Source organism: Xanthomonas chitinilytica, from assembly GCF_026107455.2.
Lineage (GTDB): Bacteria > Pseudomonadota > Gammaproteobacteria > Xanthomonadales > Xanthomonadaceae > Stenotrophomonas > Stenotrophomonas chitinilytica.
Map to the genome: position 1 here is coordinate 114,792 of NZ_JAPCHY010000005.1, position 54,208 is coordinate 168,999.

Consider the following 54,208-nt stretch of genomic DNA (forward strand, 5'->3'; position numbering starts at 1 on the left):
GCGCAGGCCCACGTCGAAGTCGATGACCGCGACCTTCTTGCCGTGGCGCGCCAGCCCGCAAGCCAGGCTTGCGCTGGAGGTGGTCTTGCCCACGCCGCCCTTGCCGGAGGTGACTACGATGATTTCAGCCAAAGGATTTCTCCTGGAATGTTCGGTTGGGGCTGCGTCAATCCAGCGCAGCGATCTTGATCTGGTCCTGTTCCAGCCAGACCTGCACGGCCTTGCCGCGCAGCTGTTCGGGAACATCGTCCAGTACCTTGTAATGGCCGGCAATGGCAACCAGCTCGGCATGGAAATCACGACAGAAGATCCGCGCGCCGGTGTTGCCCTGGGCACCCGCCAGCGCCCGGCCCCGCAGCGTACCGTAGATATGGATGCTGCCGTCGGCGATGACCTCGGCGCCGGCGCCGACGGTGGACAGTACGGTCAGGTCGCAGTTCTCGGCATACAGCTGCTGGCCCGAGCGCACGGTGCCGTGCTGCATGCGGCCGGGCTGCGGCGCCGCGGCGGCCGGTTGCGCCGGCGCCGGGGCCGGGGCCGGTTCCGCGCGTGGCGGGGGCGGGGGCGGCGCCTGGGCCTCGACACGCTCGTACTGGGCGCGGAACTTGGCCAGCAGCGGCAGCCCGAGCTGCTGCGACAGCAGGTCGGTCTCGGTGGTGCCGTAGGCCAGCGCCACCGGCAGCACGCCGGCGCTGCGCAGGCCGTCGAGCAGCGCCTGCGCGGTGGCCGCGTCGGGCACCTGGCTCAGGCCGCCGAAATCGAGGATCACCGCCGCGCGCCCGAACAGCTTCGGCGCCCGGGCCACGCGCTCGCGCATTTCGCGGCTCAGGCGCTCGACGTCGAGGGTGCGGATGCGGAGATTGGCGATGCCCACCTGGCCGATCTTCAGTTCGCCGGCCTGTTCGAAATCCATGTTCGCCGCCACCTCAGGTCCCCGTCGGCCGTTGCGCGCGCGCGATGCGGCGCGGATGGCCCACCCAGGGCAGGTCGGGCAGCTTGTCGCCGTAGGTCTCGTGCACCCAGGCATAGCTGCACAGGTCCTTGAGCAGCATGCTGGCGCGCACGTCGACGTCGGCCATGGTGTTCTGCCCGACTTCGCGGAAGCCGAAACTGCCGTGGAACAGCAGCGCGGCGTCGGCGCCGTGGTCCAGGAACACCTCGCAGGCCATCTGCGGATAGCGCAGCTCGGCATAGCTCTGCGCATCGGCGTAGAAGGCGCGGCCGACACCGCCGCCGCGGCGGCGGCTGGCCACCACGATGCGGTCGATGTAGAAGAAGCTCGGGTAGCGCTGCTGGAACCAGGCGAAGTTGCTGCTGTCGTGGTCGCCATCGCTGCCGAAGCCGACCAGGAAGCCGGCCAGGTTGCCGTCGCGCTCGGCGACGCGGAAGTACTCGGCGTTTTCGTAGAAATGGCGCAGCCTTGCTGCATCCAACGGCAGGATCGCCAGGCCGGCATTGTTGTTGAGGGCCAGGACGGAATCGAGCTCGTGCTCGCGCACGTCGCGGATGACGATCGACATTGTGACTCCGTGGGGTAACGCGGTCGGCCCCGAGGGGCTGTGCGGCGGATTATCGCATGGGCGGCCGGGAGCGGCGAGCAGCCGGGCATGACTTCCGTGAGGGGGCGGCAGCGGCGGTTCATCCTAAGATGAGCGCATGTTGGGATACCTCAGCCATACCCGCGTCCTGCGGCTTGCCGGCCTGTTCACCTGGGCCATCGTCTGCGTGCCGCTGGTCTACACCCAGTACGTGCCGCTGGAGGAGGGCGGGCTGTACAACCGGGCCGAAGCCTGGTGGTTGTTCGTGGCCTACCTGGGGTTCGGCGGTTGCTATTTCTGGCTGACCCGGGGCCTGAGCGCCGGCGGGCATTCGAACTGGTACGACCGGCTGATGTTGCTGGTGCTGACCGTCTCGGCGCTGGCGGTCAGCTATTTCAGCCGGTCCGGGCTGGGCAGCATCCTGATGATGGTGGCCGCCGGGGTGATCCCGTGGCTGCTGACGGTGCGGGTGGGGGTGGTCTGGCTGCTGTTGAGCCAGCTGGCGGTGCTGCCGGTCTATTACCTGATCCTGGGGTTCCCGCTGTTCGAGGCGCTGATGCAGTCGTTGCTGTACGGCGGCTTCTCGCTGTTCATCTTCGTGACCAGCCTGGTGGCGCGGCAGCAGACCCAGGCGCGCGAGGAGCAGCGCCGGCTCAATGCCGAACTGCGCGCCACCCGGCTGTTGCTGGCCGAAAGCGCCCGCATCAACGAGCGCACCCGCATCTCGCGCGAGCTGCATGACCTGCTGGGGCACCACCTGACCGCGCTGAGCCTGAACCTGGAAGTGGCCGGGCACATCACCGAAGGGCAGGCGCAGGAGCACGTGCGCCAAGCGCACACCCTGGCCAAGCTGCTGCTGACCGACGTGCGCGAGGCGGTCAGCCAACTGCGCGAGAGCGGCGCGATCGACCTGGCGGCGGCCCTGCGGCCGCTCACCGAGCAGGTGCCGTCGCTGGAGATCCACCTGGACATCGACGAGCCGCTGAGCGTGGAAGACCCCGAGCGGGCGCATGTGTTGCTGCGCTGCACCCAGGAGATCATCACCAATGCCGTGCGCCATGCCGGTGCCCGCAACCTGTGGATCCAGGTGCGGCGCGAGCAGGGGCAGGTGGTGATTTCCGCGCACGACGATGGCGTCGGCGCCGATATCGAAGGCATCATCCCCGGCAACGGCCTGCGCGGCATGCGCGAGCGGCTCAGCCAGTATGGTGGGCAGCTGGATATCGAAAGTCGCCAGGGCCAGGGTTTTCGCCTGACGCTTTCGGTGCCCGGTGCAACCAGCCCGATGCTGGCCCCCGTTCCACAAGGAGTGCGTTGATGATTCGCGTCTGCCTGGTCGATGACCAAACCCTGGTGCGGCAGGGGATCCGCTCGCTGCTGGCGCTGGACGACGGGATCGAAGTGGTGGCCGAGGCCGCCGACGGCCGCCAGGCGGTGGAGCTGATCCCGAAGATCGCGCCGGACGTGGTGCTGATGGACATGCGCATGCCGGTGATGTCTGGGCTGGAGGCGCTGCAGACCCTGTCGCAGCAGGGGCAGCTGCCGCCGGCGATCATCCTGACCACCTTCGACGACGACCAGCTGGTGCTGGCCGGGCTCAAGGCCGGGGCCAAGGGCTACCTGCTCAAGGACGTGACCCTGGAGCAGCTGGTCGGCGCGATCCGCACCGTGGCCGATGGCGGCTCGCTGGTGCAGCCGGCGGTGACCCAGCGCCTGCTGTCGGGGCTGGAGCACATGCGCAACGAGTTCGTCAGCCTCGACCGCCCGGATCCGCTGACCGACCGCGAGACCGAAATCCTGCGGCTGATGGCCAGCGGCTTCTCCAACAAGGAGATCGCCAATTCGCTGGGCGTGGCCGAGGGCACGATCAAGAACCACGTGTCCAACATCCTCAGCAAGCTGGGCGTGCGCGACCGCACCCGGGCGGTACTGAAGGCTTTCGAGCTGCAACTGGTCTGAGATCGCGCCCTGGAACGCTTGCTGGCGCGGTGCTGTCGGTTCGGCATCGGGACGCGTGGTGGCGCGCTTGAGGACCCTGCAGTCCTGTTTGGCCGGGGCGCGGTCTGGACGACGGGGCCGGCTCGACGCAATGCGCGAGGCGTTTACCGCCATGCAAGGCCATGTCTCGCGGGCAATGGCCGCTCACCCTGTCCAAGCCCGGAGCACGTGGTCGCCTCCGGGGTGCGCTCGGGGCTTCCGGGTTGCAACTGGCCCAAGATCGGGCTGCTCGTGGAGAAACGCTGCTTGCCGGCTCCTGCCCCAGGGGCGCGGTCGAGGCCGGAATGATGCGATGGAGCCGCTGGAGAACCGCATTCAGGTCGATCACCGGATGCCCCGGGCGACTCGCCGATGCGTGCCGCGCGATTGTGGGCCGGTGGCGCGCACGCAGCGACGGCGCATGCTCTCGCACGTCCGGCACGCACAAGCATGCCGGGTCGCATTCCACGGTCTTCGCCTTGCCCCGGCGCGGGTGGGGGCCAAAGGGCCAGCCTTGTGCCGGTTCAAGCTTCCATGGTGCGCCGCCGATACCCGCATCCCGTGCGATGCGTTACCCTGCGCGCCCGTTGCGGGAAAAATTTCCGCACCCGGCATGGAAACCGGTGCCCAATCTGATGAATATCGGCCGCGAACCCTGATAGGATGGGGGCTTCGCTTCAATCAACCCGGCCGTGGGATCGGCCCCGGAGACTCCTGAATGACCCGTATTATCGAGTTCCTGATCGCCTTGGGGATCGTGGCTGGCCTGTTCGTCATCATTGGCGTGTGCCTGCCGGGCGAGCGGCATATTTCCGAAAGCATCGAGACCAACCGCAAGATGACGATCGTGTACGACACGGTCAGCAGCCTGCGCCGCTTCAAGGACTGGAACCCGCTGACCCTGCGCGATCCCGCCGTTGAACTGAAGCTTTCCGGCCCCGAGGCCGGCGTTGGCGCCCGCCTGGACTACAGCTCCAAGGACAGCACCCTGGGCCAGGGCAGCTGGGAGATCACCGAGAGCGAGAAGAACCAGCGCGTCGCCATCGCCATCCAGGACCCGACCAAGGGCTACGACAAGGTCACGACGTTCACGCTGGTGCCCACCGGCAGGAACAACCAGAACGTCAAGATCACCCAGGACTACAGCGTCAAGTACGGCTTCGACCTGTTCGGCCGCTACGCCGGGCTGTACGTCAGCCGTCATGTCGGCGACGACCTGAAGCTGGGCCTGTCGCGCATGGCCAACATGCTGGCCACCGTGCCGAACGTGGACTATCGCGCCGCCGAAGCGCCGCTGACCGACCTGAAGATCGTCGACCTGCCCGCCGAGGACCTGCTGGTGATCAACGCCGGCAACATCGACCGCAACAACGACACCATCCGCAAGTCCATCCAGGACAACCAGGAGTGGATCAAGCGTGCGATGGAGGCCAACGGCCTGGAAGCCGCCGGTCCGGTGCGCATCGTCACCACCGATTTCGGTGCGGAGAAGTACGCCTTCGACGTGGCCCAGCCGGTCCGCAAGAAGAGCGCCGCTACTGCCGACAAGGCGGCCGCCGACAAGGAAGACGGCGACGATGCCACTCCGGTCGCTTCCAGCGGCAAGCTGGACGTGAAGATCCCGAGCGGCAATCCGGTCACCTACGTCCACACCGACGCACGTCGTTCCGCCTTCGCTTCCTACACCGGCCACATGGCGGGTCTGGACGTGGCGCGCAACGCGCTGCGCGCCTGGGCGGTGACCACCGGCAACGAAGTGATCGACCGCCCGTACGAGGCCTGGAAGGGGGGCGTCGACAAGGCGTTCACCACCGAGGGCAGCTACGACGTGTACTGGTCGGTCAAGTAACCGCCCAGCTGCACGCGATGGAATGATCGACAGAAAACGCGCCGCCTACTGCGGCGCGTTTTTTTTGGGCGCTGGCCGGAAAACACCAGCCTACCGCGGAAGGATGATGATGTTCAGTCTCGAACGACGCTCCCGCAAACCCTCGCTGCTGGCCTGCTGTGGCGGGTTGCTGGCGGCCGCCGCGATCGCATTGTCGGCCTATGCCTCGCATGGCATCGCCGATCCGCAGGCGCAGTCGCACGTCAATACGGCGGCGTTGTATGCCTTCGGCCACGGCGTGACCCTGGCCGCACTGGGCGCGCGCGCCGACCGCTCGCTTGCGCGGCTGGCGCTGTACATGCTGCTGCTGGGCACGTTGCTGTTCTCCGGCAGCCTGGTCGGCGGTGCGCTGTGGCAATGGTCCACGCGTCTGGCGCCGGTCGGCGGCATGACCTTGATGGCCGGCTGGGTGGTGTTCGCGCTGAATGCCCTGAGGCGCTGAGCGTGCCACGGCATGCCCGCGGCTTCGACGTGGAAGCCGCCTGGGACCATCTCTCTCGCCGCGATCGCAAGCTCGGCGCCTGGATGAAGCGGCTCGGACCGCTGCCGGCCGAGCCGCGCTGGCGCAAGTCCTTCGATCCGGTCGATGCGCTGGCCCGGGCGATCCTGTTCCAGCAACTCTCGGGCAAGGCCGCTTCGACCATCGTCGGGCGGGTCGAAGCGGCGATCGGCAGTACCCGCCTGCACCATGACACCCTTGGCCGGATCGACGACGCCACGCTGCGGGCCTGCGGCGTGTCCGGCAACAAGGCCCTGGCGTTGCGCGATCTGGCCGCGCGCGAGGCCCGTGGCGAAATCCCGGACCTGCGCCGGATGTCGACCATGCACCAGGACGAGATCGTCGCTGCGCTGGTGCCGGTGCGCGGCATCGGCCGCTGGACGGTGGAGATGATGCTGATGTTCCGCCTCGGTCGTCCCGACGTGCTGCCGGTGGACGACCTGGGCGTGCGCAAGGGCGCGCAGAAGGTCGACCGGCTGGAGGCGATGCCCACGCCGAAGGAGCTGCTGGCGCGCGGCGAGAAGTGGGGGCCGTACCGTACCTACGCAAGCCTGTACCTGTGGCGGATCGCCGATTTCACGGCCGCGGCGAAGCTGCCGACCAACCGCTCGCAGGATTGAACCGGCCGCTTCCCGCAGGAACGACATCCTGCAGGAGCGGCGCCGGTCGCGACAGCCGGCCGGTAACGCTGGCCGGCCCGGGACCCGCCAGTGTCGCGGCCAGGACGTCCATGCTTCGGATGCGCCCCCACCATGGGAGCGGGGGCGGAAACACCGCATGCCTCCGGTCCGGAAGTTCCCCGGGCATGGTTATCGAGCGCCCGGCCCGGGCAGGACGTCGTCGCAACGAAGGCGTCCGCGGCGTCAACGGTGGCGACAATGCCCCAAACCGCATTTCCCGCAAGTAGGGACGGAAGGGGCGGCGGCCGGTGCCCCGGTGACGGCCGCCGGGCAATGCCCCGCCCTCGCCGGTGGATAGGGCGTCAGCCCTGGCGATGGCTGCGGAATACCGCCATGGTGCCGCGTACCAGGACCAGGAGCAGGATGACCGGGACCAGCAGGGCATAATCCGGCAGCGGCGGAAAGGCCTTCATCACGAGCAGCACCTGCAGCTCGGCATGGACCAGCAGCAGGCAGGCGCAGATGCGGCTGCGGCGATGGCAGCCATAGGCCAGCGCGGCATAGATGGCGGCGTTGCCCAGCCCGCCCGCCGCCAGCAGACGGTTCATGTCGTGCCACAGCAGCATCCACAGGGTCGCGCACGCCAGCGCGGTTCCGATCAGGGCGCCAGCGCCGCACATCAGGGCGATCGCCAGGTCGGGCGTGCGCGATGGTCCTGCGGTGACTGCGGGGACGCTGCTTGCCTGGTAGGGGTTGTCGTCCATCGGCATGTTCCGGCGATCAGGCGGAAAGGCGGGCTCCCGCCCAGCGCCAGTGCCATGGCTCGTAGACGATGCCGTGCGGGTTGTCGCGCGGGTAGCTCATGGCGAAGCCGAAGTCGCCGGCGTGGCGGCGCAGCCAGGCGAAGGCGGGCGTGCGTTCGAAGGATTCCTCGGCGGGAGGCTCGCCCGGGGTACCGATGTCCAGTGCGTCGCCGCCGTGGTGCTCGCTGTAGCCGGGAGCGGCGTTGACGCTGAGGATCTGCTCCACGCTCTGCCCGCGTGCCAGCTTGCGCTCGAAGATGCCCAACTGGTAATCGTGGCTGCGATAGCCGGAAATCGCATCCAGCGCGATGCCCTCGAGCGCGGCGGACTGCTGCATCCGCTGCCAGCCGCGGGCAGCACCGCGCGACAGCCACAACGGCCGCCGGTAACGGTCGAAGCCGGCCAGCTGCAGCACGGCCGGTTCGGCCACCAGCGACAGGCCGGTGCGCTCGCCGTAGCCGTCGTCCAGGCCGAGCCGCTGCAGGTGTTCGTGCAGGCGTTGCAGCGGCAGCACGGCCGGCGCCGGCGCGGCGCGGCGCCGGCCGTGGACGGCGTCCTCCAGCGTCGCCAGCGCCTCGTCGATGCCCGGTTCGCGCGGAAGCCGCGTGACCAGCGGCAACAGGCCCTCGGGCAGCAGTGCGGCCAGGTAGCGACCGTCCCGCTTGCGGCGTAGTACATGCCGTGCGCGGGCCAGGGTGCGGGCGTCGGCATTGCTGCGCGCGCGCAGCAGTCCGCCGGGCCACAGTTCTATTTCCGGCGTGTTGAGCAGGCGGGTGGGGGCAGGGCGCATGTGGCCAGCTTAATCCCGGGCCGGAACCGCGGCCAGTTGCTCAAGTTCCTGCAGCAGCTGGCGTGGTTGCTCGGGGCTGAGCAGCACCAGGCTGCCGTCGCGCAGCGGCAGCACCAGTACCCGGCTGGTGTCGGTGAGCAGGCAGAAGGCCTTGCCGCCCCCGGGCATGCGGAAGTGGCCGGACTTGAAGCCGGGCATGCCGAAGCCGTTGGTCTTGAAGCTGGGCTTGAACTGGGTGTGTTCGGCCAGGTCGACCACCCGCGCCTGGTCCAGCTTCAGTGCACCGATGCCGATGCGCTTGCGGTAGAAGCTGGAGACCACTTCGAGCTGGCGATCGCGGAGGGCGATGCGGCGGCGGGCGAAGGCCCAGCTCAGCACGGCGCCCAGCAGGGCCATGAAGGGCAGGGTGATCCACAGGTCCAGGTGGGTGTGCCGGGCACGATCCAGAGAGGTGTAGAGGGTCAGGCCGGCGGCGGCGAGCAGCGGCAGCCATACCCACAGCAGCAGCCATGGGGAGGCGGCGGCGACGGGATAGTCCTTCGATGGGGGCGATACATGGGACATCGATTCGGTTTCCATGGAGAGGTAGGTGCGGTTTGCGCCGACGGCCATCGAACGTGTGCCGCTCAGCGGTGCGGCGTCATCGTGGAGAATCCCGGCGGAGTGATGGCGCGGCGATCATGGCCCGCCCACGGCCAGCAGGGGCGCCAGCACGTGCAGGACGATATCGGCGCTGAAGTGCGCGAGCATCGCCATTTCCAACCCCCGGCGCCAGTACAGCCAGCCGCAGGCGATGCCGACCACGGCGTTCAGGCCGAGCGTGCGCAGCACGACGATGCCGTCCAGCCCCCAGATGTGCTGCGCCGCCGGCAGGTGGCCGGCGCCGAACAGGATCGCCGCCAGCCCGATCGCCGACCAGTACGCGCCGGCACCGGGAGTACGCCGGCGCAGGCGCGCGACGATCCATACCATCAGGGTCATGAGGAACAGCCGCATCTGTAGTTCTTCGGCGATGCCGCCATAGAACGAGGCCAGCAGCCCGTTGAGCGCGGACGTGCCGGCGCCGGCCGCTTGCGGCGGGTGCAGCATCGCCGGCAGCAGCGGGTCGATCGCCTGCATGCCCAGCAGCACGACCAGGGCCGATGCGGTGCCCAGCGCGATGGCGGACAGCGGGCGTGGGCGGGCCGCCGCATCCGGTGGCGTCGATCCGCACCATCGTTGCAGCAGCGGCGCGCCCAGCCCCACGCGATGGCCCATGCGCAGGCCCAGCAGCGACAGCGCACCGAGCAGCACGAACGCCTGCAATGCCTGCGCCGTCGCCAGCAGCGGCAATGGCACCGGAATGCGCGCCAGCTTCTCCGGCATGACCTGCAGCAGATAGGGAAACAGCGCCGCCGTGGCCAGTGCCGCGGCCAGCCCCAGCACGCCGGCCGCCTTCAGGTCGCCGCTCCAGCGGGGCGCGGCCGGGCTCATGCGCTTTTCTTGAAGATCAGGGTGGGCGAGGACAGGGTGGGCGTGGCGTGGACCACGTTGACCAGTTCCCAGCCAAGCCGCCCGTGCTTGTCCAGTTCCTCCTGCAGGGTTTCGGCCTTGAAACTGCCCCATATGCCGGTCTTGGCCTCGATGACGAGGTACTTCCATTGCTTGTTCACGGTTTTTCCTCCGGTGTCGTTGGTGGCTTGGGCAGCCGCCCGGCCTTGCGCAGGGCGTCGCGCAGGACGTACTCGATCTGCGCGTTGAGGCTGCGCAATTCGTCGTCGGCCCAGCGTTGCGCCGCCGCCAGCACGTCGGCGTTGATGCGCAGCGGGTAGGCCTTCTTCTCGCTCATTTGCGCTGCATCCTGTCCGGGCCGCGGCGCAGGTGCAGCACCAGGGAGATGCCCAGCGCATTGACTGCCACCACCAGCGCGATGACCACGGCGTAGACGGCGCTGCGGTTGCCGCCGGCCAGGTACAGGCCGAGGGCGCCGACGAACATGCCCAGGGCGATCAGCGCCCAGCGCAGGCCGGTGCCGCGCGCGTGGTCGCTGCCGTCGCGGCCGGCCCAGGCGGCGATGGCCAGCGCGGGCAGGCCGGTGGCGGCGATGACCAGGGGGGCGATCATGTCCATGGCGGCCTCAGTACAGCGAGCCGGCATTGACGATGGGCTGGGTGCCGCGATCGGAGCACAGCACGGTGAGCAGGTTGCTGACCATGTGCGCCTTGCGTTCCTCGTCCAGCTCGACCACGCCGTTCTTCTGCAGTTCGGCCAGGGCCATCTCGACCATGCCCACGGCGCCGGCGACGATGCGGGTGCGCGCGGCGATCACCGCGTTGGCCTGCTGCCGCTGCAGCATCGCCTGTGCGATTTCGGCGGCATAGGCCAGGTGGCTGATGCGCGCGTCGATCACCTGCACGCCGGCGTCGGCCAGGCGCTCGGCGAGTTCGTCCTTGAGGTGCTGGGAGATCTCCGCGGCATGGCTGCGCAGCGCCAGCTGGCCGTCCTCGTGCTGGTCGTAGGGGTAGCTGGTGGCCATCGCGCGCAGCGCCGATTCGGACTGGATGTGCACGAAGCTCTCGTAGTCGTCGACGTTGTAGACCGCCTCGGAGGCGTCCACCACCTGCCAGACGATCACCGCGGCGATCTCGATCGGGCTGCCGTCCAGCTCGTTGACCTTGAGCTTGCCGCTCTCGAAGTTGCGCACGCGCTGGCTGACCTTCTTCTTGGCGTAGAAGGGGTTGTTCCAGCGCAGGCCGTTGTCCTTGACCGTGCCCACGTACTTGCCGAACAGGCTCAGCACCGCGGCCTGGTTGGGTTGCACCGTGTACAGGCCGGCCAGGCTGAGCATGGCCAGGAGGGCGATCGCCACCGCGCCGATGGCGAGCAGCGGCGCCGGCGAGGAGGCCTTCGCGCTGCCGGCCAGCACCCAGCCGCAGATCAGTACCACTGCCACGACAGCGCCGATGAAGGGCAGGCCGGAGATGGAACGGATGGGTTTTTCTTTCATGGCACGGCTTCCTTGTGGTTGTGGATTAAAGATATCAAATTGATATCAGATGGCAATAGGGTGGCCGGTATGGGCCGGCAGGTGCCTGCGGCTAGAATGCGTGCCCTCCCTTCCAGCCCTACGGATCTGCCCCATGACCACTCTCGGCACGCCGCTGTCGCCTTCCGCCACCCGCGTGCTGCTGCTGGGCTCGGGCGAGCTGGGCAAGGAAGTCGCCATCGAACTGCAGCGCTTCGGGGTGGAAGTGATCGCCGCCGACCGCTATGCCGACGCGCCGGCGATGCAGGTGGCGCATCGCTCGCACGTGCTGGACATGCTCGACCCGATGGCGTTGCGCGAACTGATCGCGCGCGAACGGCCGCACCTGGTGGTGCCGGAGATCGAGGCGATCCACACCGAGACCCTGGTGCAGCTGGAGCAGGAGCTGGGCCAGCGGGTGGTGCCGACCGCGCGCGCGGCGCGATTGACCATGGACCGCGAGGGCATCCGCCGGCTGGCCGCCGAGACCCTGGGGTTGCCGACCTCGCCGTACCGGTTCGTCGATACCGAGGCCGAGTACCGCGAGGCGGTGGCGCAGATCGGGCTGCCGTGCGTGGTCAAGCCGGTGATGTCGTCCTCCGGCAAGGGCCAGAGCACGCTGCGCGGCGAGGCCGACATCGCCCCCGCCTGGGAATACGCGCAGACCGGCGGCCGCGCCGGCGCCGGCCGCTGCATCGTCGAGGGCTTCATCGATTTCGACTACGAGATCACCCTGCTGACCCTGCGCCATGCCGGCGGCACCTCGTTCTGCGAGCCGGTGGGGCACCTGCAGAAGGACGGCGACTACCGCGAGAGCTGGCAGCCGCAGCCGATGTCGGCGCGGGCGCTGGAGCGCGCGCAGGCGGTGGCGCGCGCGATCACCGACGACCTGGGCGGCTGGGGCATGTTCGGGGTGGAGCTGTTCGTCAAGGGCGACGAGGTGTGGTTCAGCGAGGTCTCGCCGCGCCCGCACGATACCGGGCTGGTCACGCTGGCCTCGCAGGAACTGAGCCAGTTCGCGCTGCATGCCCGCGCCATCCTCGGCCTGCCGGTGCCGCTGATCCGCCAGAACGGTCCATCGGCCTCGTGCGCGCTGCTCGCGCACGGCGAGGGCGTGCCGTTCTTCAGCAACGTCGACGCCGCGCTGGAACATCCGGATACCGCGTTGCGCCTGTTCGGCAAGCCCGGCGTGCACGGGCAGCGCCGGGTCGGCGTGACCCTGGCGCGCGCGACGGACATCGACGAGGCCCGCCGCATCGCGCGCGAGGCGGCCGCGGCGATCGGGATCGAACTGCGGAACTGATTGCGACACTCGCGCCCCATCGGACGCCGGTGCGGACGGCATGGGGCCGCGATTGCTCCTGGTGTGTCTGTCGTTGGAGCAGCGATTGCGGCAAGGGGGCTTTGGGCTGATGGTGTGGAAACTATTGCAAAGCCTGCAATGTATCGGGGCGGCTTCTTTCAGTCTCCCGCACTTCCCAACGACATCGACCCGGTTTTCATCTTTGCAGAAAGGCGATTGAACCTGACCGGGATCTGCAAGGCTTTCCGGATGGCGTCTCCTTCCCCCGCATATGCCTCCATGTCGCTCGCAGATGCGTGGACGTCGAGCACGATCTCGCCTGTCCGTTCGTCCAGCCAGATGCCCTGGAGGCCGGGTATCGCACTGAAGAGCAATTCGTTGTTCTCCTGGATGATCGCGAAGAGCTCGCTTCGGGAGTACGGGGCGTCCTCTTCGTAAACGATCGGTACCGCTCCGGCGGAGGTGGGTATGAAGGGCGGGAGCCCGTCCGGCAGCTTTCCTTTTACCCGGATCGTGAAGTCCTGATCCGGTTCGGCCGACCAGTAGGCGCCGGCAATCCTGTCGTCCAGCCGCTGCAGAATGGGCTCCAGGGCGGTATTCGCCTCGTCCTCGGCTATCAGCCGTCTCCTGGCTTCCTTGGGTGAAACTCCGGATTCAGCCATATAGGCGGAAATCGCCAGTTCCTCAGGTTCGTAGGCCGGATGCTGGGTCTGAGCGCGTGCATGGAGTGGGATCGACGCGAATGCGGCTAGCAGGACGGCAATCTTTCGCATGTCCAACTCCTTTTGGCGCCTGGGTCCGCCGGAACGATACCAGCCCTGTACGAAGCAGGTTGTCCGCTGCTCGGCATCGCTGGGGCGATGGGCCGCACCCGGCGCCGTCGGCCACGAGCCGCGACCGGTGCGGCAACCGTCCTGGGCCGATGGGAGAGGTGGCCGCCAGCGGGCGTGGTGCCCGGGTTCAGAGCGGTGCGGCGAAGCGCGCGCCGGCCAGGCGGATGCTCCACACCAGTTCGACCATGGCCAGGTTGTTGAGCAGCGGTTCGCCGGCCAGGATCAGCCAGTAGCCGCTGTCGTCGACCCAGAACGGGACGAACGACCATTCCGGCAGCAGCATGTCCGGATCGCTGAAGAACGACACGTGGCGCGCGCCGGGCCAGCCGCGCCGGGCCTGGCGCAGGGCGTAGCTGGAGAAGTCCGCCGCCGCCGCGCTGAGGGTGTCCGCCTGTTCCTGCTCGAGTCCGGACTGGCCCAGGCAGAAGCCGCTGTCGGAAGCGAGGATGGCACGGCGCTCGCCCGACAGCGGGGCGATCACGTGCTGGGCGAAGTCGCCCAGGCGCACGTCCGGCGCCGGTACTTCGCGCTTGAGCAGCTGTACCCATTGCTTGTCGCGCAGCTGTTCCAGCATGCGTCCGGTCTGGTCGTGCCCGCGGCGCCAGTCGGCCAGCGACATCGCGCGCGGGGATGCGAGCAGGGCCTGGGTCGCGCGCTGGGCGGCGCCGGGCTCGTGGGTGGAAAAGGCATGCAACGCGCCGCGCGGGGTGGGCAGCAGCCAGGTCGATTCGGTGGTCACGGATGGATCTCCTTCAGCGCATGGCCGTGTCGGCGGTTTCGCCCTGTGCGTCGCCCAGGGCGCCGCGCCGCTCCAGCCAGGCGGCCACCTGGCCCCAGCGGTCGCCCACGGCGACTTCGTGCCGGCGCAGGTCGCGGCTGGCGATCATGAAGGCCAGCTTGTCCTGGCAGGAAATGCAGTGGTCGAGGAAGTCGCTCTCGATCTTCGGCGCCTGCATCGGGTCGCCTTCCAGCAGCGCTTCGACCACTTGCGCGGCCAGCCGTCGCGAATGGTCCGGACTGGTCCTGCGCACCCGTGCCGGGACATTGGCCGAGGGCTGGGCGAACACGCTCCAGCGCGTGGCGAGCGGGGTGATGGCGGTCAGCGCATGGCCATGGGCGTGGCGGCCGAAGGCCTCGGCCACGTAGGGATGCAACCGCGTACCGGCCAGTTGCAGGGCCGCCTGGCGCATCGCGGTTTCGCTGCCGGGAAGGGCCATGAACATGTCGGCCAGCGTGCCCTGCACCGGCTCGCTGTCGTCCAGCTGCAGGGAGGCGTGCAGGCGCGCCAGGTGGAGGGCGGCATCGTGCGGGTTGCGCGCGACCGCACAGGTGCGGGCACGGAAGCCGCGGCGGGCGGAAAGGATATCGGTGGCCGAAGGCATGGCTCAGTCCAGGAGGGTGTCCATCAGATCGATCATGAATTCGGCGTCCTCCTGCGACATCGCTTCGAAGCCGCCGGGCAGGCCCAATGCCTGGAGTACCTCATGGTCGGAGGGATCGGCCGGGTCCACGGCGAACAGTGCCGCCGACAGCGTCGCCAGGTCGCCGCTTGCTCGCGGATGCGCCAGTACCACGTGGCTGATGTCGCGCAGCCGGCTTTCCACCAGCACCTTCATCCGTTCGCGGGTGATCCGCGCCAATGAGTGATAGGCCGAGGCCAGGAAGAAACCGGCATCGGCCTGGCCGTTGAGCGTCATCCGCGCGGCGGCCTGGTAGCTGGTGCAGGGCTGCCAGCGGATGTCGTCTTCCAGCAGGTCGGCCGGTTCCAGCAGGCGCAGGCCGATCAGCTTGACGTCGCGGTTGTCGGTCAGGGCGATGCTGCAGCCCGGTTGCAGGTCTTCCACGCAGGTCGCTGCCGATCCGGCGGCGGTGGCGATGACCATCTCGTCGGACTGGCCCGAAGGACGGGCCACCGGCACGAAGCCCTGGCCGCGGATCAGGCCGGTGGCGTCGAAGGGATTGGCGTAGACCAGGTCGGCCTGGCCCTCGGCCAGCATCCGCGCCTGTTCGGCGGCGTTGGCCGGCATCAGCAGGTGCAGGCGCAGGCCCGAGCGCTGCTGCAGCAAGGTGCTGAGCATGTACCAGCCGGGGAAGTGCTCCGGCGCGAAATCCGGGGCGATCAGGATGTTCAGGGTCATGCCGGTCCCCCGTTGCCGGCCGCTTCCTGCTCCAGCCACTGCCGGTACAGCGGCAACAACTCCTCGATGCGCTTGCGCGAGGGCTTGCGCCGCACCGAGCTGTAGCCGACCACCTGGCCGTTGCGGATGTTGGGCAGGGCGGTGGCATAGACCCAGTAGTGGGCGCCGTCCTTGCGCAGGTTCTTGACGTAGCCGTGCCACTTGCGCCCGTCCAGCAGCGTGCTCCACAGGTCCTTGAAGGCCGCGCGCGGCATCTCCGGATGGCGCAGGATGTGGTGCGGTGCGCCGATCAGTTCCTCGCGCGCGTAGCCGCTGAGTTCGACGAAGGCATCGTTGGCGTGGGTGATGATCCCGTCCAGGTCGGTGCGCGAGACGATCAGGCGGCCATCGGGATAGGGCACCTCGCGCTCGCTCCAGTGGAGCAGGCGGCGGCTGCCGTCATGGAAGGCGAATTCGGCCGAGCGGTGCGGCTCGGCGGGCGGCGTCATGTCGGTCAGGGCGGGCGCGGCCATGCTCAGACGACGCGGCTCAGCGCCTGCGCGGCGCGCTTGATGTCGAGGAAGGCCAGGCCGAGCTTGACCTCGGCCTTGGTCAGCACGGTCAGCACCGCCTCTTCGCCGGCGGCGGTCATGATCACGTAGCCGTGCTCGCCCTGGACCAGCACGCGTTCCAGGCGACCGCGCCCGAGTTCGCGCGCGGTACGTTCGCCCAGCGACAGCAGGGCGGCGGACATGGCGCCGATACGGTCCTCGTCCATGCCGTGGGGCATGACCGAGTCGATCAGCAGGCCGTCGATGGAGATCAGCGCAGAGGCTTCGATGTCGGCACTGGAAGCGTTCAGTCCTTCCAGTGCCTGCCGGATCTGCTGCGCACGTTGCGAATGATGGAGGGGGATGGCGTTCATGCGTGCATTGCAGCAGGCACGAACGCAGGCGACCTTGATCCGGATCAATCGGCGATCCGGAACGTTCAGGGGCGCGCGGGAACCTCCAGGTCCACCCATACCAGGTGATGGTCGCTGCCATCGGCGATCTTCGCCTCGGCGCTGTCTTCGGCCGGCCAGAACACGCCGCTGCCGACATGGCCGAAGCCGGTCGAAGGCAGCACGTAGTCCAGCCGCAACGTGCCCGAGCGCGGGCCGAAATCGCCGGTGGCATGGGCGGGCGCACCGCGACGCACGACGCCCTTCCCGGCGTAGGCCTGGCCGACCTGTTCCGCACCGGGACTGCGCGGCGTCGGGTAGCGCAACACGCGTGGATGCTCGAGCAGTTCGATGATGGCTTCGTGGCGGCCGTCGCCGTCGACCGGGTCGTTGTTGAGATCGCCCAGGATCACGAAGCGCGCGTCGGCGGCCAGCCCGCCGCAGCGGCCCTGGTCGTCGCACAGCCACGGCGCATCGCCAGCGGACAGGTATTCGCGCCACAGCCGCAGTTCGTCGTGGTTGCGTGCGACGTTGCGCTTCTCCGGGCCGTCGAACACCGGCGGCGTCGGGTGCGAGGCCAGTACGTGCACCACGCCCGACGGGGTGCGCACCGGCACGTCCCAGTGCGACTTGGACGACAGCCGCAACTGCGACCACACCGCATCGCTCCAGAACGGTTCGCCGGTGGCCGGGTCCAGCGGGCGCAGGGCGCCCGGCATCGCGCTCCACTTCAGCAACCGGAAGCTGCGCGCCGCGGCGTCGTCGATCGGGTACCTGGACAGCACCAGCATGCCGTACTGGCCCGGGTGCAGGCCGTAGCCCCAGGCATCGTTGCCGCGCGAACGGCCTTCGCCGCCGACCTCGCCGTCGTTGTCCAGGTCCAGGCCGCTGGGCACGCCGGTGTTCACCGGGGCCAGGTAGCGGTAGCCGTAGCGCAGCGGTTCGCCGCCGCCGGGCTGGGCGACCTCGAGGTAGCGCTGCTGGAACAGGTCGGCGGCGCGGTGGGCTTGGTCGTAATCGAACTCGTTGATCAGCACCACGTCCGGGCGCACCTGCTGCAGCACCGCGGCGATCTTGCGCGCGTGTTCGCTGTCGCCTTCCAGTTCGCGGACCAGGCCACCGGCCTCTTCGGAATACAGCGAGGTGTTGTAGGTGGCGATGCGCAACGGCGTAGCCGGTTCCGGTGGCGTGGGCGGGGCGGGGGAGAGGGAGCAGGCGCCGCACAGCAGCGACAGGACGAGCAGCAGGGAGTGTCGGTTCATCCGGATATTCTGCACCGCGGCGGTTGCAGGCGCATTGCCGAAGCGGCTCAGAGGCCTTCGAGGGCGTCGTCGAAGTCGTGCCAGCGGCGGCCGTCGTAGGCCTCCAGCGGGCGGTAGCGGCGCTTGTAGTCCATCTTGCGGTGGTCGCGGATCCAGTAGCCCAGGTACAGGTGCGGCAGCGACTCGCGCCGCGCCCACTGGATCTGCTGCAGGATCGCCAGCGTGCCCAGGCCGCGCGCGTGGGCCTCGGGATCGAAGAAGGTATAGACCGCCGACAGCCCCTGTGCGGTGACGTCGGTGACCGCCACCGCCAGCAGCCGGCCGCGGCGGCCACCGCGGCCGGGTTCGCGCAGTTCCATGAAGCGGCCGTGCGACCAGCGGCCGATCAGGAACTGGTCGAACTCGTGCGGGCCGTGCTCGTCCATGCCGCCGCCGGCGTGGCGGTGGCCCAGGTAGCGGCGGTACAGCTCGAACTGTTCGTCGCTGCGCTCGGCCGCCACGATGCGGCACTCGAGGTCGGCATTGCGCGCCAGGCAGCGACGCTGGCTGCGGTCCGGGGCGAAGCGCGCCACCGGGATGCGCACCGGCACGCAGGCGTGGCAATGCTGGCAGTGCGGGCGGTAGATCAGGTCGCCGGAGCGGCGGAAACCCCAGGTCAGCGCCATCGGGTACAGCGTGCCCAGCCGCGGGTCCTGCGGATCGAGCACCAGGTCGCGCGCCTGCCGGTCCGGCCAGTAGCCGCAGGGATGCTGGCCGGTCTGGAACAGTTTCAGGTCTTCGTGGGGGTCGGCATGGATGGCCATGGCACAAGCATAGCCCCGCCATGTCTCAGCGGCGGCGACTGTCTGCCGGATGAATGCGGCCGGTTCGGCGGTCAACCGTTGCCGGGGTGGGGCGTTCTCCACAGTGCCGGCGCGACGACACGAAGCGCCGTTACCTCCACCAAGAAACGGAGCAACACATCATGAGTCAACGCACCCCGATGATCCTGCTGGCGATGCTGCTGGCCACCTCCGCCGCCGGTGTCGCCACCGCTGCCACCCCGTCCGAGTCCCGGCCCGGCGCCACGCGCATCGATGCCAATGGCGACGGTGTGATCGACCGCCAGGAAGCTGCCGCGCATCCGCGGCTGGCACAGCGCTTCGACGAACTGGACAAGAACAAGGACGGCAAGCTGTCGCGCGACGAGCTGCCGAAGCGCAAGCATGGGGCCCATCGCCATGCCGGCGGCAAGGACGGCCCGCGTCACGGGCACTTCATGTCCGCGCTGGATACCGACAAGGACGGCCGCATCAGCCGCGAGGAAGCCAAGGCCCAGCCGAAGTTCGCCGAGCGTTTCGAACAGCTGGACGTCAACAAGGACGGCTTCGTCGACCGGGCCGATTTCGAAGCGCGCGCCAGCCAGCGCCGCGACGAGTGGTTCGCCGCCGCCGATACCGACAAGGACGGCAAGCTGAGCAAGGCCGAGTTCGATGCGGCCAAGCGTCCGCCGATGGGGCTGCGTGCGCCGAAGGCGACGCCGGCCGGCAAGTAACAAGCAACAGGGCGCCGATCGACACCCGCCCCGGCCTCGTGCCGGGGCGTTTTTTTTTGGAGCTTGGCTGGGCCATCGACGAAGCCCGGTCGCGAGCTTCCCGGGCGGCAACGAGCTACCCGGGGAGCGTGCTTCAGAGGACCTGCCGCCTCACTGGCGCAGCTGGACCAGCAGCACTGCACCGATCACCAGGACACTGGCCGCGACCACGCCGCCGCGGCCGAACAGGCTGCGGTAGACCCAGCTCGGGCCGTGACGGCCATGGCGCGCGGCATCGCGGGCGAGCATCGGGGCCATGATCCTGGGCAGGGTGACCAGGTACTGGTAGTTGATCGCACACAGGCCCACAACGAGCGTCACCAGCCCGGCCGCCTGGCCGAGGCCGAACATCACCGTCGCCAGCGCGCTGATGCAGAACACGGCGGCGGTGAGCGTGTGCAGGCGGATGAAGTGGCGTACCCGCTGCCGTTCGTCGGGCGATTCCGCATAGCGCAGCAGGTACAGGCCGCCGACATAGGCCGAGAGCATGCCGCCGATGACGCATCCCAGCGTCAGCCCCATGTGGAAGCCGTTGGAGAAGAAGGCATGGGCGGCGGCCCCCAGCGATCCCGCCGCCGCACCGCCGCTGGCGGTGCTCGCGCCCAGCCCGCCGGCGCCGAGCTTGCCGGCACCGGCCATGCCGATGCCACTGCCGATCACCACCGCACCGGCGGTACCGGGCGCGGCGACCATCAGCAGCGAAGCGACCACCGCGGCGAACGCGGTGCCGGGCGCGCTGCCGCGGGCGAATTCGCCGAAGCGGTGCAGCATTTCCTCGCGCACGCTGGCGCGCGCCCGCGACAGGCGCTTGCGCACGGCGGCATCGCTCAACCCCAGCAAGGCGGCGACCTGCTGCGAGCTCTGGCCTTCGCGGTAGTACAGCAGCAGGGTTTCGCGGCTTTCCTCGGGCAGCGCGGAGATGATGTCCTCGGCCGCCAGCTCTTCCTGTACCCGCTGCAAGCGTTCGGACGCCGACGGCGACGGGTCGGCGGCCATGCCGATGGCGATCTCGGCGGCTTCGCCGGTCAAGGGCCGGCTGCGGTTGGCGCGCAGCCAGTCGCGCGCCAGGTTGCGGGTGATCTGGCGCAGCCAGGGCAGGAAGCTGGCGTGGTTGTTGAGCTGGTTGAGCTGCTGCCAGGCCTTGATGAAGGCTTCCTGGGCGATGTCCTCGCTGGCCTGGAGGTCGCGGGTGATCGCCAGCGCGATGGCGGTGACGGTGTTCTGGCAGGCCAGCACGATGCGGCCGTAGGAGTGCTGGCAACCGCCGGTGGCGGCCGGCAGTTCCTTCTGCAGCATCAGTTCCAGGGGCAGGGCGGTCATGGGCGCTTTCCGGAAGGGATATGGAACATGACGTACGTCGCCGCCGGATGTGACCGGGTTATTGCGTGGGGGCGTCCGCGGTGGGCTGGATCCGCACCCGCACTTCCTCTTCCTCCGGGGTGGGCGGCGTCTGCGGCTGCTGTTGCTGCGGCGCCGGTACCGGTTCGGGGGCAGGGGCGCCGCGGTGGCGCATCGTCACGAACATCGCCACCGCGCCGATCACCAGCAGCAGGCCGATGCGGATGCGCCAGGCCCAGCTGCGGCCGCTGCCCGGCGCGGGCGCGTCGCGGAACGCGAATTCGGCGGTCGGATGGTCGCGCCGGGTGGTATCGAGCAGGCGCGTGTCGCGCAGGATCTCGCGCGCGCGCGGCTGGTCGTCGGCGTGCACCACCCATACCGCCGGGTACTTCTGCGCATCGCCCTTGTCGAGGTAGCTGAACTGGCCGCTGCGCTTGCTGTGGTACGAGCGCCCGTTGCTGATGCGCACTTCGATGCCCGCATCGCGCAACAGCTTGGCCACGCCTTCGACGGTTTCCACGCGCTGGCTGCTGAATATCTGGCGCATGTTCAGTCCTTGGCCGGCACGGCCGCGGCGGCGGCGCTGTCGTTCACCACCCGGATCAGGCCTTCCTGCGCGGTGCTGGCGACCAGCACGCCGTCGCGGGTGAAGAACTGGCCACGGGCCAGGCCGCGCGAATCCTCCGCGCTGGGGCTGTCCAGCGAGTACAGCAGCCAGTCGTCGGCGCGGAACGGGCGGTGGAACCAGATCGCATGGTCGAGCGAGGCCATCTGCACGTGCGGCTGGTAGTAGCTGATGCCGTGCGGGAAGGTGGCGGTGCCCAGCAGGTGGAAGTCCGATGCGTAGGCCAGCAGCGCCTGGTGCAGCTCCGGCGCGTCGCCGACCGGTTCGTTCAGGCGCAGCCACACCTGGTGGTAGGGCGGACGCTTGGGCGGGTTGAGCTCGTCGCGCGGGTAGACGTGGCGGAACTCGAACGGGCCGCCGCGCGAGAGCCAGCGCTGCACCTTGATCGGCAGCCGCTCCAGCACCTCCGGCGGCAGCGGCCGGTTCGGCTCGATGTCCTCCGGCGCCGGCACCTCGGGCATCTTGTGCTGGTGCTGGGCGCCGCTCTCGGCCTGCTGGAACGAGGCGGCGCAGAAGAAGATCACCTTGCCGTGCTGGATCGCGGTGACCCGGCGCACCGAGAAGCTGCCGCCGTCGCGGGTGCGGTCGACGTCGTAGACGATCGGGTGGTCGATGTTGCCGGCGCGCAGGAAGTAGGCGTGCAGCGAATGCACGTGGCGGCCGTTGTCCACCGTGGCCTGCGCCGCCGACAGCGCCTGGCCCAGCACCTGCCCGCCGAACACGTACTTGGTGCCGATGTCGCGGCTCTGCCCGCGGAACAGGTTGTCCTCCAGCCGCTCCAGCGACAGCAGGTCGATCAGCTCGGAAACAACGGGTTCGGGCTTGGCGGACAAGGGTGCGGCCTTCGTTTCGACAGGCCGCGATTATAGCGGGAGGGCCTCCCCGCCCGGGCCGGTCAGGCCTTGCCCAGGCGCGCGACCAGCGCCTTCAGCGCCGCCTGCGCGTCCGCGGCGAACCAGGCCTCGACGAAGCGCTCGAGCTGGATGTGTTCCGGCAGCAGCGCCTCGTGCAGGTCGGCGCGGGCGATGGCGCGGGTCAGCAGCATCGGCTGCCGCGGCAGCTTCAGCAGCCGCTGCAGCCAGGCGACGGCGCGCGCGGCCACCTGCGGGCCGTCGGCCAGTTCGTCGACCATGCCGATCTGCAGGGCGCGCTCGGCCGGCACCATCTCGCCGCCGGCCAGCAGCTGGCCGGCGCGGTGCGGGCCGACCACCCGCCGCAGCAGGCGCTGGATGCCTTCCGGCGCCACCAGTCCCACCTGCACTTCGTTCAGGCCAATGACGAACGGCTGCGCCGGGTCGAGGCTGCGCGCCATGATCCGGTAGTCGCAGCACAGCGCCAGCACGCAGCCGCCGGCCGGGGCATGGCCGGTGAGCGCGGCCACCACCGGCACCCGGCATTCGGCCAGGGTGCGCACCGCGCCGAAGAACGCCTGCCAGCTGTCGAGCAGCTTGTGCTGGTCCTCGCCGTGCGAGAGCAGGTGCGGCACGTCCATGCCGGCGGAGAAGATGCGCTCGCTGCCCGACAGCACCAGGCCGTGCACGTCCTCGGCCATGGCCTGGTTGATCGCGTTGATCAGGGCACGGCACAGCTCGGTGTCCAGGGCGTTGACCGGGGGCCGCGCCAGCCGCAGTTCGCGGATGGGGCCGTGGTTGATCACCTCGATAAGCGTCGTCATGCTGCGGTCTCTTGCGGAGCAGGGAGTGGTGCCGGCGATGATAGCGAAACCATTCGTGTGCGTATTGTGGGCGCTGGGCGCATTGGCCGCGCCGGCGTCGGCGGCCGAGGCGGCCGAGGCATCGTGCCTCGCGCTGCACGAGGGGTGGGTCCGCCTGCCCCCCGCGCCGGCGATGGCGATGATGGCCGGTTTCGGGCGGATGCAGAACGGCTGCGCGGCGCCGGTGGCGGTGGTGGCGGCCGCCAGCCCGGCGTTCGCCGCGGTATCCCTGCACGAGACCACGCTGGACGACGGCGTCAGCCGCATGCGCGAGGTCGAGCGGCTGGCGATCGACCCGGGCCGGAGCGCGCTGCTGCAGCCGGGCGGGCTGCACCTGATGCTGATGCGCCCGCAGCAGGAACTGGTCGAGGGCGCGACCGTGCCGCTGCGGCTGGAGCTGGAGGATGGCCGCCAGGTCGATGTCCGTCTGGTGGTGCGCCGCACGCCGCCGTCCGCCGCGGATGCGCACGCCGGCCACGCGCACTGAACCGCGGTCGCCCGGCCTGGGCCGAGCCGCATCGCCATTGATCCGGATCAACGGCGTCGGCGGGCATACGACGGTATGGTTGCCGGCAACGGGCCGTTCCGGCCCATGTGAGGGAGCCTGCCGGCCGATGACTTCCGACCGTCCCCCTGCCTGGCATGCGCTCGATGCGCAGGCCGTGCTCCGTTCGCGGGCTTCCACGCCGCAGGGCCTGGAACCGGCGGAGGCCACGCGCAGGCTTTCCGTGCATGGCCGCAACGAACTGCCGCCGCCGCCGCGGCGCTCGCCGCTGCGCCGCTTTCTGGAGCAGTTCAACAATGCGCTGATCCTGTTCCTGGTGTCGGCCGCGGTGCTGGCCGGGCTGCTGGGGCACCGCGTGGATGCGGCGGTGATCGTGGCGGTGGTGCTGGTCAACGCGGTGGTCGGATTCGTGCAGGAAGGCCGCGCCGAGCAGGCGCTGGCGGCGCTGCAGGCGATGTTGGCGCCGACCGCGCGGGTGCTGCGTGGCGGCGCGCGGCGGGAGATCGCGGTCGGCGGGCTGGTGCCCGGCGACGTGGTGCTGCTGGAGGCCGGCGACCGGGTGCCGGCCGACCTGCGGCTGCTGCAGGCGCGCGGCCTGCTGATCGACGAAGCCATCCTCACCGGCGAATCGGTGGTGGCGGAAAAGGCCGAAGCCGCGGTCGCCGCGGAGGCCGCGCTGGGCGACCGCCGCTCGATGGCCTATTCCGGCACGCTGGTCGCCGCCGGCCAGGCCAGCGGCATGGTGGTGGCCACCGGCAGCGCCACCGAGATCGGCAGGATCAATACCCTGCTCGGTTCGGTCCAGACGCTGGCCACGCCGCTGCTGCGGCAGATCAACCGGTTCGGCCGCCGCTTCACCGCGATGGCGATCGCGGCGGCGGCGCTGCTGTTCGCGTTCGCCATCGCGGTGCGCGGCTACGCCTGGCTGGACGCGCTGATGGTGGTGGTGGCGCTGGCGGTGAGCGTGGTGCCCGAGGGCCTGCCGGCGGTCATCACCATCACCCTGGCCATCGGCGTGCGGCGGATGGCGGCGCGCCATGCCATCGTGCGCCGGCTGCCGGCGGTGGAGACGCTGGGCGCCACCTCGGTGATCTGCTCGGACAAGACCGGCACGCTGACCCGCAACGAGATGACCGCGCGGCACGTGGTCACCGCGGCCGGCACGGTGGCGGCCGAAGGCGCCGGCTACGAGCCGGTCGGCGCGCTGGTCGCCACGCCGTCCGGCGAACTGGATGCCGCCGCCCGCCAGCTGCTCCTGTGCGGCCTGCTGTGCAACGACGCGCAGCTCAAGCATGTCGATGGCCAGTGGCGGGTGGACGGCGATCCGATGGAAGGCGCGCTGGTGGCGCTGGCGGTGAAGGCGGGCATGGAACTGGCCGCGGCGCAGGCCACCCGCCCGCGCACCGATGCGATCCCGTTCGACGCGCAGTACCGCTACATGGCCACGCTGCACCATGGCGCCGGCACGGAGGCGGAACTGTTCGTCAAGGGCGCGCCGGAGCAGCTGCTGGCGCTCAGCGGCGGGCAATGGGGCGCGGATGGCGCGCTGGAGCCGCTGGATGCCGGGTTCTGGGAACGCGCCATCGCCGATGCCGCCTCCAACGGCGAGCGCGTGCTGGGTTTCGCCATGCGGCGGCTGCCGCAGGCGACGCGGCGGCTGGGGTTCGAGCAGGTCGACGCACTGGTGTTCCTGGGCATCGTCGGCTTCATCGATCCGCCGCGCGAGGAGGCGAAGACCGCGGTGGCCGACTGCCACGACGCCGGCATCGCGGTGAAGATGATCACCGGCGACCATGCCGCCACCGCGGCGGCGATCGCGCGCCAGCTGGGCCTGTCGCGGCAGCCGGTGGTGGTGGTCGGGCATGCGCTGGACGATGTCGCCGACGCCGACCTGCCGCCGCTGGCAGCCGGCGCCGACGTGTTCGCCCGCGCCAGCCCCGAGCACAAGCTGCGGGTGGTGCGCGCGCTGCAGTCGCGCGGCGCGGTGGTGGCGATGACCGGCGACGGGGTCAACGACGCGCCGTCGCTGAAGCAGGCCGACGTCGGCATCGCGATGGGCAACAAGGGCACCGAGGCGGCCAAGGAAGCGGCCGAGATCGTGCTGTCCGACGACAACTTCGCCTCCATCGTCGCCGCGGTCCACGAGGGCCGCACGGTCTACGACAACATCCGCAAGGTGGTGGCGTGGACGCTGCCGACCAACGGCGGCGAGACCCTGGCCATCGTGGTGGCGCTGATGCTGGGCCTGACCCTGCCGATGACGCCGCCGCAGATCCTGTGGATCAACATGATCCTGACCATCACCCTGGGCCTGGTGCTGGCGTTCGAGCCGCCGGAGCCGGGGGTGATGCAGCGCCCGCCGCGGCGCCCGGAGGCGCCGCTGGTGTCGCCGTTCATGCTGTGGCGGATCGTGCTGGTGTCGCTGCTGTTCACCGCCGGCGCGTTCGGCGTGTTCGCCTGGGCGGTGGGGCGCGGGCTGGACGTGGCGACCGCGCGCACGATGGTGGTCAACGTGCTGTGCGTGATGGAGATCTTCTACCTGTTCAACGTGCGCTACCTGCACGTCACCTCGTTCACCCTGCGCGGCGCGCGCGGCACCCGCGCGGTGCTGTGGGCCATCGCCGGCGTGGTGGTGGCGCAGCTGGCCTTCACCTATGCGCCGTGGATGCAGGCGCTGTTCGACACCCGGCCGATCCACTGGCTGGACGGCGTGGTCATCGTGCTGGTGGGCGTGGCGCTGATGGCGCTGCTGGAGATCGAGAAGGCGGTATTGCGGCGGCTGGGCTGGTTCGAGGAACTGGCCGCCGCCACGGACAAAGACGCGGAACCCGCGAGGAGCGAACGATGAACGAACCGGTATGGAAGAGCGGCGTGCCGCGCACGATCCTGTTGGCGACCGACCTGAGCGCCCGCAGCGACCGCGCGCTGGACCGCGCGGTGCTGCTGGCAAGGGCGTGGAAGGCGCGGCTGGTGGCGCTGACCGTGGTCGAGGACAGCCAGGTGCTGGCGCAGCAGGTGGCGCTGGGCGATCCGCCGCCGTGGTACCGGCCGCGCGATCCGCGCGAGGTCGCCGCCGCGCAGCTGCGCGCGGATGCGGCCGCCAGCGACGTCGACATCGACATCCGGGTCGAGCAGGGCAACGCCGGCGAGTGGATCTTGGACGTGGCGCAGGCCGAAGGTTGCAGCCTGATCGTCACCGGGGTGGCCCGGCGCGAGGCGCTGGGGCGCGCGGTGCTGGGTTCCACCGTCGACCGGCTGGTGCGCCACGCGCGCGTGCCGGTGCTGGTGGTGCAGCGGCGCGCCCGCCAGGACTACCGCGGCCTGCTGGCGGCCAGCGACTGGTCGTCGTCCTCGCGCTATGCGCTGCAGGCCGCGACGGAGCTGTTCCCGCAGGCGACGCTGACCGTGCTGCACGGCTTCGACGTGCCGTTCCTGGGGATGATGGATACCCGCCGCGACGATGCCATCGAGCAGGCCGGCGAACAGGCGCGTGCGGAAGGCATGGAGTTCCTGCGCCAGTGCCGGTTGCCCGGCGGCGCCGGGGATGTGCGCCTGGTGGTCGAGCGCGGCGATCCGGCGCAGCTGCTGCCGCAGTATGCGCAGCAGCATCCGGCGGACCTGGCGGTGCTGGGCACGCACGGGCGCAGCGCGCTGTTCGACATCGTGCTGGGCAGCGTGGCGCGGCGCATCCTGGAGGCCTCGCCGATCGACACGCTGGTGGTGCGCGACCCGCGCGCGGGCGAAGGGCAGCGGCGGACCGCCCCCTGAGGCGCGGCCGCGAAGAGCCTGGCAGGCAGGGAAGGCGGGCGCCTGCGCGCCCGCCGGACCATCAGCTGGAAGCGTTGCGGATCGCCTCGGGCAGCGGCGCGCTCTTGCCGGTCTGGGTGTCGATCCACACCACGACCACGTTGCCGTCCGAATACAGCCTGCTCTCGTCCTTCTGGTCGACGATGCGGTGGCCGATGGTGACGCTGCTGCTGCCCAGGCGCTCGACGAACAGTTCCACTACGATGTCGTTGGGCCACACGATCGGCAGCCGGTAGTTGACGTTGGTGGCGGCCACCACCGGGGCGATGCGGTCGCTCATCGATACGCCCTCCACGCCCAGCATCCAGCGCACGCGCGCTTCTTCCAGGTAGGACACGTACTTGGCGTTGTTGACGTGGCCCATGGAGTCCATGTCGCGCCAGCGCACGCTGATCGGCACGCGGGCCAGTTGCTTGGGGGTATCGCTCATCGGGAAGCCTTTTTCTTGCTGGGGGAGGCGGCCTTCTTGGCGGCCGTTTTCTTTGCCGGCTTTTCCTTGCGCGGCGGCCTGGCATCGGGCTTGTTGGCCACCGCGGCCGGTTGCTCGGGGCGCGCGGCGGTGGAGGGCAGCATCTTGGCCAGGAACTGGCCGGTATAGGACTGCGGATGCGCGGCCACGTCCTCCGGGGTGCCGGTGACCAGGATGGTGCCGCCGCGGTGGCCGCCTTCCGGACCGAGGTCGACCACCCAGTCGGCGGTCTTGATCACGTCCAGGTTGTGTTCGATCACCACCACCGTGTTGCCCTCGTCGCGCAGCTTGTGCAGCACGCCCAGCAGCGCCTCGATGTCGTGGAAGTGCAGGCCGGTGGTCGGCTCGTCGAGGATGTACAGGGTGCGGCCGGTGTCGCGGCGCGAGAGCTCCTTGGACAGCTTCACGCGCTGCGCCTCGCCGCCGGACAGCGTGGTCGCGCTCTGGCCGAGCTTGATGTAGCTCAGGCCGACGTCGACCAGCGTCTCCAGCTTGCGGGCGATCGACGGCACCGGTTCGAACAGCTTGAGCGCATCCTCGACGGTCATCTCCAGCACGTCGTTGATGTTGTAGCCCTTGTAGAGGATCTCCAGCGTCTCGCGGTTGTAGCGCTTGCCGTGGCACACGTCGCAGGGCACGTACACGTCCGGCAGGAAGTGCATCTCGACCTTGATCAGGCCGTCGCCCTGGCAGGCCTCGCAGCGGCCACCGCGCACGTTGAAGCTGAAGCGGCCCGGCGAATAGCCGCGCGCGCGCGCCTCGGGGACCTGCGCGTACAGCTCGCGCAGCGGCGTGAACAGGCCGGTGTAGGTGGCCGGGTTGGAGCGCGGGGTGCGGCCGATCGGCGACTGGTCGATGTCCACGACCTTGTCGAACAGGTCCAGGTTCTCGATCTCGCGGTACGGCGCCACCGGGTGCGAGGCGCCGTTGATCTCGTTGGCGGCCAGGGTGAACAGGGTGTCGTTGATCAGCGTCGACTTGCCCGAGCCGGACACGCCGGTCACGCAGGTCAGCAGCCCGGCGGGGATGTCCAGGTCCACGCCCTTGAGGTTGTTGCCGGTCGCCCCGCGCAGGTGCAGGGTCATCTTCGGGTTGGGCCTGTGCCGGCGCGCCGGGATCTCGATCGCGCGCTTGCCCGACAGGTACTGCCCGGTCAGCGAGCGCGGCGAGTCCAGGATGTCCTGCAGCGTGCCCTGGCCGACGATCTCGCCGCCGTGCACGCCGGCGCCGGGGCCGATGTCGAGCACGTGGTCGGCCAGGCGGATCGCGTCCTCGTCGTGCTCGACCACGATCACCGTGTTGCCCAGGTCGCGCAGCCGGGTCAGGGTGCCGAGCAGGCGCTCGTTGTCGCGCTGGTGCAGGCCGATGGACGGCTCGTCGAGCACGTACATGACGCCGACCAGGCCGGCGCCGATCTGCGAGGCCAGGCGGATGCGCTGCGCCTCGCCGCCGGACAGGGTATCGGCCTTGCGTTCCAGGGTCAGGTAGTCCAGGCCGACGTCGACCAGGAAGCCGAGCCGTTCGCCGATCTCCTTGACGATCTTGGCCGCGATCTCGCCGCGCCAGCCGGGCAGGCTGAGGCCGCTGAAGAACTTCAGCGCGTCGTCGATCGGCAGCACCACCAGCTCGGGCAGGGCGCGGTCGGCGACGAACACGTTGCGCGCGGCCTTGTTCAGGCGTGCGCCGGCGCATTCGGGGCAGGGCCGCTCGCTGATGTACTTGGCCAGCTCCTCGCGCACCGCCGGCGACTCGGTCTCGCGGTAGCGGCGCTCCAGGTTGGGGATGATGCCCTCGAAGCGGTGCTTGCGCTGGGTGCGGCCGCCGGCCTCGGTGAAATAGGTGAAGGTGATGCTCTCCTCGCCGCTGCCGTACAGCACCGCCTGGCGCACGCTCTCCGGCAGCGACTGCCACGGCGCGTCGACGTCGAACTTGTAGTGCTTGGCCAGCGAGGCGATCAGCTGGAAGTAGTAGGCGTTGCGGCGGTCCCAGCCGCGCACCGCGCCGGCCGATAGCGACAGCTCCGGATGCACCACCACCCGTGACGGGTCGAAGAACTCGGCCATGCCCAGGCCGTCGCAGCCCGGGCAGGCGCCGACCGGCGAGTTGAACGAGAACAGGCGCGGCTCCAGCTCCGGCAGCGAGTAGTCGCAGACCGGGCAGGAATACTTGGAGGAGAACAGCTGCGGCGCGGCGCTTGCGCTGTCCTGCGCGGCGTCCAGCGACTGCACGATGGCCATGCCGTCGCCCAGCTTGAGCGCGGTCTCGAAGCTCTCGGCCAGGCGCTGCTTGATGTCCTCGCGCGGGCGGAAGCGGTCGATCACCGCCTCGATGGTGTGCTTGACCCGCAGCGCCAGCGGCGGCACCGCGTCGATCTCGTACAGCTCGCCGTCCACCCGCACCCGCACGAAGCCCTGCGCGCGCAGCTGGTCGAACACCTGGGCGTGCTCGCCCTTGCGCTCGCGGATCACCGGCGCCAGCAGCATGTAGCGCTGCTCCGGGTCCAGCGCCAGCACCTGGTCGACCATCTGGCTGACGGTCTGCGCCTCCAGCGGATAGCCGTGGTCCGGGCAGCGCGGGGTGCCCACCCGCGCGTACAGCAGGCGCAGGTAGTCGTAGATCTCGGTGATGGTGCCGACGGTCGAGCGCGGGTTGTGCGAGGTCGACTTCTGCTCGATCGAGATCGCCGGGGACAGGCCCTCGATGTGGTCCAGGTCCGGCTTCTCCATCACGCTGAGGAACTGCCGGGCGTAGGCCGACAGCGACTCCACGTAGCGGCGCTGGCCTTCGGCGTAGATGGTGTCGAACGCCAGCGACGACTTGCCCGAACCGGACAGGCCGGTGATGACGATCAGTTTGTCGCGGGGCAGGTCGAGGTCGAGGTTCTTGAGGTTGTGCGTCCGCGCGCCGCGGATGCGGATGAAATCCATCGCCATGGGGGATCCGGTTGTGGGGCGTCGGCCGAGGCGGCCGGCAGGTGGGGCATTCGGAGACGGCAATCGATCAGCCTACCGAGGTGACCAGATGGGGGCAATGGGCGACAATGCCAGCCCCGGATCTCACCCGGTGAGACCCGGCCGGTACCTGAACGACGGCCGTTTCCGGGGCGCCCCCGGCCGGTCCGAGCGGGGGTCGGCTTGACCCGAATCCCTTGCAGCACGTAGAATTCCGCTTCTGTCCGCCCTCGACGGCGAGGCAGGCGACCACAATAACTACAGAGGAAGTCTGGTCATGTACGCAGTTCTGGTAACCGGCGGTAAGCAATACCGCGTGGCGCAGGGCGAAACGCTCCGCGTCGAAAAGCTCGAAGTCGAAGCCGGCAACGAGATCAAGTTCGACAACATCCTGATGCTCGGCGACAGCGACGGCATCACCGTTGGCGATGCCCTCAAGGGCGCCACCGTGACCGCCAAGGTCGTGGCCCATGGTCGTGCGGACAAGGTGCGGATCATCAAGTTCCGTCGCCGCAAGCACCACATGAAGCGCCAGGGTCACCGTCAGTACTACACCGAAATCGAGATCACCGGCATCGCCGGTGGCAGCAAGTAAGGAGAAGCAGTCATGGCACATAAAAAGGGCGTAGGTTCCTCGCGCAACGGCCGCGACTCCAACCCGAAGTACCTCGGCGTCAAGATCTACGGCGGCCAGGCGATCGAAGCGGGCAACATCATCGTGCGCCAGCGCGGCACCCAGTTCCATCCGGGTTCCGGTGTCGGCCTCGGCCGCGACCACACCCTGTTCGCGCTGGTCGACGGCAAGGTGGAGTTCTCGGTCAAGGGTCCGAAGAAGCGCCGCACCGTCAGCGTGGTGGCGGCCGAGGCCTGAGCCTCGCCCGTCCCCGGCAACAGGTAACGGAGGCCCCGCCGCGTGCGGGGCTTCTCGTTTCCTGGTGGCCCTTTCTATATAGTCCCGCAGGGACGAGAAGCTCGATCGGAGGGCTGGTGAGACGCGCCTGGTTGCTGTTGTCGTCGCTTGTCGCGGCATGTTCGGGCAGCGCTTCGGACATCCCCAGCGACCGCGCGACGGCCGGCTTTTCGGGGGCGCTGGCGTCGATGGAGATGGCGGTGCTGGCGCTGCCTCCCTCCTCGCCGCAACTCGATGCCCTGGCGGCCGACCCGGAAGGCTGGCTGCCGGCCGATGTCGCCGAGGGTGTCGAGCGTACCGACAGTCGCGTCGTCTTCGATGCCGACGGCTGGATACGGGAGCTCTCCCTGGGATGGGAGGGCGACCAGGGCTGGAAGATCCGCATGTCGCTGGACGGGCCGGTCGAGCGCCGGCCGCCTTCCCGGGTCGAGGTGCGGCTGATGCCCCCGGAGGGCAGCGGGCAGGCCCCGTGGCCGATGGGCGAGGGCGATATCCGCTATGCCGGGCCTGAGCGCGTGCTGCGCTACGAGGGCGAGCGTCCGGGTATCGAGGGGCGCGAGTCGTTCGAGAGGCGTACCGTGCTGGATGGGTCCGGGCGCCTGCAACTGGAAGAGTCGACCACCACTGCCCCGGATGGCGGCATCACCCGCAAGCGACGGGAGGTGCTGGCGCGCGATGCGCGGGGGCTGGCGATGGACGAGCTGGAGTTGCTCGATGGCGTCGGCTATCGGGTTTCCATCCGGAATTTCCTGCCTGATGGGCAGGGCAATCCCCGCCGCGTCGTGCGTCTTTACCGTCTGGCCGATGCCGCGGCGGATGCGCCGGTGCAGCGGGCCGAAGTGAATCTGAGAGCGTACCGGTACCAAGATGAAACTCGTTGACGAAGCAGAAATCCAGGTCATCGCAGGCAATGGCGGCAACGGCTGCGTCGGTTTCCGTCGCGAGAAGTTCATTCCGCTCGGCGGTCCGGACGGCGGCGACGGCGGTGCCGGCGGCAGCGTGTGGATCCGCGCCGACGAGAACCTCAATACCCTGGTCGACTTCCGCCACGAGCGCATCTTCAAGGCGCAGCGCGGCGAGAACGGCATGGGCCGGCAGATGTACGGCAAGGCCGGCGAGGACCTGACCATCACCGTCCCGGTCGGCACCGTGGTCATCAACGTCGATACCGACGAGGTGATCGGCGACATGACCACGCATGGCGACCGCCTGCTGGTCGCCAAGGGCGGCAAGGGCGGCCTGGGCAACATGCATTTCAAGAGCTCGACCAATCGCTCGCCGCGCCAGGCGCTGCCGGGCGAGGAGGGCGAGCAGCGCCTGCTCAAGCTGGAGCTGAAGCTGCTGGCCGACGTCGGCCTGCTGGGCTTCCCCAATGCCGGCAAGAGCACCCTGATCCGCGCGGTCTCGGCGGCGACGCCGAAGGTGGCCGACTACCCCTTCACCACGCTGTATCCGAACCTGGGCGTGGTCAAGGTCGAGAACTACCGCAGCTTCGTGATCGCCGACATTCCCGGCCTGATCGAGGGCGCGGCCGACGGCGCCGGCCTGGGCGCGCAGTTCCTGCGCCACCTGCAGCGCACCCGGCTGCTGCTGCACCTGGTGGACATCTCGCCGATGGAGGGCGGGGTGGAGGGCGTGTCCCCGGTCGAGCAGGTCCGCGCGATCGAGCGCGAGCTGGAGAAGCACGACCCGGAGCTGCTGGCCAAGCCGCGCTGGCTGGTGCTGAACAAGGCCGACCTGATGTTCGAGGACGAGGCGCGCGCCGCCGCCGAGCAGATCGTGGCCGAGCTGGGCTGGGAACAGCCCTGGTACCTGGTGTCGGCGCTGGGCCGCGAGGGCACCTGGCCGATCATGAAGGACGTGATGGCGTTCTTCGACCGTCAGCGCGAAGAGGAAGCCGAGGCCCGTGACGCCCTCTGAGCGGCGCCGCGGACACGCAAAAAACCCGGCCGAGGCCGGGTTTTCTCGTGCTGCCGGAAGCGTGGCTCCCGGCGGCGCCGGATCAGGCGGCCTTGAGGGCCTTGATGCGGGCGGTGATGCGGCTCTTGTGACGGGCAGCCTTGTTCTTGTGGATCAGGCCACGGGCGCTGAAACGGTCGAGGATCGGCTGGGCGACGGCAAAGGCGGCCTCGGCGCCGGCGGCGTCATTGGCGTCCAGCGCCTTGATCACCTTCTTGACAGCGGTGCGCAGCATCGAACGCTGAGCCGTGTTGCGCGCATTGCGCACGACGGTCTGCTTGGCGCGCTTCTTGGCGGACTTGATATTGGCCACAGTGGTGGTTTCCTGAAAAATCGGTGTAATGGGAACAGCAAGCACGAAAGTATGAAGGTTATGGAAATCTGCGTCAAGTCGAGTTGTCAAGGGGGGCGCCGGTGAGCGGTCGCCTGCTGCGTTCCACCGCGGTCTTCAGTTCCATGACCTTCCTGTCCCGGGTCAGCGGCCTGGTCCGCGACCAGATCTACGCCCAGGTGTTCGGCGCCAGCGCGGCGATGGACGCCTTCGTGGTCGCATTCAGGATCCCGAACTTCCTGCGCCGGCTCTCGGCCGAAGGCTCGTTCTCGATGGCCTTCGTGCCGGTGCTGGCCGAGTACAAGGCCAGTGGCGACCACGCCGCGGTGAAGGCGCTGGTGGACCGGGTGGCCGGGGCGCTGATCGCAGCGCTGCTGGTGATGACCGCGGTGGCGGTGCTGGCCGCGCCGTGGCTGCTGCGGGTGTTCGCGCCCGGTTTCGACCCCGGCGGCGAGCAGGCGGCGCTGGCCACCGAGATGCTGCGCATCACCTTCCCCTATGCGCTGTTCATCTCGCTGGCGGCGATGGTGGGCGGGGTGCTGAACAGCTATGGCCGGTTCGCGATCCCGGCGCTGTCGCCGATCCTGCTGAACCTGTCGATGATCGCCGCGGCGCTGGCGGCGGCGCGCTGGTTCGGCGATTCGGTGGTGGTGCTGGCCTGGGGCGTGTTCGTGGCCGGCATCCTGCAGCTGGCGTTCCAGTTGCCGTCGCTGGCGCGGCTGGGCCTGCTGCCGCGGCCGCGGCTGGACCTGGCCCATGCCGGGGTGCGCAAGATCATGACGCTGATGGTGCCGACCCTGTTCGGCTCCTCGGTGGCGCAGTTCAACCTGCTGTTCAACACCCTGGCCGCGTCGCTGCTGATCGGCGGCAGCGTGACCTGGCTGTACTACAGCGACCGCCTGCTGGAGTTCCCGCTGGGCATGTTCGGCGTGGCCATCGGCACGGTGATCCTGCCGCACCTGTCCGGCCGCCATGCCGCGGCCGATCCGGAGGGGTATTCGAAGGGGCTGGACTGGGGTTTCCGGCTGTGCCTGCTGATCGGGGTGCCGGCCTGCCTGGGGCTGGTGCTGTGCGCGCAGCCGCTGCTGGCCACCCTGTTCCAGTACCGCAGCTTCGGCGAGCAGGACGTGTGGATGAGCAGCCTGAGTCTGATGGCGCAGTCGCTGGCGGTGCCGGCGTTCCTGCTGGTGAAGGTGCTGGCGCCGGCGTTCTATTCGCGCCAGGACACCCGCACCCCGGTCAAGGCGGCGCTGGTGTCGATCGCGGTCAACGCCGCCTGCACGGTGCTGTTCTTCGCCGCCCTGCTGTGGCTGAGCCCGGCCGGACAGGCGGCGTTGGCGGCGACCGGCGGGGCGCCGCTGGCGGCGCTGAAGCAACTGCCCGGCGCCCATGCGCTGCTGGCGCTGGCGATCGCCGCGGCCGGCTGGGTCAACGCGCTGCAGCTGGCCTGGTACCTGCGCCGCGCCCGGGTCTACCGGCGGCAGCCGGGCTGGGGCCGGTTCCTGCGGCAGCTGCTGGTGGCCAGCGTGCTGATGGCGGCGGCGGTGCTCGCGCTGCGCCTGCTGTGGTGGGACTGGACGCCGTGGGAATGGTGGCAGCGCGGCTGGCGGCTGGCGCTGCTGGTCGGGACCGGCGGCGCGGTCTACGCCGGCGCCCTGCTGGCGCTGGGCTACCGCCCGCGCGAGCTGCGCGGGCATTGAGGCCGCGGCCGTGGCGGCACCGCTATACTTCCCGGCTACATGTCGCAATGAGCCGGTCCCGCGGGGCCGGACCCGGGTTGAATGAGCAGGCTGTTTAGAGACGTCGAAGGCGGGGTGCTGTTCCCGCAGGGAAGCGTGGTCTGCATCGGCGCCTTCGATGGCCTGCATCTGGGCCACCGGGCGCTGGTGCGCCACGCGGTTTCGCGTGCGCGCGCATTGGGCGTACCGGCGGTGGCGCTGGCGTTCGAGCCGCTGCCGCGCGAGTTCTTCGCCCGGGACAACCCGCCGCCGCGGCTGATGCTGGCGCGCGACAAGGTGGCCGTGCTGCGCGAACTCGGCGTGGACTCGGTGGGCCTGCTGCGCTTCGACGCGAAGATGGCGGCCATCCCCGCCGAGGATTTCGTGCGCGACATGCTGGTGCGCCGGCTGGGCGCGCGCGAGGTCTGGATCGGCCCGCAGTTCCACTTCGGCAACCGCCGCCGCGGCAACCTGGCGCTGCTGCAGGCCATGGGCGCCGAGCTGGGCTTCGCCGCCGGCGAGATCGAGCCGGTGCACCTGCGCGGCGAACGCATCTCCAGCACCCGCATCCGCGAGCTGCTGCTGGCCGGCGAGTTCGCCCATGCCGGCGACCTGCTGGGCCGCCCGTACGCGATCGGCGGCCGGGTGGTGCGCGGCCGGCAGCTGGGGCGCACCCTGGGCTTTCCCACCGCGAACTTGCGTTTCCCGAAGACGCCCGCACTTTCAGGCATCTACGCCACCTGGGTGCACGGCGTGTTCGAGCAGCCATGGCCGTCGGTATCCAGCTTCGGCACCCGTCCCACCGTGGACGGCGTGGAGCCGCTGCTGGAGGCGCACCTGTTCGATTTCCAGGGCGACCTGTACGGCCGCCACATCGAAGTGGAGTTCGTCGCCAAGCTGCGCGACGAAGAGAAGTTCAACGATCTGCCGACGCTGACCGAGCAGATGCACCGCGACGCCGAACAGGCCCGTCGCATCCTTTCCGAACACAGACTGCGAGCCACCGCGTGAGCCAGGACTACAAAGCCACCCTCCACCTGCCGGCGACCGACTTCCCGATGCGCGGCGACCTGCCCAAGCGCGAGCCGGGCATCCTGGCGCGCTGGGAGAGCGAGGGCCTTTATGCGCAGCTGCGCGCCAACGCCGCCGGCCGGCCGCTGTTCGTGCTGCACGACGGCCCGCCGTACGCCAACGGCCAGATCCACCTGGGCCACGCGGTCAACAAGATCCTCAAGGACATCATCGTCAAGTCGCGCTACCTGGCCGGCTTCGATGCGCCCTACGTGCCGGGCTGGGACTGCCACGGCCTGCCGATCGAGATCGCGGTGGAGAAGAAGTTCGGCAAGGTCGGCGTCAAGCTCGACGCCGGGCAGTTCCGGCAGAAGTGCCGCGAGTACGCCGAGGAGCAGATCGAGCTGCAGCGGCGCGACTTCAAGCGCCTGGGCGTGACCGGCGACTGGGACAACCCGTACAAGACCCTGAGCTTCCGCTTCGAGGCCGACGAGATCCGCGCGCTGGCCAAGATCGTGGACAACGGCCACCTGGTGCGCGGCGCCAAGCCGGTGCACTGGTGCTTCGACTGCGGCTCGGCGCTGGCCGAGGCCGAGATCGAGTACCAGGACAAGACCTCGCCGGCGATCGACGTGGCCTACGCCGCGCGCGATCCGCGGGCGCTGGCGGCCCGCTTCGGCGTGGAACTGCCGGAAGGCGTGGAAGTGGCGGTGCCGATCTGGACCACCACGCCGTGGACGCTGCCGGCCTCGCTGGCGGTGTCGCTGGGCGCGGAGATCGAATACGTGCTGGTCGAAGGCCCGGCCCACGACGGCCAACGCCGCTGGCTGGTGCTGGCCTCGGCGCTGGCCGCGCGCTCGCTGGCGCGCTACGGCGTGCAGGATGCGGTCGCGCACGGCCACGCCAAGGGCGCGGCGCTGGAGAACCTGCTGCTGGCGCATCCGTTCTATCCGCAGCGCGACATCCCGCTGCTCAACGGCGAACACGTCTCCGACGAGGACGGCACCGGCGCCGTGCATACCGCCCCCGGCCACGGCCAGGAGGACTACGCGGTCAGCCAGAAGTACGGCCTGCTGGAGCGCTACAACGCCGGCCAGATCAACCCGGTCGACGGCCGCGGCGTGTACCTGCCGTCCACCCCGCCGGCCGGCGAGGTGGAGCTGGCCGGAGTGCACCTGTGGAAGGCGCAGCCGCTGATCGTCGACGTGCTGCGCGGCAACGGTTCGCTGCTGGCCTTCGCCGAGATCCAGCACAGCTACCCGCATTGCTGGCGGCACAAGACCCCGGTGGTGTTCCGCGCCACCCCGCAGTGGTTCATCTCGATGGACAAGGCCGGGCTGCGCGCCGACGCGATGCAGGCCATCGACACGGTCGGCTGGTTCCCGGCCTGGGGCAAGGCGCGCATCGCCGGCATGGTCGAGGGCCGCCCGGACTGGTGCATCAGCCGCCAGCGCACCTGGGGCGTGCCGATCGCGCTGTTCACCCACCGCGAGACCGGCGAGCCGCACCCGCGCAGCGCCGAGCTGATGCGGGCGGTGGCCGAGCGGGTGGAGCAGGACGGCATCGATGCCTGGTACGCGCTGGACGCGGCCGAACTGCTGGGCGAAGAAGCCGCGCAGTACGAGAAGGTCACCGACATCCTCGACGTCTGGTTCGATTCGGGCGTCACCCACGAGGGCGTGCTGCTGGAACGCGGCTTCGGCAAGCCGGCCGACCTGTACCTGGAAGGTTCGGACCAGCACCGCGGCTGGTTCCAGTCCTCGCTGCTGACCGGCGTGGCGATCGACAAGGCGGCGCCGTACCGGCAGTGCCTGACCCACGGCTTCACCGTGGACGAGCACGGCCGCAAGATGTCCAAGTCGCTGGGCAACGGCATCGAGCCGCAGGACATCATGAAGACCCTGGGCGCGGACATCCTGCGCCTGTGGATCGCCTCGGCCGACTACAGCAACGAGATGTCGCTGTCGCAGGAGATCCTCAAGCGCAATGCCGACGCCTACCGGCGCCTGCGCAACACCGCGCGCTTCCTGCTCGGCAACCTGGACGGCTTCGACCCGGCCGCGCACCTGCGTCCGCTCGAGGACATGGTGGCGCTGGACCGCTGGATCGTGCACCGCGCCTACGAGGTGCAGGAGAAGGTCAAGGCCGCCTACGACCGCTACGACATGGCCGAGATCGTGCAGCTGCTGCTGAATTTCTGCAGCGTCGACCTGGGCTCGCTGTACCTGGACGTGACCAAGGACCGCCTGTACACGATGCCGGCCGATTCGCGCGGGCGCCGTTCGGCGCAGAGCGCGATGTACCGCATCGCCGAGGCCTTCGTGCGCTGGATCGCGCCGATCCTGACCTTCACCGCCGACGAGCTGTGGGGTTACCTGCCGGGCGAGCGCAAGGCGCACGTGCTGTTCGAGACCTGGTACGACGGCCTGGCACCGCTGCCGGCCGGCGCGCAGCTGTCGGCGGCCGACTTCGACCAGCTGCTGGCGCTGCGCGAGCAGGTGGCCAAGGTGCTGGAGCCGATGCGCGCCAACGGTGCCATCGGCGCGGCGCTGGAGGCGGAGATCACCGTCGCCGCCAACGGGGAAACCGCCGCGCGCTGGCAGCCGCTGGCCGATGAACTGCGCTTCCTGTTCATCAGCGGCGACGTGCAGGTGCGCCCGGCGACCACCGACGAGGTGTTCGTCAGCGCCCAGCCCACCGCCAAGGCCAAGTGCGTGCGCTGCTGGCACCATCGCGCCGACGTCGGTTCGGTGGCCGCGCACCCGGAGCTGTGCGGCCGCTGCGCCGGCAACATCGAGGGGGCCGGCGAAGACCGGCGCTGGTTCTGATGGCGGCCCCGCGTCCTCGTCCGAACGCGCTGGTCTGGCTGCTGCTGTCGGTGGCGGTCATCGGCCTGGACCAGTGGTCCAAAGCCTGGGTGCTGTCCAGCCTGCCCGAGTACCAGCCGGTGGTGGTGGTCGAGGGCTTCTGGAACTGGTTCCGTACCTACAACACCGGGGCGGCATTCAGTTTCCTGAGCAACGCCGGCGGCTGGCAGCTGTATTTCTTCACCCTCCTGGCGGTGGGCATCAGCGGCATGCTGGCGTTCTGGCTGTCGCGCACCGCCCGCGGCGACTGGCGCGCCGCGCTGCCCTATGCGCTGGTGATCGGCGGGGCGATCGGCAACGTGATCGACCGGCTGGTGCACGGCCACGTGGTCGATTTCATCCAGTGGTACGTGGGTACGTACTACTGGCCGTCGTTCAACCTCGCCGACGCGGCGATCGTGGCCGGCGCCATCGGCATCGCCGTGTTCGGGGTGTTCGACGGCAAGCGCCGGCAAAAAGCGGGATAATCCTTGTCCTGTATTCAGCTGGAACCGGCCACCGCCGGCCGGAGTCTCTGACCGATGGATGTGCTGCTCGCCAACCCACGCGGCTTCTGCGCCGGCGTCGACCGCGCGATCGAGATCGTCAAACGCGCGATCGAGACGCTGGGCGCGCCGATCTACGTGCGCCACGAGGTGGTGCACAACCGCTTCGTGGTCGACGACCTCAAGGCCCGCGGCGCGATCTTCGTCGAGGAACTCGATGAGGTGCCCGACGGCAACACGGTGATCTTCAGCGCCCATGGCGTTTCCAAGGCCGTGCGCCAGGAGGCCGAGCGGCGCGGGCTGAAGGTGTTCGACGCCACCTGTCCGCTGGTGACCAAGGTGCACCTGGAGGTGGCCCGGCACTGCCGCGCCGGCCGCGACGTGGTGCTGATCGGCCACGCCGGCCATCCGGAAGTCGAGGGCACGATGGGGCAGTGGAGCCGCGAAGGCGGCAGCGGCCGGATCTACCTGGTGGAAAGCGTCGAGGACGTGGCCGAGCTGGAAGTCGGCCAGCCGGAGAACTTCGCCTACACCACCCAGACCACGCTGTCGGTGGATGACACCCGCAGCGTCATCGAGGCGCTGAAGCAGCGCTTCCCGGCCATTCAGGGGCCGAAGAACGACGACATCTGCTACGCCACCCAGAACCGCCAGGACGCGGTGCGCGACCTGGCGCGCGAATGCGACCTGGTGCTGGTGGTCGGCTCGCCCAACAGCTCCAACTCCAACCGGCTCAGCGAACTGGCCCGGCGCGAGGGCGTGGAGTCCTACCTGATCGACGGTGCGCAGGAGATCGACCCGGGCTGGGTGGCCGGCAAGCGCCGCATCGGCCTGACTGCGGGCGCCTCGGCGCCGCAGGTGCTGGTGGACGGGGTGATCGCGCGGCTGCGCGAGCTGGGCGCCGACGGCGTGGCCGAGCTGGACGGCGAGCCGGAATCGATGGTGTTCGCGCTGCCCAAGGAGCTGCGGCTGCGGCTGGTCGATTGACCGCGTCCGGTGCAAACCCTAGAATTCGCGGCCACGCCGGAATAGCTCAGTTGGTAGAGCGGCGCATTCGTAATGCGTAGGTCGCAGGTTCGACTCCTGTTTCCGGCACCAGCGACAGATCCAGCAATGGGCCGACCGGGCTTCCGGCCGGCCCATTTGTTTTCCGCGTCCCGCCGCGCGCGCCGGCGCTGGCCGGGTGCGGCAATATGTCGCAGCGGAAAGGGCGCTTTTGCTGCCTCCGATCATTGTCAAAGGCTTTCTAAAGTGGTGCGCGAAGCCTAAAATCACGGGGCTGAACCAATGGCCTCGTTTCCTGTTCCACGGAGGGCAATCCCTGTGGAAGCGTCCGTTCATCCGGACGATGCGCGGTCCGGTTCGGCACCCCCCCGCAATTGGATCGACCGATGATTCCGTTGAAATCGCTTGGACGCATGCTGCGTCCCGGGCTGCTTGTTGCCATGGCCGTCCTGATGACGGGCTGCGACTGGGCCCTGTTTGACCCCAAGGGCCAGATCGCCCGCGACGAGCTCACCCTGCTGATCACCTGCACGGTGCTGATGCTGCTGGTGGTGATCCCGGTGATCGTGATGACCCTGGTGTTCGCGTGGAAGTACCGCGCTTCCAACACCAAGGCCCGTTACGAGCCGACGTGGTCGCACTCGACCGCCATCGAAGTGGTGGTGTGGTCGATCCCGTGCATGATCGTGCTGGTGCTGGCGGTGCTGACCTGGCGCTCCTCGCATGCGCTGGACCCGTACCGGCCGCTGGAGTCGGACAAGAAGCCGGTGGTCATCGAAGCGATCTCGCTGGACTGGAAGTGGCTGTTCATCTATCCGGAAGAGAAGATCGCCACGGTCAACGAAATCAAGTTCCCGGTCGATACGCCGCTGAACTTCAAGATCACCTCCGATACGGTGATGAACGCGTTCTTCATCCCGCACCTGGGCAGCATGATCTACTCGATGGCGGCGATGGAGACCAAGCTGCACCTGATCGCCGACGAGGCCGGCGCCTTCCCGGGCCGCTCCTCCAACTACAGCGGCAGCGGCTTTGCGCACATGCACTTCACCGCCCACGCCGTGAGCGATGACGAGTACCAGCAGTGGCTGGAGACGGTGCGTGGCGACAGCCAGCGCCTGGACAAGGCCGCGTTCGTCGAACTGGGCGCGGTGAAGAACCACGACTGGTACCCGGTGACCTATTACGGCCAGGTCGAGGACGGCCTGTTCGACTGGGTGATCGCCAAGCACATGGGCGACAACCACCACTTCGGCATGAAGCACGACCACGCGGGCATGTCGCACGATGCCGCCGAAGGCCACGAAGGCCACGAAGGCCATGCCGGGGCCGGCGAAGACCATGCCGGGCACGACGCCGCGGCGCACGACGGCGCGGCCGATCACGCGCAGCATGCTGAACACACCGCTGACGAGCACGCCGCCCACCAGGGCCACGGCGTCTCGGGAGAATGACAATGCTCGGAAAACTCTCGTTTGAGGCGATTCCGCACGACCCGATCGTGATCAGCACCCTGATCGCGGCCGGCATCGGCGGCGTGGCCATCCTCGGCCTGATCACCAAGTTCAAGCTGTGGGGCTACCTGTGGAAGGAGTGGTTCACCTCGGTGGACCACAAGAAGATCGGCGCGATGTACCTGATCGTCGCCTTCGTCATGCTGCTGCGCGGCTTCGCCGACGCGATCATGATGCGCGCCCAGCAGGCCGTCGCCGCCGGCGGCGCCGAGGGCTACCTGCCGCCGCACCACTACGACCAGATCTTCACCGCCCACGGCGTGATCATGATCTTCTTCGTGGCGATGCCGCTGATCACCGGCCTGATGAACCTGGTGGTGCCGCTGCAGATCGGCGCGCGCGACGTGGCGTTCCCGTTCGTCAACTCGCTGAGCTTCTGGCTGTTCGTGGCCGGCTGCGCGCTGATGATGGTCTCGCTGGGCGTCGGCGAGTTCGCGCAGACCGGCTGGCTGGCGTTCCCGCCGCTGTCGGGCATCGAGTACAGCCCCGGGGTAGGCGTCGACTACTACATCTGGGCGTTGCAGGTGGCCGGCCTGGGCACCACGCTGAGCGGCATCAACTTCTTCATCACCATCCTCAAGATGCGTACCCCCGGCATGCCGCTGATGAAGATGCCGGTGTTCAGCTGGACCGCGCTGGTCACCAACGTGCTGATCATCGCCGCGTTCCCGGTGCTGACCGTCACCCTGGTGCTGCTGACCCTGGACCGCTACCTGGGCATGCACTTCTTCACCAACGACGCCGGCGGCAACGCCATGCTGTACGTCAACCTGATCTGGATCTGGGGCCACCCCGAGGTCTACATCCTGGTGCTGCCGGCGTTCGGCGTGTTCTCCGAGGTGATCGCCACCTTCTCGCGCAAGACCCTGTTCGGCTACAAGGGCATGGTCTACGCCACCGCCTGCATCGGCGTGCTGTCGTTCATCGTGTGGCTGCACCACTTCTTCACCATGGGCTCGGGCGCCAACGTCAATGCCTTCTTCGGCATCACGACGATGATCATCTCGATCCCCACCGGCGTGAAGATCTTCAACTGGCTGTTCACGATGTTCCGCGGCCGCGTGCAGTTCACCAGCCCGGTGCTGTGGACGATCGGCTTCATGATCACCTTCACCATCGGCGGCATGACCGGCGTGATGCTGGCGATCCCGGCGATCGACTTCGTGATGCACAACTCGCTGTTCCTGATCGCGCACTTCCACAACACCATCATCGGTGGCGTGGTGTTCGGCATGATGGCGGGCATCACCTACTGGTTCCCGAAGATGTTCGGCTTCAAGCTGGACGAGACCTGGGGCAAGCGCGCATTCTGGTGCTGGTTCATCGGCTTCTACGTGGCCTTCATGCCGCTGTACGCGCTCGGCTTCATGGGCGCCACCCGGCGCATGCAGAGCTACCCGAACATGGAGTACCAGCCGTTCTTCATCGTGGCGGCGGCGGGTGCGGCGATCATCGGCCTGGGCATCCTGTGCCAGGTCATCCAGATCGCCGTGTCGATCCGCGACCGCAAGAAGAACGCCGACCTGACCGGCGATCCGTGGGATGCCCGCACCCTGGAGTGGGAAACCTCCTCGCCGCCGGCGTTCTACAACTTCGCCACCCTGCCCAAGGGCCAGGAACTGGACGACTTCTGGGAGCGCAAGCAGCGCGGTGAGGCCTGGCCGAAGCCGGCGCAGTACAGCGACATCCACATGCCGCGCAACACCGGCACCGGCGTGGTGATCGGCGCCTTCAGCCTGGTGTTCGGCTTCGCGATGATCTGGCACATCTGGTGGCTGGCCATCGTCGGCCTGGTCGGCATGATCGGTACGTTCATCTACCGCAGCTTCGACAAGGACGTGGACTACTACGTGCCGGCGGCCGAGGTCGAGCGCATCGAAAACGAGCATCGCCGCCACCTGGAAGCCCAGGGGCTGGTGAAGACGGAGCTGAAGGCATGAGCAGCAATATCTCCCACACCCTGAACCACGGGCACGCCGCGCATGCGGCGGCCCATGACGACCACGAGCACCACGACACCGGCGAGAACACCGTCTTCGGTTTCTGGGTGTACCTGATGAGCGATCTGCTCATCTTCGCCACCCTGTTCGTGACCTTCGTGGTGCTGTCCGGCGGCACCAACGGCGGCCCGGCCGGCAAGGACCTGTTCGACCTGTCGTTCGTGGCGTGGGAAACCGCGCTGCTGCTGGTGTCCTCGCTGACCTTCGGCCTGGGCATGATCGCCATGCACCACAACAAGGTCGGGCAGATGTTCGCCTGGCTGGCGCTCACCTGGCTGCTCGGCGCCGGCTTCATGGCCATGGAGATCTGGGAGTTCAACCACCTGATCCACCAGGGCCACGGTCCGGACCACAGCGCCTTCCTGTCGGCGTTCTTCGCCCTGGTCGGCACCCACGGCCTGCACGTGACCGCCGGCCTGCTGTGGCTGCTGGTGATGTTCATCCAGCTCAAGCAGAACGGCCTGACCCAGACCAACAAGACCCGCATGGCGTGCCTGAGCCTGTTCTGGCACTTCCTGGACCTGGTCTGGATCGGCGTGTTCTCTGTCGTCTACCTGTCGGGAGCCATCTGATGTCCGCACATGACAATCACGCCCAGGGCGCCGGCGGCGAGAGCCACGGCAGCGTCAAGTCCTACCTGACCGGCTTCGTGCTGGCGGCGATCCTCACCATCATCCCGTTCTGGGTGGTGATGAGCGGCGGCCTGTCCTCGGCCTTCGCCACCGGCATGGTGATCCTGGTCGCCGGCATCCTGCAGCTGCTGGTGCACCTGGTGTTCTTCCTGCACCTGGACCGTTCCTCGGCCCAGCGCTGGAACGTCAACGCCGGCCTGTTCACTGTGGTGGTGATCGGCATCATCGTCGCCGGCACGCTGTGGGTCATGTGGAACATGAACTACCACATGATGCGCTGAGCAGCGTCGCACGCCGTTCCGCAAAGGCCGCCGCAAGGCGGCCTTTGCTTTTGCGCGATCGGGAAGACCGGCGTCGGCTTGACCCACGTCAGGGCCCGCCTTCCCGGCGCCCGCTAGCCTTGCTCTGCGGGCCGCTGCGCCCGCGGCACGCGGCGGGGAGGTCCCGCGCCGCCGCCGGTCGTCCCTCCCGCTCCGTCGCGGTACCCGCGATGCGCAATCCAACGGAATCCAGCTCCGCCCCCCGCTTGCCGCACCTCGCTATGTACCCGTGTTTATTCCGCGGCGGGCACGGTTTGCGGGTACCGGGCAGGACCACGTCCGCCGCGTTGCCGCGCTCCCTGTCGCGGCGTGCGCCGGCAATTGCCGCCGTCCGCCGCGGTGTCGCCGGCGGCCGTCGCGGAACGGGATCGGCGGAACGCCTGCTGCTGCGGCATTCCGGACCGGCACCGCCGCCTTAGCCGCCCGGGGCGGCATTCCCGCCGTTCCCGGCTTCTCCCCCTGATGGCTTCCCGACCGGCGGGCCCTGGCGCGCGGGAACGGGTGCCTGCGCCTTCCTCCCACCGAAAAAAGCGAGCCACAGCCATGCCACTTCCCAGCCGTTCCCTGCGCCGCAGCCGCCTGTTCCGGGCGCTGTGTCTTTCCCTGGCCGCCACATCCGCGCTGGCCAGCGCGAACGAAGATCCCACCACCCTGGATACGGTGGTGGTCACCGCTTCCGGCTTCGAGCAGAAGCTTACCGAGGCGCCCGCCAGCATCACCATCGTCACCCGCGAGGAGATCAGGCAGCGGCCCTACGCCAGCCTGACCGACATCCTGCGCGACATCGAGGGCGTGGACGTGGACATGGAGGGCAGCAACGACAAGAACGGCATGGGCTACGTCAGCATGCGCGGCATGCCGGCGGACTACACGCTGGTGCTCGTCGATGGCCGGCGGCAAAGCAACATCGGCGACATCTATCCCAACTATTACGGCAGCGGCCAGTCGGGCTTCATCCCGCCGGTGGACGCGATCGAGCGGGTCGAGGTGGTGCGCGGCCCGATGTCCACGCTCTATGGCTCCGATGCCATGGGAGGGGTGATCAACATCATCACCCGCAAGGTGTCGGGCCAGTGGGGCGGGTCGGTGACCCTGTCGCACACCTTCCAGCAGGAGGACCGCTTCGGCGACAACGACAAGGCGGAGGTCTACCTGGATGGTCCGCTGGTCAAGGACAGGCTGGGCCTGGCGATCCGCCTGGGCGGTTACGACCGCGATGCGGCCAGCCGCGATTACCCTTCCTTGCCGCTGCCTTCGCCACCGAATCCCGAGGGCAGCGCATGGGACAGCAGGATCAGCGAAGGGCGTTCCAGCGCCGCGGCGACCAACTGGAATGCCGGCCTGCGGTTCGCGTTCACGCCGAACGACGATCACGATTTCCTGCTCGACTTCGACACCTCGAAGCAGAAGTTCGACAACTCGGGAACCCAGGACACCATTGCCAGCCTGTGGCGTACCGGCAACGGCGTCATTCCCAACCCCGCCCACGACCCTTCCCGTCCCACCGGGCCCGACAATCCCGATACGATCGCCCGACGGGTGGTGATGCCGCGCGGCGGCTACGGGCCGCTGCAGCGCTACGAGCGCGAGCAGTTCGCCTTGACCCATGTCGGCCGCTGGGGCATCGGCACCAGCACCACCAACCTGATGCGCAGCGAAAACCGCAACCTCGGGCGCACGATGCCGATGATGGTCGACGAGCGGCTCGTGCTCTAGGACCTGTGGAACGCGGCGTGCGCGGCCGCAGGCGATGCCGCGTACTGCAACAACGCCAACGTGGACCGGCTCACGGCCGAACAGCGCGCCCGGCTGGATGCGTTCCTGCCGCGTCCGTTGCGCACCCTGGAGATCCGCCAGTGGGTGTTCGACACGATGCTCGAAATGGGCTTCGGCGACCACCGGGTCACCACCGGGCTGCAGTACCAGGATGCGGAAATGGAAGACAGCGTGTTCGGCATGTACGGCGACGGATTCGTGGCCGGCACCCGCCAGCCGCACAAGCAGTGGGCGCTGTTCGCCGAGGACAACTGGGATTTCGGAAACGGCCTGACCTTCACCTATGGGGTGCGCTACGACCACCACAACGTGTTCGGAACCCACGTCAGCCCGCGCGGCTACCTGGTCTGGGACGCCAGCGACAACTGGACCTTCAAGGGCGGGATCAGCACCGGCTACAAGACGCCCAAGCCGAACCAGCTGTTCGAAGGCATCAACGGTTTCTGGGGGCAGGGCGACACCCCGGTGGTGGGCAACCCGGAGCTGCAGCCGGAGACCAGCACCAACTACGAGCTTGCCGCGTACTACGACAACGGGCGCGGCTTCAACTTCAACGCCACCGTGTTCCTCAACCGCTTCAAGGACAAGATCGCCACCGCGGAGACCATCCGCAACTGCGAGATCGCCGAACCCGGCGAACGCTGCGTGGAGATCGGCGAAGGCTGGGCGGACGTCGGCCACCTGGTCTTCAACCAGGACGTCAACGTCGACCGCGCGGAGTCGCGCGGCGTCGAACTGGCGGCCGCCTGGGATATTTCCGATGCCTGGTCGCTGCGCGGCAACTACACCTTCACCCGCTCGGAGAACAAGAGCGGCGACGCGGCGGGGCAGCCGATCAGCGGACTGGTCACCTCCTCGACATCGACGCCGGCCAAGCACATGGCCAACGTGACGCTGGACTGGGCGGTCGCCGAAAGGCTCAACCTCTCGCTGGTGGCGGAAGGCCGTTACGACCGCTACCGCGGCGTCAGCGCGGCGACCGGCCAGCACCTGTACTACAGCGACCACACCCTGCTGCACCTGGGCGCCAACTGGAGGCTCGGCGACCACCTGACCTTCAACGCCCGCATCAACAACCTGCTCGACAAGGACTACCTCGCGAGGACGTGCGAGCTGCTGCCGACGCAGGATGGGTACTCCTGTTTCGACAATTACCTGGTCAAGGACCAGCGCCGCAACCTGTGGGTGTCGCTGGGCTACCGCTTCTGACGGTGGGAGGGCGACGACCCGGCCATGGTCGGGTCGTCGCCCTTGCCGGTGCAGGCGGAAGCGGAAGGCGGCGACTCAGCCGGCCGCCTTTTCCCAGGAAATGAAGGCCCAGTGCCGTGGTGGGCGGGCATGCCGCAGCTCGTCGTCGGCATTGCCGTACCAGTCCCGCAGGCGGACGCGTTCGCCCTCGTCGAGCGCACCCAGCGCCCATTCGGTACGCCGCAGCAGCCCGTCGAAACCCCCGTCGACGCGGACCGGGGGCGCATCGCTGCGCAGATGGTCCACGCGCGCGTGGATGCCCATGCCGTGCAGGATGTTGAGGATGTAGATGTAGTCCGGCGGCGGCAGCGGGTGCCGGCCGAGCGCCTGGACGATCTCTTCGGCGACGGCGTGCCCGCCGATGCGATGGGTCAGGTAGACGCGCCTGCGTGCCTTGGCGTGCAGCTTGGCCAGCGCGGCGGCCATGTCTTCGACCTGGGTCGAGCGCGAAGCCACCACGACGTCGCATTCCGGCACCGGCGCCCAGTCGTCCTCCCACGCCATGTGCAGCGTGCGCACATTGTCGAGGCCGCGGCTGGCGGCGCTGGCCTGCAGGGCGTCGAGCATGGCGCGGCTGTAGTCCAGCGCGTGGACCTGCCGCAGGCGCGGGGCCAGCGGCAGGCAGATGGCGCCGGGGCCGCAGCCGACATCGAGCAGGGTATCGCAGCCGGACAGGTCCATGCGGGCGATGAAGCCGTCGGCATAGCCGCTCCGCGGCGATTTGCGGTCCAGCTCGTGCACGCGCGCGTCCCAGGCGCTGGCGGGTTTGGGTTGACGGCCGGCGGCGGCCAGATGGTCGCGGTACAGGCGGCCGAAATCGATGGCGGCGATGGTCATGCGCGGGGTTCCCGGGGGAAAGATCGATGGGCCGGCAGGCTGGCGGCCACGGCCTGTTCGGAGACGCCGTACAGCGCGGCCAGGTTGCGCGGCGTGGCGGTGGCGTCCGGAGCGCCGAACGCGGCGATGCGTCCGGAGGCGAGCAGCGCGATGCGGTCGGCGATGCGCAGCGCGTGCTCGGGCTGGTGGGTGGACATCAGCACCGCGATGCCCTGGCGGCGCAGCCGCGCGATGTGTTCCAGCACCCGGATCTGGTTGCCGAAGTCCAGGCTGGCGGTGGGCTCGTCCATCACCAGCAGGGCCGGCTCCTGCGCCAGCGCGCGCGCCAGCAGCACCAGCTGCCGTTCGCCGCCGCTGATCGCGGTGTAGATGCGCTGCGCCAGATGGGCGATGCCCAGCGTTTCCAGGCACTGCGCCGCCATCCGCCGGTCGTGCCCGGACGGCGCGGCGAACCGGCCCACGCGTGCGGCGCGGCCCATCAGCACGACCTCCTCCACGGTGAACGGGAACATGCCCTCGTGCGCCTGCGGCACGTAGCCGACGTGGCGGGCGAAGGCGTTGCGCGACCAGCCGGCCACCGGCTGGCCGAGCATCAGTACCTGCCCGGACAGCGGCGGCAGCAGGCCGAGCAGGGTCTTGAACAGGGTGGTCTTGCCGCTGCCGTTGGGGCCGAGCAGGCACAGCACCTGGCCGCGCGCGATGTCGATGGAGATGTCCGCGCCCACCTGCCGGCGGCCGTAGCCCACGCACAGCGCACGGGTCTGGATGACCGGCCCGCCGGCGTTCATGCGCGCTTCCCGCTGCGGGCCAGCAGGAACAGGAAGAACGGTGCGCCGACCAGCGCCGTGAGGATGCCCAGCGGCAGCTCCATCGGCGCGACGGTGCGCGCCAGGCTGTCGGTGGCGACCAGGAAGCCGGCGCCCAGCAGCAGCGAGGCCGGCAGCAGCCGGGAGAATTCCGGCCCCACCAGCAGCCGCGCGATGTGCGGCACCACCAGCCCCACCCAGCCGATGATGCCGGCCAGCGACACCGCCGCGGCGGTGCCCAGGGTGGCCGCGGCGATCAGCACCAGGCGCAGCCGGGTGACGTTGACGCCCAGTGCGGCGGCTTCCTCGTCGCTGAGGCTGAGCAGGTTGATCCGCCAGCGCAGCAGCACCAGCGGCAGCAATCCCAGCAGCATCGCCGGGAGCGTGGCGAGCAGTTCGCTGGCGACCACCGCGTTGAGGCCGCCGAGCAGCCAGAAGGTGATGGAAGGCAGCTGGGTGTAGGGATCGGCCAGTATCTTCAGCAGGGAAATGCCGGCCCCCAGCAGGGCGCCCACGGTCACCCCGGCCAGCACCAGCACCAGTACCGGATCGTGCCGGCGGACCATGCCCGAGACCAGGTACACCGCGCCCACCGCCGCCAGTCCGCCGACGAACGCCAGCCCCTGTACCAGCGCCAGCGGCAGGCCGAGGAAGATCGCCGCCGCCGCGCCCAGGCCGGCGCCGGACGACACGCCGAGGATGTCCGGGGAGACCAGCGGATTGCGGAACATGCTCTGGTAGGCGGCACCGGCGGCGGCGAGTACCGCGCCGACCAGCACTGCGGCGGCGATGCGCGGCAGGCGGATGTTCCAGACCACGGTTTCCACCGGTTCGGGCAGCCCCGATTCGCCGCCGGACAGGCGTGCGCCGAGCAACCGCAGCAGCTCGTCGGGCGTCACCGGATACTTGCCGGCGCTGAAGGCCCAGGCCAGCACCACCAGCAACGAGGCCAGCGCCACCCCCCAGCCCAGCAACGGGCGCCGCGAAAGCCGCCTCATGCGGTTCCTGCCAGCAGCTTTTCCAGACCGGCCGGGGTGAGCGTGCCGGCATAGAACAGCCGGTGGAATTCGATGGCCGCGGCGTTCACCCGTGCCGGCGCCAGCGCCGGGTGGTGGCCGGGATACAGCTTGGACAGCAGCCAGGGCACGCCGATCAGGCGGTTGACCCCGGGCGGGCCATCGAGCCAGCCGAACGGCAGGCTCGGCGCCAGGTGCACGCGCCGGTTGCGCACCGCCGCGATCGAGCGCCACAACGGGTCGTCCGCGACGCGGGCGGCGAAGGCGGGGTCCTGGGTCAGGACCACGTCCGGGTTCCAGGACAGCAGCTGTTCCATCGACACCCGGGTCAGGCCGCCCTTGCCGGCCTGCGCGGCGACGTTGCGGCCGCCGGCGAACTCGATCACCTCCGTGTTGATCGAGCCCTGCAGGCCGGTTTCCAGCCCATCCGGGCCACGGCCGTAATAGACCTTCGGCCGCGCCTGCGGCGGCACCGCGGCCAGCAGTGCCTGGGCCAGCGCGACCACCTGTTCGGCATGGCGCGCCAGCCGTTCGCCGCGTTCGGGCACGCCGAGCAGGCGGCCGCCCTCGCGCAGTTGCGCTGGGTGCTCGGCGAGCCGGCCATCGACCAGCACGTAGGGCAGGCCGGTCTGCTGCCAGACCCGCTCGGCCGCGGACAGGTAGGTGGCGTTGACCGTGCCGGCGTCCAGGATCAGGTCCGGGCGCAACGTCAGCAGGGTTTCGGTGGAGACCGTGCTGCCGCGCCCGGACAGCCGCCCAAGTTGCGGCAGCCCACGCTGTGCCGGGGCCAGCAGCGCGCGCGCCGGCGGGCTCATGGCCATCGGCCAGCCGAGCAGTTTCGCCGGCGCCAGCACGTAGGCCAGCACCGCCGCCGGCGGACCGGCGGCGAACACGCGCGCCACCGTGGCCGGTGGCTTGCCGAACGTGGAAACGAGGCCGCCGCGGCGTTCGGCTGCCGCCCATGCCGGCGCCAGGCCCGGTGCCAGCAGCGGCGCCAGCGCGAACGCGCGCAGCAGGTCGCGACGCTTCATGCCGCGCTCCGTTGCAGGCCGAGGCCGTCGAACCATGCCTGCAGTGCTTCGCTGCGCGGTTCCAGCTCGACGCCGGCGTGGCCGGTGAAGGCGCGCCACTCCTGCAGGTAGCGGTCGTTGACCACGGTCAGCAGGGGAATCCCGGCGGCCATCAACGACAGCATCTCGTCGGCCAGTCCCTGGCCGCTGGCTTCCAGCGTGCCGAAGCGGTTGGCGACGGCCAGGTCCGCGCCTTCGGCCAGCACCTGCCGCAACACCCCGCTGGCGGCGCTGACGCCGGCCGGGTCCAGGCAACAGCCGCGCGCGCCGGAGCCGAGGTCCTGCGAGATGCGGAAATGCCGCCCGTCATCGTCCAGGTCCACCAGCGTCATCCGCTTGCCTTCGAGCCGGTTGTCGCGCGGCAGCTGCACCAGCCCGCGCACCCGCCAGCCGGCCTGGCGCAGGCGCAGGGCGAAATCGGCCAGCACCGCGTCGGCGCCGCCAGGAGCGTCGTGGACGATGGCCGCGATGGGCGCCGGGGGCATGCTCATGTCGCCGGTCGGATGGGATGAAGTCATCAGGGATCGCTCCGCAGCCGCAGGGTCACGCGTTGTACCGTCTTGCCGAAGAAGTGGTAACCCGAACCTCCCTCGGCCAGCAACTCCAGCAACTCGTCGATGGCGCGCACGCGGGTACCGCCGACCACGGTAACGCCGCGGCGCGCGTAGGGGCCGGCGACCAGCGTCGCGGTCGGACCGATCACCGCGGCCTGCGCGCCGGGTTTGAGCAGCCGCAGCAGCTCGTCCAGGCTGCCGTTGATCAGGGTGGTGCCGGTGGTGATGAACACGTCGGCGCGGGGAATCACCTGCGGCGCGCGCTCCGCCGGCAGGTAATAGGGCAGCTCCTCGGGCTTGAGCGTGCCGGGGTCCAGTTCCAGCACGTTGAACGGCTGGCCGCGCTTGCGCAGCGTGCGCATGTACGGGGGGAACGCGCCGATCAGCGCCACCCGGTGCTGCGGGTCGATCTCCAGCGCATCGAAGGCATCGCCGTCGTCCGGCAGCGCCGATGCGGGCGGCCCGTCGCGCAGCCACAGCGTTTCGACCAGCGCGTTGAGGGTGGCGATGGCCAGCGCGCGGCGCAGGTCCTGCGGACGGTAGAGGTCGTCGAGCAGCTGTACCGCACGGCGGCCGCGGATCTTGCCCGGTACCGGCATCGCCCGTGCCGAGCTGGGGCAGCACACCGCCTCGGGCACGCTCTTGACCGGGGTCGCGCATACGCCGCCGGCGCCGTTGGAGAGCTTGGCGCCGGTGAAGAAGATGCCGAGCACCGCGCGTTCCAGTTGCAGCGACTCGGCTTCGGGGCCCAGCCGTTGCAGTACTTCGGCGTGCAGTTCCTGCAGCAGGGTGGTGTCGGGGCGGGGACGCGGTCGGGCGTTCATCGTGCGGTTCCTGTCTGGCGCGGGAGGGACGGGCCGTTTTCAGGCGGCGGGCTTGTAGGCGAAATGCAGCTTGGTGTTGCCGAGCTCGCCGGGAAGGTCGTGGCGTTCGGCGCCGGCCAATCCGGCCTGCTGCAGGCGCTGGTTGAAACGCTCGATGCCGCATAGCGGGTGGCTGTCGGTCAGCACCGCCTTGTCGAGATCGCGCAGGCCGCCGGGCGCGGTCTCGCAGGCTTCCAGGCAGAACCAGTGCGCCAGGCAGAGTCCTGCGCCCGGATTCAGTGCGGATGCAAGCTGCTCCAGCGCGGCATCGGTGGATCTGCGCACCGGGTACTGGCTGTGGAACACGACGACATGGTCGAAGTGCTGCCCCTCCGGCGGTGTCAGCGGGGTGCCGGCCACCACCCGCGCCGCTGCGGTGGGCAGCAGCGCGCGCAGGGTGGCGGTGGTGTCGGCAACGGCTTCCGGGGCGACGGCGACGGTGATGTCGATATGCGCGAAGCGCTGGCCGAGGGCGGCGGCAAGCAGGCCGTTGCTGCCATCGAAGCAGAGCATCGTGCGTGCCTGCGACAGCGCCTGCGACGTTTCCAGGCGCTCGGCGAGCCGGCGTGCTTCGCCCAGGAACGGCGCGCGTGCCAGCGTGGAGAAGCGGGTTGGAGCCTGGCGCCAGTCCGGGCCCATGAAGCGGTGCAGGTCCGACCAGCCGCAGGCCGGGTCCAGCAGGTCGTCGAGCACGCCGCCCTGGTACCAGTCGCCATCGGCGCACAGC

At 69.4% G+C, this 54,208-nt stretch carries 58 protein-coding genes and 1 tRNA gene (2 of these 59 only partly in view); 26 read left to right on the forward strand and 33 right to left on the reverse strand.

The genetic code is table 11. The annotated features are described in order from the left end of the window. The 3 genes in view from minD to OK345_RS08060 are tightly spaced (at most 34 nt apart) and all read right to left on the reverse strand, a layout consistent with a single transcriptional unit that may run on beyond the window. Nucleotides 1-132, reverse strand: the 5' portion of a protein-coding gene (minD, locus tag OK345_RS08050; protein WP_265127412.1) for a septum site-determining protein MinD. Its footprint begins 678 nt before the window's first position; the window shows 132 of its 810 coding nt (coding positions 1-132); the start codon lies at nt 130-132; the stop codon falls past the left edge of the window. A gap of 34 nt (nt 133-166) precedes the next feature. Continuing rightward, nucleotides 167-913, reverse strand: coding sequence for a septum site-determining protein MinC (minC, locus tag OK345_RS08055; protein ID WP_265127413.1), 747 nt, complete (start codon nt 911-913; stop codon nt 167-169). 13 nt (nt 914-926) lie between these two features. Continuing rightward, nucleotides 927-1,520 carry a GNAT family N-acetyltransferase gene (locus OK345_RS08060; protein WP_265127414.1) on the reverse strand — a complete coding sequence of 198 codons (594 nt, stop codon included), beginning with the start codon at nt 1,518-1,520 and terminating at the stop codon, nt 927-929. Between the two features lie 136 nt (nt 1,521-1,656). Between OK345_RS08060 and OK345_RS08065 the strand changes: the two genes are divergently transcribed. From OK345_RS08065 to OK345_RS08085, 5 genes are all read left to right on the forward strand, one after another. Continuing rightward, nucleotides 1,657-2,856, forward strand: coding sequence for a sensor histidine kinase (locus OK345_RS08065; protein WP_265127415.1), 1,200 nt, complete (start codon nt 1,657-1,659; stop codon nt 2,854-2,856). Continuing rightward, nucleotides 2,856-3,497: a response regulator gene (locus OK345_RS08070; protein WP_265127416.1), complete on the forward strand. Its 642-nt coding sequence runs from the start codon at nt 2,856-2,858 to the stop codon at nt 3,495-3,497. Before OK345_RS08065 ends, OK345_RS08070 begins: the two co-directional genes overlap by 1 nt. 736 nt (nt 3,498-4,233) lie before the next feature. Continuing rightward, nucleotides 4,234-5,364 carry a polyketide cyclase gene (locus OK345_RS08075; protein WP_265127417.1) on the forward strand — a complete coding sequence of 377 codons (1,131 nt, stop codon included), beginning with the start codon at nt 4,234-4,236 and terminating at the stop codon, nt 5,362-5,364. A 109-nt stretch (nt 5,365-5,473) separates the two neighbouring features. Next, nucleotides 5,474-5,845 (forward strand): DUF423 domain-containing protein, encoded by a 372-nt coding sequence (locus OK345_RS08080; protein ID WP_265127418.1) that lies wholly within the window; start codon nt 5,474-5,476, stop codon nt 5,843-5,845. 2 nt (nt 5,846-5,847) lie between these two features. Continuing rightward, nucleotides 5,848-6,522 (forward strand): DNA-3-methyladenine glycosylase family protein, encoded by a 675-nt coding sequence (locus tag OK345_RS08085; protein ID WP_265127419.1) that lies wholly within the window; start codon nt 5,848-5,850, stop codon nt 6,520-6,522. Nucleotides 6,523-6,884: 362 nt separating this feature from the next. On the opposite strand, the gene OK345_RS08090 is transcribed toward OK345_RS08085, so the two are convergent. From OK345_RS08090 to OK345_RS08125, 8 genes are all read right to left on the reverse strand, one after another. Beyond that, entirely contained in the window at nt 6,885-7,286 is a 402-nt protein-coding gene (locus OK345_RS08090) for a hypothetical protein (RefSeq protein WP_265127420.1), read from the reverse strand. Nucleotides 7,287-7,302: 16 nt separating this feature from the next. Next, nucleotides 7,303-8,115 carry a M15 family metallopeptidase gene (locus tag OK345_RS08095; RefSeq protein WP_265127421.1) on the reverse strand — a complete coding sequence of 271 codons (813 nt, stop codon included), beginning with the start codon at nt 8,113-8,115 and terminating at the stop codon, nt 7,303-7,305. 9 nt (nt 8,116-8,124) lie between these two features. After that, complete coding sequence (locus OK345_RS08100; RefSeq protein ID WP_265127422.1) at nt 8,125-8,727, reverse strand: PH domain-containing protein; 603 nt, start codon at nt 8,725-8,727, stop codon at nt 8,125-8,127. 66 nt (nt 8,728-8,793) lie between these two features. Beyond that, nucleotides 8,794-9,588 (reverse strand): CPBP family intramembrane glutamic endopeptidase, encoded by a 795-nt coding sequence (locus OK345_RS08105; protein ID WP_265127423.1) that lies wholly within the window; start codon nt 9,586-9,588, stop codon nt 8,794-8,796. Next, nucleotides 9,585-9,767 (reverse strand): DUF4177 domain-containing protein, encoded by a 183-nt coding sequence (locus OK345_RS08110; protein ID WP_265127424.1) that lies wholly within the window; start codon nt 9,765-9,767, stop codon nt 9,585-9,587. The genes OK345_RS08105 and OK345_RS08110 overlap by 4 nt, the downstream gene beginning before the upstream one ends. Next, nucleotides 9,764-9,943, reverse strand: coding sequence for a type II toxin-antitoxin system antitoxin (locus OK345_RS08115; protein WP_265127425.1), 180 nt, complete (start codon nt 9,941-9,943; stop codon nt 9,764-9,766). Before OK345_RS08115 ends, OK345_RS08110 begins: the two co-directional genes overlap by 4 nt. Next, on the reverse strand, nt 9,940-10,224 hold the full coding sequence (locus OK345_RS08120; RefSeq protein WP_265127426.1) for a hypothetical protein: 285 nt from the start codon (nt 10,222-10,224) through the stop codon (nt 9,940-9,942). Before OK345_RS08120 ends, OK345_RS08115 begins: the two co-directional genes overlap by 4 nt. Before the next feature lie 7 nt (nt 10,225-10,231). Next, the gene (locus OK345_RS08125) at nt 10,232-11,101 is read right to left on the reverse strand and encodes an SPFH domain-containing protein (RefSeq protein ID WP_265127427.1); all 870 of its coding nucleotides are present in this window, start codon (nt 11,099-11,101) and stop codon (nt 10,232-10,234) included. A 133-nt stretch (nt 11,102-11,234) separates the two neighbouring features. On the opposite strand from OK345_RS08125, the gene purT reads away from it, so the two are divergent. Continuing rightward, nucleotides 11,235-12,422 carry a formate-dependent phosphoribosylglycinamide formyltransferase gene (purT, locus tag OK345_RS08130; protein ID WP_265127428.1) on the forward strand — a complete coding sequence of 396 codons (1,188 nt, stop codon included), beginning with the start codon at nt 11,235-11,237 and terminating at the stop codon, nt 12,420-12,422. Between the two features lie 158 nt (nt 12,423-12,580). On the opposite strand, the gene OK345_RS08135 is transcribed toward purT, so the two are convergent. The 8 genes from OK345_RS08135 to OK345_RS08170 form a co-directional block, all read right to left on the reverse strand. Continuing rightward, nucleotides 12,581-13,195 (reverse strand): hypothetical protein, encoded by a 615-nt coding sequence (locus OK345_RS08135; RefSeq protein WP_265127429.1) that lies wholly within the window; start codon nt 13,193-13,195, stop codon nt 12,581-12,583. A gap of 187 nt (nt 13,196-13,382) precedes the next feature. Next, on the reverse strand, nt 13,383-13,994 hold the full coding sequence (locus OK345_RS08140; protein WP_265127430.1) for a hypothetical protein: 612 nt from the start codon (nt 13,992-13,994) through the stop codon (nt 13,383-13,385). Between the two features lie 13 nt (nt 13,995-14,007). After that, a complete protein-coding gene (locus tag OK345_RS08145) occupies nt 14,008-14,637 on the reverse strand; it encodes a hypothetical protein (protein ID WP_265127431.1) in 630 nt (209 codons plus the stop codon). Nucleotides 14,638-14,640: 3 nt separating this feature from the next. Further along, complete coding sequence (locus tag OK345_RS08150) at nt 14,641-15,393, reverse strand: PhnD/SsuA/transferrin family substrate-binding protein (protein ID WP_265127432.1); 753 nt, start codon at nt 15,391-15,393, stop codon at nt 14,641-14,643. Beyond that, nucleotides 15,390-15,905, reverse strand: a complete 516-nt coding sequence (locus tag OK345_RS08155) for a PAS domain-containing protein (protein ID WP_265127433.1) — start codon at nt 15,903-15,905, stop codon at nt 15,390-15,392. Before OK345_RS08155 ends, OK345_RS08150 begins: the two co-directional genes overlap by 4 nt. Before the next feature lie 2 nt (nt 15,906-15,907). After that, entirely contained in the window at nt 15,908-16,297 is a 390-nt protein-coding gene (locus OK345_RS08160) for a roadblock/LC7 domain-containing protein (protein ID WP_265127434.1), read from the reverse strand. A 65-nt stretch (nt 16,298-16,362) separates the two neighbouring features. After that, a complete protein-coding gene (locus OK345_RS08165) occupies nt 16,363-17,577 on the reverse strand; it encodes an endonuclease/exonuclease/phosphatase family protein (RefSeq protein ID WP_265127435.1) in 1,215 nt (404 codons plus the stop codon). A gap of 47 nt (nt 17,578-17,624) precedes the next feature. Then, nucleotides 17,625-18,380 (reverse strand): arginyltransferase, encoded by a 756-nt coding sequence (locus OK345_RS08170; RefSeq protein WP_265127436.1) that lies wholly within the window; start codon nt 18,378-18,380, stop codon nt 17,625-17,627. Between the two features lie 161 nt (nt 18,381-18,541). On the opposite strand from OK345_RS08170, the gene OK345_RS08175 reads away from it, so the two are divergent. Beyond that, nucleotides 18,542-19,111: an EF-hand domain-containing protein gene (locus OK345_RS08175; protein ID WP_265127437.1), complete on the forward strand. Its 570-nt coding sequence runs from the start codon at nt 18,542-18,544 to the stop codon at nt 19,109-19,111. Nucleotides 19,112-19,261: 150 nt separating this feature from the next. Here the strand turns inward: OK345_RS08175 and OK345_RS08180 are convergent, their stop codons facing one another. The 4 genes from OK345_RS08180 to OK345_RS08195 all read right to left on the reverse strand — a co-directional run bounded on the left by OK345_RS08180 (nt 19,262) and on the right by OK345_RS08195 (nt 22,788). Then, nucleotides 19,262-20,470, reverse strand: coding sequence for an RNA polymerase sigma factor (locus OK345_RS08180; RefSeq protein WP_265127438.1), 1,209 nt, complete (start codon nt 20,468-20,470; stop codon nt 19,262-19,264). Nucleotides 20,471-20,528: 58 nt separating this feature from the next. Continuing rightward, nucleotides 20,529-21,035, reverse strand: coding sequence for a putative signal transducing protein (locus tag OK345_RS08185; protein ID WP_265127439.1), 507 nt, complete (start codon nt 21,033-21,035; stop codon nt 20,529-20,531). 2 nt (nt 21,036-21,037) lie between these two features. Next, the gene (gene tesB / locus OK345_RS08190; RefSeq protein WP_265127440.1) at nt 21,038-21,946 is read right to left on the reverse strand and encodes an acyl-CoA thioesterase II; all 909 of its coding nucleotides are present in this window, start codon (nt 21,944-21,946) and stop codon (nt 21,038-21,040) included. A gap of 62 nt (nt 21,947-22,008) precedes the next feature. After that, nucleotides 22,009-22,788, reverse strand: coding sequence for an enoyl-CoA hydratase/isomerase family protein (locus OK345_RS08195; protein ID WP_265127441.1), 780 nt, complete (start codon nt 22,786-22,788; stop codon nt 22,009-22,011). A 37-nt stretch (nt 22,789-22,825) separates the two neighbouring features. On the opposite strand from OK345_RS08195, the gene OK345_RS08200 reads away from it, so the two are divergent. The 3 genes from OK345_RS08200 to OK345_RS08210 all read left to right on the forward strand — a co-directional run bounded on the left by OK345_RS08200 (nt 22,826) and on the right by OK345_RS08210 (nt 27,100). Then, nucleotides 22,826-23,314, forward strand: a complete 489-nt coding sequence (locus OK345_RS08200) for a copper chaperone PCu(A)C (protein ID WP_265127442.1) — start codon at nt 22,826-22,828, stop codon at nt 23,312-23,314. A gap of 127 nt (nt 23,315-23,441) precedes the next feature. Then, nucleotides 23,442-26,180: an HAD-IC family P-type ATPase gene (locus OK345_RS08205; RefSeq protein ID WP_265127443.1), complete on the forward strand. Its 2,739-nt coding sequence runs from the start codon at nt 23,442-23,444 to the stop codon at nt 26,178-26,180. After that, the gene (locus OK345_RS08210; protein WP_265127444.1) at nt 26,177-27,100 is read left to right on the forward strand and encodes a universal stress protein; all 924 of its coding nucleotides are present in this window, start codon (nt 26,177-26,179) and stop codon (nt 27,098-27,100) included. Before OK345_RS08205 ends, OK345_RS08210 begins: the two co-directional genes overlap by 4 nt. 61 nt (nt 27,101-27,161) lie before the next feature. On the opposite strand, the gene OK345_RS08215 is transcribed toward OK345_RS08210, so the two are convergent. Continuing rightward, complete coding sequence (locus tag OK345_RS08215) at nt 27,162-27,569, reverse strand: acyl-CoA thioesterase (protein ID WP_265127445.1); 408 nt, start codon at nt 27,567-27,569, stop codon at nt 27,162-27,164. Continuing rightward, nucleotides 27,566-30,541: an excinuclease ABC subunit UvrA gene (uvrA, locus tag OK345_RS08220; protein WP_265127446.1), complete on the reverse strand. Its 2,976-nt coding sequence runs from the start codon at nt 30,539-30,541 to the stop codon at nt 27,566-27,568. The genes OK345_RS08215 and uvrA overlap by 4 nt, the downstream gene beginning before the upstream one ends. Nucleotides 30,542-30,836: 295 nt before the next feature. Between uvrA and rplU the strand changes: the two genes are divergently transcribed. The 4 genes from rplU to obgE all read left to right on the forward strand — a co-directional run bounded on the left by rplU (nt 30,837) and on the right by obgE (nt 33,389). Beyond that, complete coding sequence (gene rplU / locus OK345_RS08225; RefSeq protein ID WP_265127447.1) at nt 30,837-31,154, forward strand: 50S ribosomal protein L21; 318 nt, start codon at nt 30,837-30,839, stop codon at nt 31,152-31,154. A 12-nt stretch (nt 31,155-31,166) separates the two neighbouring features. Beyond that, entirely contained in the window at nt 31,167-31,430 is a 264-nt protein-coding gene (gene rpmA, locus OK345_RS08230; protein ID WP_265127448.1) for a 50S ribosomal protein L27, read from the forward strand. A 116-nt stretch (nt 31,431-31,546) separates the two neighbouring features. Beyond that, nucleotides 31,547-32,350, forward strand: coding sequence for a hypothetical protein (locus tag OK345_RS08235; RefSeq protein WP_265127449.1), 804 nt, complete (start codon nt 31,547-31,549; stop codon nt 32,348-32,350). After that, complete coding sequence (gene obgE, locus OK345_RS08240) at nt 32,337-33,389, forward strand: GTPase ObgE (protein ID WP_265127450.1); 1,053 nt, start codon at nt 32,337-32,339, stop codon at nt 33,387-33,389. The genes OK345_RS08235 and obgE overlap by 14 nt, the downstream gene beginning before the upstream one ends. Before the next feature lie 82 nt (nt 33,390-33,471). Here the strand turns inward: obgE and rpsT are convergent, their stop codons facing one another. Continuing rightward, complete coding sequence (gene rpsT, locus OK345_RS08245; protein ID WP_265127557.1) at nt 33,472-33,741, reverse strand: 30S ribosomal protein S20; 270 nt, start codon at nt 33,739-33,741, stop codon at nt 33,472-33,474. A gap of 101 nt (nt 33,742-33,842) precedes the next feature. On the opposite strand from rpsT, the gene murJ reads away from it, so the two are divergent. The 12 genes from murJ to OK345_RS08305 all read left to right on the forward strand — a co-directional run bounded on the left by murJ (nt 33,843) and on the right by OK345_RS08305 (nt 48,296). Continuing rightward, nucleotides 33,843-35,459, forward strand: a complete 1,617-nt coding sequence (murJ, locus tag OK345_RS08250; protein WP_265127451.1) for a murein biosynthesis integral membrane protein MurJ — start codon at nt 33,843-33,845, stop codon at nt 35,457-35,459. Nucleotides 35,460-35,540: 81 nt separating this feature from the next. After that, nucleotides 35,541-36,488, forward strand: a complete 948-nt coding sequence (locus tag OK345_RS08255) for a bifunctional riboflavin kinase/FAD synthetase (protein ID WP_265127453.1) — start codon at nt 35,541-35,543, stop codon at nt 36,486-36,488. Then, the gene (gene ileS / locus OK345_RS08260) at nt 36,485-39,316 is read left to right on the forward strand and encodes an isoleucine--tRNA ligase (protein WP_265127454.1); all 2,832 of its coding nucleotides are present in this window, start codon (nt 36,485-36,487) and stop codon (nt 39,314-39,316) included. Before OK345_RS08255 ends, ileS begins: the two co-directional genes overlap by 4 nt. Next, a complete protein-coding gene (gene lspA / locus OK345_RS08265; protein WP_265127455.1) occupies nt 39,316-39,822 on the forward strand; it encodes a signal peptidase II in 507 nt (168 codons plus the stop codon). The genes ileS and lspA overlap by 1 nt, the downstream gene beginning before the upstream one ends. A gap of 54 nt (nt 39,823-39,876) precedes the next feature. After that, entirely contained in the window at nt 39,877-40,827 is a 951-nt protein-coding gene (gene ispH, locus OK345_RS08270; RefSeq protein ID WP_265127456.1) for a 4-hydroxy-3-methylbut-2-enyl diphosphate reductase, read from the forward strand. A 35-nt stretch (nt 40,828-40,862) separates the two neighbouring features. Then, nucleotides 40,863-40,938 (forward strand) — tRNA-Thr (locus OK345_RS08275). 293 nt (nt 40,939-41,231) lie between these two features. Continuing rightward, nucleotides 41,232-42,299, forward strand: a complete 1,068-nt coding sequence (gene cyoA / locus OK345_RS08280) for a ubiquinol oxidase subunit II (RefSeq protein ID WP_265127457.1) — start codon at nt 41,232-41,234, stop codon at nt 42,297-42,299. Between the two features lie 2 nt (nt 42,300-42,301). Next, nucleotides 42,302-44,299, forward strand: coding sequence for a cytochrome o ubiquinol oxidase subunit I (gene cyoB, locus OK345_RS08285; protein WP_265127458.1), 1,998 nt, complete (start codon nt 42,302-42,304; stop codon nt 44,297-44,299). Further along, on the forward strand, nt 44,296-44,931 hold the full coding sequence (gene cyoC, locus OK345_RS08290) for a cytochrome o ubiquinol oxidase subunit III (protein WP_265127459.1): 636 nt from the start codon (nt 44,296-44,298) through the stop codon (nt 44,929-44,931). The genes cyoB and cyoC overlap by 4 nt, the downstream gene beginning before the upstream one ends. Further along, nucleotides 44,931-45,272 carry a cytochrome o ubiquinol oxidase subunit IV gene (gene cyoD / locus OK345_RS08295; RefSeq protein ID WP_265127460.1) on the forward strand — a complete coding sequence of 114 codons (342 nt, stop codon included), beginning with the start codon at nt 44,931-44,933 and terminating at the stop codon, nt 45,270-45,272. The genes cyoC and cyoD overlap by 1 nt, the downstream gene beginning before the upstream one ends. A 582-nt stretch (nt 45,273-45,854) precedes the next feature. After that, nucleotides 45,855-47,027 (forward strand): TonB-dependent receptor plug domain-containing protein, encoded by a 1,173-nt coding sequence (locus OK345_RS08300; RefSeq protein ID WP_265127461.1) that lies wholly within the window; start codon nt 45,855-45,857, stop codon nt 47,025-47,027. A 60-nt stretch (nt 47,028-47,087) separates the two neighbouring features. Next, nucleotides 47,088-48,296, forward strand: a complete 1,209-nt coding sequence (locus tag OK345_RS08305) for a TonB-dependent receptor domain-containing protein (protein ID WP_265127462.1) — start codon at nt 47,088-47,090, stop codon at nt 48,294-48,296. Nucleotides 48,297-48,371: 75 nt separating this feature from the next. Here the strand turns inward: OK345_RS08305 and OK345_RS08310 are convergent, their stop codons facing one another. The 7 genes in view from OK345_RS08310 to OK345_RS08340 are tightly spaced (at most 39 nt apart) and all read right to left on the reverse strand, a layout consistent with a single transcriptional unit that may run on beyond the window. After that, entirely contained in the window at nt 48,372-49,172 is an 801-nt protein-coding gene (locus OK345_RS08310; RefSeq protein WP_265127463.1) for a class I SAM-dependent methyltransferase, read from the reverse strand. Then, nucleotides 49,169-49,960 (reverse strand): ABC transporter ATP-binding protein, encoded by a 792-nt coding sequence (locus OK345_RS08315; protein ID WP_265127464.1) that lies wholly within the window; start codon nt 49,958-49,960, stop codon nt 49,169-49,171. Before OK345_RS08315 ends, OK345_RS08310 begins: the two co-directional genes overlap by 4 nt. Then, on the reverse strand, nt 49,957-50,976 hold the full coding sequence (locus tag OK345_RS08320; protein WP_265127465.1) for a FecCD family ABC transporter permease: 1,020 nt from the start codon (nt 50,974-50,976) through the stop codon (nt 49,957-49,959). The genes OK345_RS08315 and OK345_RS08320 overlap by 4 nt, the downstream gene beginning before the upstream one ends. Further along, nucleotides 50,973-52,025, reverse strand: coding sequence for an iron ABC transporter substrate-binding protein (locus tag OK345_RS08325; protein ID WP_265127466.1), 1,053 nt, complete (start codon nt 52,023-52,025; stop codon nt 50,973-50,975). Before OK345_RS08325 ends, OK345_RS08320 begins: the two co-directional genes overlap by 4 nt. Further along, nucleotides 52,022-52,582, reverse strand: a complete 561-nt coding sequence (locus OK345_RS08330) for a DUF2478 domain-containing protein (RefSeq protein WP_265127467.1) — start codon at nt 52,580-52,582, stop codon at nt 52,022-52,024. The genes OK345_RS08325 and OK345_RS08330 overlap by 4 nt, the downstream gene beginning before the upstream one ends. Next, nucleotides 52,582-53,442, reverse strand: coding sequence for a DUF364 domain-containing protein (locus tag OK345_RS08335; protein WP_265127468.1), 861 nt, complete (start codon nt 53,440-53,442; stop codon nt 52,582-52,584). Before OK345_RS08335 ends, OK345_RS08330 begins: the two co-directional genes overlap by 1 nt. A gap of 39 nt (nt 53,443-53,481) precedes the next feature. After that, nucleotides 53,482-54,208, reverse strand: partial view of a hypothetical protein gene (locus OK345_RS08340; RefSeq protein ID WP_265127469.1) — the 3' portion only. The gene runs 302 nt beyond the window's last position; only the last 727 of its 1,029 coding nucleotides appear in the window; its start codon lies off the right edge, out of view; the stop codon is at nt 53,482-53,484.

Excerpts from the sequence above, each read along its gene's own strand:
- minC (WP_265127413.1), bottom strand. The coding sequence starts at position 913 with ATGGATTTCGAACAGGCCGGCGAACTGAAGATCGGCCAGGTGGGCATC.
- OK345_RS08060 (WP_265127414.1), bottom strand. The coding sequence starts at position 1,520 with ATGTCGATCGTCATCCGCGACGTGCGCGAGCACGAGCTCGATTCCGTC.
- OK345_RS08065 (WP_265127415.1), top strand. The coding sequence starts at position 1,657 with ATGTTGGGATACCTCAGCCATACCCGCGTCCTGCGGCTTGCCGGCCTG.
- OK345_RS08070 (WP_265127416.1), top strand. The coding sequence starts at position 2,856 with ATGATTCGCGTCTGCCTGGTCGATGACCAAACCCTGGTGCGGCAGGGG.
- OK345_RS08075 (WP_265127417.1), top strand. The coding sequence starts at position 4,234 with ATGACCCGTATTATCGAGTTCCTGATCGCCTTGGGGATCGTGGCTGGC.
- OK345_RS08080 (WP_265127418.1), top strand. The coding sequence starts at position 5,474 with ATGTTCAGTCTCGAACGACGCTCCCGCAAACCCTCGCTGCTGGCCTGC.
- OK345_RS08090 (WP_265127420.1), bottom strand. The coding sequence starts at position 7,286 with ATGGACGACAACCCCTACCAGGCAAGCAGCGTCCCCGCAGTCACCGCA.
- OK345_RS08095 (WP_265127421.1), bottom strand. The coding sequence starts at position 8,115 with ATGCGCCCTGCCCCCACCCGCCTGCTCAACACGCCGGAAATAGAACTG.
- OK345_RS08100 (WP_265127422.1), bottom strand. The coding sequence starts at position 8,727 with ATGGCCGTCGGCGCAAACCGCACCTACCTCTCCATGGAAACCGAATCG.
- OK345_RS08105 (WP_265127423.1), bottom strand. The coding sequence starts at position 9,588 with ATGAGCCCGGCCGCGCCCCGCTGGAGCGGCGACCTGAAGGCGGCCGGC.
- OK345_RS08115 (WP_265127425.1), bottom strand. The coding sequence starts at position 9,943 with ATGAGCGAGAAGAAGGCCTACCCGCTGCGCATCAACGCCGACGTGCTG.
- OK345_RS08120 (WP_265127426.1), bottom strand. The coding sequence starts at position 10,224 with ATGGACATGATCGCCCCCCTGGTCATCGCCGCCACCGGCCTGCCCGCG.
- OK345_RS08125 (WP_265127427.1), bottom strand. The coding sequence starts at position 11,101 with ATGAAAGAAAAACCCATCCGTTCCATCTCCGGCCTGCCCTTCATCGGC.
- purT (WP_265127428.1), top strand. The coding sequence starts at position 11,235 with ATGACCACTCTCGGCACGCCGCTGTCGCCTTCCGCCACCCGCGTGCTG.
- OK345_RS08135 (WP_265127429.1), bottom strand. The coding sequence starts at position 13,195 with ATGCGAAAGATTGCCGTCCTGCTAGCCGCATTCGCGTCGATCCCACTC.
- OK345_RS08145 (WP_265127431.1), bottom strand. The coding sequence starts at position 14,637 with ATGCCTTCGGCCACCGATATCCTTTCCGCCCGCCGCGGCTTCCGTGCC.
- OK345_RS08150 (WP_265127432.1), bottom strand. The coding sequence starts at position 15,393 with ATGACCCTGAACATCCTGATCGCCCCGGATTTCGCGCCGGAGCACTTC.
- OK345_RS08155 (WP_265127433.1), bottom strand. The coding sequence starts at position 15,905 with ATGGCCGCGCCCGCCCTGACCGACATGACGCCGCCCGCCGAGCCGCAC.
- OK345_RS08160 (WP_265127434.1), bottom strand. The coding sequence starts at position 16,297 with ATGAACGCCATCCCCCTCCATCATTCGCAACGTGCGCAGCAGATCCGG.
- OK345_RS08165 (WP_265127435.1), bottom strand. The coding sequence starts at position 17,577 with ATGAACCGACACTCCCTGCTGCTCGTCCTGTCGCTGCTGTGCGGCGCC.
- OK345_RS08170 (WP_265127436.1), bottom strand. The coding sequence starts at position 18,380 with ATGGCCATCCATGCCGACCCCCACGAAGACCTGAAACTGTTCCAGACC.
- OK345_RS08175 (WP_265127437.1), top strand. The coding sequence starts at position 18,542 with ATGAGTCAACGCACCCCGATGATCCTGCTGGCGATGCTGCTGGCCACC.
- OK345_RS08180 (WP_265127438.1), bottom strand. The coding sequence starts at position 20,470 with ATGACCGCCCTGCCCCTGGAACTGATGCTGCAGAAGGAACTGCCGGCC.
- OK345_RS08185 (WP_265127439.1), bottom strand. The coding sequence starts at position 21,035 with ATGCGCCAGATATTCAGCAGCCAGCGCGTGGAAACCGTCGAAGGCGTG.
- OK345_RS08195 (WP_265127441.1), bottom strand. The coding sequence starts at position 22,788 with ATGACGACGCTTATCGAGGTGATCAACCACGGCCCCATCCGCGAACTG.
- OK345_RS08200 (WP_265127442.1), top strand. The coding sequence starts at position 22,826 with ATGATAGCGAAACCATTCGTGTGCGTATTGTGGGCGCTGGGCGCATTG.
- OK345_RS08205 (WP_265127443.1), top strand. The coding sequence starts at position 23,442 with ATGACTTCCGACCGTCCCCCTGCCTGGCATGCGCTCGATGCGCAGGCC.
- OK345_RS08210 (WP_265127444.1), top strand. The coding sequence starts at position 26,177 with ATGAACGAACCGGTATGGAAGAGCGGCGTGCCGCGCACGATCCTGTTG.
- OK345_RS08215 (WP_265127445.1), bottom strand. The coding sequence starts at position 27,569 with ATGAGCGATACCCCCAAGCAACTGGCCCGCGTGCCGATCAGCGTGCGC.
- uvrA (WP_265127446.1), bottom strand. The coding sequence starts at position 30,541 with ATGGCGATGGATTTCATCCGCATCCGCGGCGCGCGGACGCACAACCTC.
- rplU (WP_265127447.1), top strand. The coding sequence starts at position 30,837 with ATGTACGCAGTTCTGGTAACCGGCGGTAAGCAATACCGCGTGGCGCAG.
- rpmA (WP_265127448.1), top strand. The coding sequence starts at position 31,167 with ATGGCACATAAAAAGGGCGTAGGTTCCTCGCGCAACGGCCGCGACTCC.
- obgE (WP_265127450.1), top strand. The coding sequence starts at position 32,337 with ATGAAACTCGTTGACGAAGCAGAAATCCAGGTCATCGCAGGCAATGGC.
- OK345_RS08255 (WP_265127453.1), top strand. The coding sequence starts at position 35,541 with ATGAGCAGGCTGTTTAGAGACGTCGAAGGCGGGGTGCTGTTCCCGCAG.
- lspA (WP_265127455.1), top strand. The coding sequence starts at position 39,316 with ATGGCGGCCCCGCGTCCTCGTCCGAACGCGCTGGTCTGGCTGCTGCTG.
- ispH (WP_265127456.1), top strand. The coding sequence starts at position 39,877 with ATGGATGTGCTGCTCGCCAACCCACGCGGCTTCTGCGCCGGCGTCGAC.
- cyoA (WP_265127457.1), top strand. The coding sequence starts at position 41,232 with ATGATTCCGTTGAAATCGCTTGGACGCATGCTGCGTCCCGGGCTGCTT.
- cyoB (WP_265127458.1), top strand. The coding sequence starts at position 42,302 with ATGCTCGGAAAACTCTCGTTTGAGGCGATTCCGCACGACCCGATCGTG.
- cyoC (WP_265127459.1), top strand. The coding sequence starts at position 44,296 with ATGAGCAGCAATATCTCCCACACCCTGAACCACGGGCACGCCGCGCAT.
- cyoD (WP_265127460.1), top strand. The coding sequence starts at position 44,931 with ATGTCCGCACATGACAATCACGCCCAGGGCGCCGGCGGCGAGAGCCAC.
- OK345_RS08300 (WP_265127461.1), top strand. The coding sequence starts at position 45,855 with ATGCCACTTCCCAGCCGTTCCCTGCGCCGCAGCCGCCTGTTCCGGGCG.
- OK345_RS08310 (WP_265127463.1), bottom strand. The coding sequence starts at position 49,172 with ATGACCATCGCCGCCATCGATTTCGGCCGCCTGTACCGCGACCATCTG.
- OK345_RS08315 (WP_265127464.1), bottom strand. The coding sequence starts at position 49,960 with ATGAACGCCGGCGGGCCGGTCATCCAGACCCGTGCGCTGTGCGTGGGC.
- OK345_RS08320 (WP_265127465.1), bottom strand. The coding sequence starts at position 50,976 with ATGAGGCGGCTTTCGCGGCGCCCGTTGCTGGGCTGGGGGGTGGCGCTG.
- OK345_RS08325 (WP_265127466.1), bottom strand. The coding sequence starts at position 52,025 with ATGAAGCGTCGCGACCTGCTGCGCGCGTTCGCGCTGGCGCCGCTGCTG.
- OK345_RS08330 (WP_265127467.1), bottom strand. The coding sequence starts at position 52,582 with ATGACTTCATCCCATCCGACCGGCGACATGAGCATGCCCCCGGCGCCC.
- OK345_RS08335 (WP_265127468.1), bottom strand. The coding sequence starts at position 53,442 with ATGAACGCCCGACCGCGTCCCCGCCCCGACACCACCCTGCTGCAGGAA.